The organism is Nocardia speluncae NBRC 108251, from assembly GCF_001613245.1.
Taxonomy (GTDB): domain Bacteria; phylum Actinomycetota; class Actinomycetes; order Mycobacteriales; family Mycobacteriaceae; genus Nocardia; species Nocardia speluncae.
On record NZ_BDBZ01000037.1, the window covers coordinates 171,784 to 217,669 of the forward strand.

Consider the following 45,886-nt stretch of genomic DNA (forward strand, 5'->3'; position numbering starts at 1 on the left):
CACCCTGGACGCCCCTGCTTCCAGATTCGCAGCGCCATCGGCGCCTCGACCATCAACACCTTCCATCGCGAACGCGGACTCGACGCCGCCGAACTGGCTCGGCTCGGCTATCAACCCTACGAGGTCGACGACCACGGCACCCACCGCCAGCTGTGGCGCACCGAAAGCCAGTGGCCAGTACACCGGGACGGCTGCCACACCCTACCGCCGACGCCGGCCGAACGGCCCGGCCTTGCCGAAGGTCGCCCGAACCGTCTTGGGATCTGCGCCGCACCGGGGTGCGCGGCGCCACTGAAACAGCGCCGCGGTGGCAGACCAGCACTGTACTGCTCCGGCAAATGCCGTGTTCGCGCCCACCGCGCACGCACACCGGTTCCCGCAACGTGACCAGCACGCGGCTTGAATTCGCCAGCGCAAGCAAGTGTGATGGAGTCCATCGGTGATGAAAGAACAGCAGTCGACGTCCCTGGCCGCCCTGGTCTGCGAGCAGCTCGACCAGGCGGCGGCACCGATCCGGAGCACTGGTGCGATGGTGATTTGCGGATTCCCCGCATCAGGCAAGTCCTCGGCCGCGCGGTGGCTCGCCGCGGGGATGGGCGCGGTCGTGTTGGACAAGGACACACTCGCACCGGCGTTGGAGGAGTCGGTAATGACGCGGCTGACCGGCGATCCGTTCGATCGCGATTCCGACACCTACCGCGAGGTCGTTGCGCCGGGCATCTACGACAGCCTCATCCGTACCGGCCTGACCGTGGCCACCCACCACCCGGTGGTGCTGGACGCACCGTTCCTGTCGACCATGCGTGCGGCAGGCGCCGCAGGACTTCCGTTGGGAGTTTTCATGCGACAGCACACCGAAGCTGAGGCGGACCTGCCGGTCGTGACCGTGTGGATAGACTCGCCCACCGAACAGGTTCGACAGCGGATGATCGCACGGGGTTCTGCCCGCGACGCACCCAAGTTGGCGGACTGGACTGGGTATCGGTCCGGTGTTCTCGATTCCGGAGTTCGGGAACTGGCCCGCACAGTGTGCGATCTCGTGATCGAAAACTGAACCGGATTCTGATCAGTACGCCGGGTTGTCACGGTGGAGTAGCGGAAGTATCGATCTCATGACCGTGTGGATCTCTCGCGCATGTTCGGGTGATGCTGAGGTCAGCGGTGGCCGGACTAGGGTCGGGAACCCGGGCAGCCGGGTCGACACCGCGGCTTTGGCGAAGGCGACATCGCTGATGGGTAGTCGTTTACGGGCGTCGGTGTAGCGGTCGAATTCGTGTTGCCGGGCCTGGGCACGCTCGATGTCACCGGCCGCCACCGCCGCTGCGACCGCTACCGGCAGCTCCGCGACCGGCCCTCCGGCGCCGGTGACCACCCCGGCCGCCCCGATCTCCGCGATCCGGGCCCCGATCCGGTCGTCACCGAGATACACCCGGAAGTCGGGGCCGATCTGCTGATACTCGTAGGTCAATGAGCGGTCCTTCCCGGAGTCTTTGATCCCGGTCAGCTGCGGAAACTCTCCGGCCAGCTGCGCGGCGAGCCGCGGTGGGATTGGTGCCTGGGTGTGGCGTGGGAAGTTGTACAGCAGTGTCGGGCGCAGGCAGTGCGGCAACACTGCGCGGAAGTAGGCCCCGATCCCGGTTTCGGCAGCCTCGGCGAAGAAGAACGGGTTCATCACCGCCAGCGCATCGGCGAAGTCGCTGGCGTGGCGCGCCAATTCCACGGCATCACCGACCGCGCATGCACCCACGTGCACGACCAGGACACCGCTCCACCTGCTTCGGCAGTGCTCGGCGACCTGGATCCGCTCGCGCACCGTCAGACTGGCGAATTCCCCGGTGGTTCCGTTGACCAGGACCGTCTCGACACCCGCAGCCCCAATCAGATCCAGATAGTCGCTCAACGCCGAAAGATCCAGGTGACCGCCACGTTGGTACGGCGTTACCGTAGCGACAATCGGACAGGAGAAGGATTCGGTCACGGCCCCCAGCCTCCCACGCTCTCCGCAGCGCATCGTGCGGACGAGAGGCTCGGCGAACGCCTCGGGACGTACGCCGTGCGGAGCATCTACTGTGCGCGGGCTGCGATGAGGTGGAAGAACCGTGCGGTATGGGTGTACGGAGCGCGGTGGGACAAGGTGAGTTCCAGCCGCTCGAGCTTGCTGTAGAAATCCGGGTCGGACTTGCGGGAGTCGTCGACGATGAGGTCGCAGACACAGCGGATGCCGTACCTCCCGATAACGCTCAGCTCCGCCGTGCGCAGGTCCGCCGCGACCCGGTCGGCATAGCAGGCGTGAGTTCTGGTGTCGTACGCGCCGCTGTACCGGGTGGGGCTATCCAGCAGCCACAGTGCTTCGTCCAGATCCAGGCCACGCACCGCACTCAGCAGTGGGTCGGTGTCAGCGTTGGGTGCTATCAGCGACAGCACCCCAGCCGGCCGAAGCTGGTCCGCCAGCATGGTTGCGGTGCGTTCCCTCTCCGGAAGGTACTGAAGCACGTTATGCAGTAGCACGACATCGAAGCCGTCGGTGCCCAGCGTGGCGCCGAGGGAGTCGATATCGGCCGGGTATGTGGTGATGTGGTCGCGGACGCCACGCTCGGAGGCGATCGTGTTCGCTTCGGCGAGGGACTGGGGTGAGGGGTCGGCGATGGTGACGTGGTGTCCGCGTCGAGCGAGTTCAACCGCTTCCACACCATTGCCACCACCGACATCGAGGATCTCCAGTCCTCGCTCGGCGGGCAGGTGCCGGACAAGGTTCGCCATCGCCACCGTGTACCGCAGCCTGCCCCATGGGCTGGCCTGCCATTGCTGGAACTCGCCCAACTTGTCGTCGAACATCATTGATTCAGCTCCTTCTGCTCACCGCGACCACCCCGATCAGGCGGCACCGCGCCGCGTAATTATCGTGCCGTTCCGGCGCCTTCGTGAGCAGGATCGGCGCAGAATCGTTGTCATGGAACGCATCTCGTTCGACATCGACGACTATGAACGGCGGGTTCGCTCGAAACCGTGCTTCATCTGCGCCATCGTCGCGGGACAGCACGACTCGAAGCTTGAGCAGATCGTTGCTGAGGACGATGAGAACATCGCGTTCCTGTCCCGGTATCCGACCCTGCCCGGCTACGTGCTCGTTTCGCCGAAACATCACCATGAGCATGTGGTTGACGACCTGGACGAAGACGAATATCTGCGACTGATGAGAATGGTTCGCCGCGTTGGGAGAGCACTGCAAACGGTGGTCCCCACCGAACGGCTATATATCGCCAGTCTCGGCAGCCAACAGGGCAACGCTCACCTCCACTGGCACGTTGCCGCCCTACCACCTGGAGTGCCCTACCGCGAACAGCAATTCCATGCCCTGATGGCGGAAAACGGAATACTGTCCTGGTCTCTGGAGCAGGCAGTCGAACTCGCCGGCCTCATCCGCGCCGCCTTGGCTGCCGACGGCACGAACTGAACCACCATGCGTCGAAGAATTCATATCCGCAGGTAGCTGAGTAACCGCCAAGTGTAGGACCAATCCCTAAATTGTTTTCCGATGGACTCGCGAAAAATATTGCTGTGGAAATCTTTTCGCTGAATTACCTATTGATGGTCTCCGGGCGCACATATAGCGTCGTATCCGCCAGAATTGAGACGCCCCGGCTGGTGGGCCAACACCAGACCGGGGCAGGTACGGAGAAAGGGCTCCGCAATGCAAAGTGTAATCATCTCGGTCGGGTCCGAGGTCGAAGTCGAGGCACCATACGACCGCCGTTTCCACGACGCGGCGGACGAACTCGGTGGCACACCCACCTCGGATGGTGAAGCGTGGCGCTTCTCCCGCAACGACGAAGAACGTGTCCGCCAACTATGCAGCACAATCTTCGGAGAAGACCAGGGCACGACCCCGGCGACGGACCAGCCGCTCGACCGCTCCGAAGTCGGCACCAGCGAGGCTTCGGAACTGCCTGTTGTGAGCACCCATCAACGGCGGGCGGACCTGCTCGACCGTCTCGACATGCTGCTCGACGAGGTCGCTGAGGTACATACCGCCCTGCAAGCGCTGAAGTAGGGGCTGGCCTGCCACACAGAAATCAGAGGGCTTCGACCGGTGGCCGATCAATCCACCGGCCATCGGTCGTCGGCTCTCTTCTGATGCTTCGTGTTCTTGCTGCTGCTCGGTTGAACGCTCCGGTTTGCATTTGGCAGCAGGTCTACGGTGGCTCGTTCAGGCGGACAGCTCTTCCAGCCGATATCGGGTCCATTCGATGGCGGCACCGCCGCATCGTTCGAATGCCGCGCAGTTGTCGGCGCGGTCGTCGATCAGAAGCGCCTCGCCGAAGGAGAGCCCTGCGGTGGTCAGCCAGGAGCCGAAGAAGGCTTCAGGGTCTTCGGATTTCAGTACGCCGGTGTCGCTCGAGCTGATGATGTCGTCGAATACGGCGGCAGCCTCTTTCAGCGTCTCCGTGCCTGATGGTTGTTCGTTATGACTGGACGTGACGGCGTGAAAGGTGCTGGTGAACGCGTCGATATTGTCGGTCGCCAGGACAACGGTCGAGTGGTACCGGGCGTCACGCAGTGCTCGGAGAAGCGACTGGTTTACGGGCATGTGGGCGATGTCGTGTGCGAGTTGCGTCAGGAGCTGGTCAACATCGAGGCCCGAGTGCGTGGCAGCGAGGTTGGTGAGGATGTCGCGGGAGCTGCGCTTTCCGCACATCCATTCGCGGCCCTCCCGATTGCCTGTCGTGAACAGCCGGTCCAGTTCTCGATTCAGAACAGCGTAAAGGGAGTGATCCGGATCGTCGGTAATGCTGTGCCAGAACGGTTTCCGGCACAGCACTCCGTGCCAATCGCAGAAGACGACGCGAGGAGGGTCCGCACTTCGCATAACGTCTGCGATGGTCTTGATCGCCGGGTGGGCGAGGGTCACTGGGCGTATTCCCGAGCCGCGGTCGCGCGGTCGAGCCTGTCGAGGGTGAGCAGGCCATCGAGGACTCGGTGGGCGGTGATGGCTTGGTCGGTGATGTGTCGAACGGTTTCGTCGCCTTGTTCGGAGAGGTGCACTCCGTCGGCCCACACGCTGGGTGCTTCGGCGGCTGGGGCCGTGGGGGTGGCGGGTGACCATCCGAAGCAGGTGGCGACATAGGTGATGTCGTCCCAGATGTCGACGAAGACCGCGTCGTGGTCGGCGGCGGCGCGGCGGGCGCGCTGGTTGTATTCGGTCAGATCGCCGTTGGCGGCGGCGACGTCGATGGTGGGGTCCCAGCCGATCGGGGGTTCACCGATCACGACGATCCGGCGGGCGCAGGCGCTGAGGAGCCCGAGGGCGGTGCGGATGTTGGTGTCGTATTCGCCGATGCCGACTGCTTCGCTCATCCGGCCTTGGTGGTGTCGCCAGACGTCGTTGAGGCCGACTCCGAGGACGGCGAGGTCCCATCGGCCGCCGGCGTCGACTGCGGCTCGGAGGTTGGTCAGGACGTCGCGGCTGGTTGCTCCTCCTTCGCCGTGGTTGTCGGTGGTGAAGGTGATCCATGGGTAGCGGGTGGACCATCCGGTGGTCAGGACATGGACGTAGCCGCGTTTGCGCCATTCGGTGACCGTGATCTGTTCGCCGATCTCGGGGAGATCGGCTTGGACTGCGAGGCGGGGGTTGTGGGCTTCGTAGTGTTCCATCAGGGATGTTCCGAACCAGCCGATCCGCAGTTGGGGTCGGGGGTGTTCGGGGTCGAGGGGTCCGGGGTGGCGGGCGGTGACGCGGGCGGGCGCGCCGACGGCGGTGGTGTTCGGCGGCACGGATGCGGTGACGACGGCGTTGGCGCCGATGCGGGCGTTTTGGCCGATGGTGACGCCGGCGGTGATCGAGACTTTGTTCGCGACGATCGCGCCGGGCTCGATGGTGACTGGAGCGGTGTCGAATCCGCTGGCCCACGGGGTGATGGGCTCACCCGGGGTGAGGGTGTCGGGGGTGCGGGCGCGGTGGTTGTGGTCGTGGATGTCGACCATGTTGGAGATTCCTGCGCCGCGTCCGATGTGGATGCGGGTCATGGCGGACAGGACGACGTTCTCGCCGAGGGCGGTGTCGTCGCCGATGGTGATGTGTCCGCCGGTGTTGGCTTGCAGGGTCGTGCCGCGGCGAATGCTGACACGGTCACCGATGGTGATGGTGGCGTCGGTGTCGACGACGAAGTCGACGTCGTCGGCGATGTCGCAGTCGGCGCCGATGTGTACCGCGTCGCCGTAGCGGGCGCGGACTCGGTCTGTGAGGGCAATCGAGTCGGTGTCGGTCACGCTGGTCATGATCCTTTTCTCGGTGGTCGGTGCTGTTGATGGGTGGGTGCCGATGGTGGTGTGGTGACGAGGTAGTCGCCGATCACGAGGGCGTCCAGGCCGAGTCGGGCGCCGCTGGCGAGTGCGTCGGCTGGGGTGTCGACGATCGGTTCGCCGGGGCCGTTGTAGCTGGTGTTCAATACGACGCCGATCCCGGTCTCGGCTTCGAGGGCGTGCAGGAGTCGGGCGTATTCCGGTTGGTGTGCGGGGTCGACGTGTTGTGGGCGCAGTGTGCCGTCGGCGTGGACGACGCCGGGGATCTGTTGGCGTGCTCGGGGTGTGGCCTCGTGGGCGACGATCATGAATTCTGCCGGGCCGTCGGGTGTGGTGGTCCAGCCGGTCGGGTCGAGCATGCTCGGTGCGAGGGGCCGCCAGAGTTCGCGGTGTTTGATGTCGCGGTTGATGCGGTCGCGCAGTCTGGTGGTGCGGGGGTCGGCGAGGATGCTGCGGGCACCGAGTGCCCGTGGACCGGCTTCGGCGCGGCCCTGGTGCCAGCCGATGACCTTGCCCTCGGCTATCAGGCGGGCGGCGGTCGCGGCGATATCGGGTGGGGTGGTGAAGTTCGCGCCGGCATCGTGCAGGGCGGTCTCGATGGCGTGGTTGTCGTAGGCCGGACCCAAGAAGGCGTGTGCTTGGCGAGGACCGGGCACTGTGTGGTCACCGCGGCGGTGCGCGACTTCCAGGGCTGCGCCGAGAGCGCATCCGGCATCACCGGCGGCCGGTTGCACGAACAAGGTGTCGGTGTCGGGGGTGCGGGCGAGGATGCCGTTGGTGGTGCAGTTGAGCCCAACACCGCCGGCCAGACACAGCGCGGTCGCGCCGGTTTCCTCCAGAGCGGTGGAGACGACGCTGATCAGGCAGCGTTGCAGCAGGAATTGGGCCGATGCTGCGAGGTCGGCGGCGAGGCTTTGGTGGGCGTCGTCCGATCTTGGTGCTTGGCGCGGGATTCCGGCGTCGGTGAATGCCTTGCGGTAGGCGTGGCGCAGGGCTCGGTAGTAGGTGAGGTCGGTGTAGCCGGCGGTGTGGTCGGCCTCGGGTGCGAGGCCGTAGGGGGTGAGGTCGAGGTGGTAGCCGTCGCGGGTGGGGTGCAGGAAGTTCAGGTCGATGGTCGGTTTTCCGTAGGCGGCCAGGCCCATCAGTTTGCCTGCGTGGGTCCAGTCGCCGAGCCCGGCGTGTTCGGTGGCGAATTGGTAGAACCAGCCCAGTGATTGTGTGAACGGGAAGGTTCGCAGGCATCGCAGACCGGCTCGGGTTCCGTGATGGATGCTGGTGGAGACACCGTCGCCGGAGCCGTCGACCACGATGACCGCGGCGTCGGCGACACCTGCGGGGTAGAAGGCGCTGGCGGCATGGGCGAGGTGGTGGCCGACGATGGTCAGTCGACGTGGTCTTTCCGGGCCGGTGCCGAGCGGTCCGAGGAGTTCAGCGATTAGGTCTGGGTCGGTGATCTCATCGGCGGGGTTCGGCCAGTACGGGTTCCAGGCCACCGCGATCTCGTCGATATCACCGCACCGGATTCCGGCCTGGGCCAGGCACCATGCGGCCGAGGAGGCGGCCGAGCGGGAATCGCGGTGATGCTTGATTCGGGAGAACCGTTCCTCTTCGGCGAACGCGACGGGTTGGCCGTCGGCGACGAGGCAGGCGGAGGCGTCGTGATGGTAGGGGCCGCCGAGCCCGAGCACGTATCCCACGCGGTCAGCCCTCCCGCACGGCGGCTGTGGACAGTGAGTTGCGGACCGCGCCATGGACGTCGGCGACCGTGATGGTGTCCATGCAGCCGCCGATCCCGCCGCAGGTGACCCGGTGTGCGCACGGGGAGCACGGCAGAGTCGACCGCAGCGCGGTGACATTGTCGGCGTGTTTGGGGATGACTTCGGCGCCGTTGCTCGGGCCCAGGAGCAGCACCACCGGCAGGTCGTAGGCGAGGGCGAGGTGGAATCCGAGGCTGTCGCCGGTCACCATCGCGTCGCAGAAGTCCGGGACCGCGGCGAATTCCTGCAGGGTCATGGCGTCGTGACGCACTCGGCCCACTCCGGTGTCCAGTTCTCGTAACAGCTGGTGGCAGGTGCGGGCGTCGGCGGGGCCGCCGGTGATGACCAGCCGGTGCCCGTCGCCGAGCAGTCGCCGCCCGAGGTCGGCCCAGTGACCGGTGGGCCACAGCTTGGTCGTCTTGGAGCCGCCGACGTTAAGGCAGACCCAGCCGCCGCTGGTACCTAGCCGCGCGGCGACGCGGGCTTTGGCCGCGTCCGGCACCGACAGCTGGTAGGGCTCGCCGGTGTAGATGTAGCCGGCGACCTCGAAGTACAGCTCGGTCCACGTCTTACTGTTTCCGCTGGTGCGGAAGTCGTTCCAGGTGTTCATGGCGAAGAAGTGCCGGGCCGCTGTGCCGATCGGATAGAGGCTGTTGTTCTCGCCGCCGTAGGCGAGGCCGGCGTGGTGCTCGGCGCTGATCCGGGGCACGAGCCCGGCCACGGCGGGGTGGCGTTCGAAGCTGTAGACGGCGTCGTAGTGTTCGGCGAGCACTGTGTGGGCGGTCTCGGTCTCCCAGGTCAGGACGCGGTCGACGTGCGGGATCATCTCCACGATGGGGGCGGATTCGGCGCCGACGAGCCAGGTGATGTGTGCGCCGGGGTGTTCGGCTTTGATGCGGGCCGGTAGTGGGGAGGCGATGAGCATGTCGCCCATCCGTTTGAGCATCACGATCAGGATGCGGTGGGTCACCGGGTCATACAGTGTGCACCCTGGGCAAGGACGCCAGTGCTTGCACGGCAGGCCGCCGATGAAATGACGACAGTCGGGTCGCCAGAAGAAGTCGCTGGTGGTCAGTGGCAGATCAGTGGCGTTCATGAAGTCCTCTCTTCCTGCCGCCACGCTCGGCGCAGCACCTCCTGCGCCGTATGGTCGGCCGCAGCGGCGTCGCCGATGCCGTAGCGGATGCGCAGGTCTGCGACGTTGCGGGCGACCTGTTCAGGGTGATCGCGGTGGATGAGTACGCGCGCCATGAGCGCGGCGAGTTCGTCGAAACCCGCGGCGTCGAGACCGGCGAAGGTCAGTTCCTGTGCTCCCAGCCGCAGGCCGGGCTCGGGCAGGTAGGGCAACGGGATGGCGTTGACGACGATCCTGGCCTCATACAGCAGCCGTGAGGCAGTATCAGCCGGGCACGTGGGAGCGATGTCGATCCACACCTGGTGTGATCGGGTGTATCCGTGGTCGGCCGCGCACACGGTGAACCCCTCTGCAGCGAGGGCGTAAGCCAGGCGGCGGGCGTGGGTGACGGTCGCGGTCGCGTAGTGGGTGGCATGGGCGGTCATCCATGCCGTCGAGATCGCCAGCGCGGCGACGTCGGCGGGGTGATGGTGCGATATCCATCCGGCGGCGTGGGTGTCGATCTGGTGGGCGAGGTTCGGATCGTTGGTGGCCACGATGCCCTTGCCGACCGGACCGGGCCAGGTCTTGTGGACGCTGCCACCGAGGCTGTCGGCGCCTTCGGTTAGGGGGTTCTGGAACGCGCCGCCCGCGATCAGGCCGAGGGTGTGCGAGCCGTCGTAATGGATCACCGCGTCCTCGCCGACCGCGGCCCGGATGCCGGCGATGTCATGGGGGAACAACGCCATGAACGAGTCGAGGTACACCAGCACGGGCCCGCTGGTCCGGCGGGCCTGGGAGGCCAGCAGCTCGAGGTCGACGCCCATAGTGGCTGGGTCGACGGGCAGGGGCTGCCAGTTCAACCCGAACCTGTGTGCGACGAACTGTGTCGAGCCGTGACCGCCATCGGCTTCGGCGAGGCTGAGCACGGTGTGTGCCGGCCCGGCCAGCGCCGAGAGCGCCACCGTCATCGCCGACAATCCCGAGACGGGTTTGGTGTTCACATGCTGGGCGCCGAGGAGTTCTCCGATGGCGTGGGCCGCTACCGATTCCAGCTCGGCGAGTTCGTCGCGTCCAGGCCACGCCCAGTGCGTGTCCTCGGCGCTGCCGAAGCAGTAGCGGACGGCGGCAGCGCTCACATACGGCAGCCGGGCGTCGGCGGGCATCTGGTTCTCGCTGGCGATCAGATGAAGCCGGGCTGCTGTCGCGGTTTCGAACCGGGCGAGCCGGTCGACGATGTCGTCGATGTTCACCGGCCAGCCACCTCCCTTGTGCGTATGCGGGCTTCGACCGGCCCCGCTGGCGCCCGGACCGGCTGGAATCGGCCGACCTCTGGTCGTCGGGCCGGCAGGTCGATCCAGTGTTCGGCCAGCACAGCCGCCGCCAGCAACAGTGTCGTGGCCTCGGCGAACCCGCGACCTGCACAGGCGTGCGGGCCGCGTCCGAACGCGAGCAGCCCCGCGGCGCGGCGCCTGCCCTCGGCACTGCGAAAGCGTTGCGGGCAAAACGCTTCCGGGTCCGGATATTCCTGCGGTAGAAGGTGGGTGACGGGAGCGCTGTAGGCGACGTGCCAGCCTGCTGGGACCAGATAGCCGCCGAGCGTCACCGGCGTAGTGGCCCGCCGGGTCGCGATCGTGTTGGGTGTATGGACTCGGGTGCACTCGGTCAGCACGTGCCGCAACTGCGGGATAGCGCCGTGCTGGAGCACCTGCAACGGGTTCTCGACCAGACTGCGGGCTTCAGCGGTGAGCGCGGTGGCGAGCTGGTCGTCGAGCGCGCACTCGACCAGCAACCAGGTAACCAGGCTGGCGGTGGTTTCTCGCGCGGCGATCAGCAGGGCCAGCAGATGATCAGCCAAGCTTCCGCCCGGGGCGTGACCGGCGGCGACCAGCTTCGAGGTCACCGACTCGGCCCTGCCCTCTATGCGCACTGCGGGCGATTCGAGCAGGGCGCGCAGTTCCTCGGCGGCGGCGAGTGCGGCGGCGTATGCCGGGTCGCTGCCGGTCGTGCGGGTCGGTGGGAGTTCGGTTCCGGCGACGAATCGGTCGAACAGGTCCGGCACCCGCTGTGCGATGGGGTCGTCGACGGCCAGGCCGATGATCGCGGCCAGGCACACTGCCATCGTGTAGTCGCGCGCCGCCTGATAGAGCTCGATGGTCGGCAGGGTGGCCCATTGGGCGACATGGCGGTGCGCAATAGCGCCGATTGTCGGCAGGTAGGCGGTGACCGCACCGTGGCGCAACCCGGTCGACAGGAAACTGCGCGCCCGCAGGTGTTCGGCACCGTGGAGGGTGAACACCGCTCTGCGGAACAGCGCCTGCACCGCCGCAGTGTTGTACACCCTCAGCGTGCCTGCGCGTTCCTGGTCGAACATCTCCCGCACCGAGTCCGGCCCGATGCAGAACACCGTCGGCGGCCCCGTCGTTGAGCCGACACCAAAGACGGGGCCATGCCGAGCGTGCGCAGCAGCCAGAATCTGCGGCAGGTGCGACCCTGGTGGTGGTTCGGCGATGGTAGGTGGCGGTTTCACGGGGTGGCCTCGCCGACGTCGAGGGATGCCGCGGTGCGGGCAAGGATCGCGTCATGGTCGAGGTCGACCGCTCGTATGTCAGGCCGGCAGTCGCAGGTGACGGGCAAATCGGCGAGGTCACCGGTGACGCTGTAGGACACCAGCCCGTCGACGATGCCGTTCGCGCAGCGCTCGCAGGAGTCCGGGTACACCGAGTCGAAGTCTGTGCCGCGCATGTTGATACAGGCCACCCGCACCGCCGCTTTGGCGTGCGCGCCGCGCACGGCGTCGACGACGGTCCACAGGTTCGGCGCCTGGTAGTGCCCGCGTTGGTAGAGCCACCACGCCACGGTGTTCGGTGCCAGCCTCGTCGGGCACACGGTGACTCCGCCGATGCCGAGCGAGGCCACGTACTCGGTGGAGGAGATCACGTCGGTGATGGCCTCGCCGTCGGTGAGGAACGGGGGCTTGATCATCAGGTACACCTTGGGAATTACGTGGTGTGCCTGCATCAACGCCACCGCGTCTTCGAACGACTCACGGGTGATTCGGGTGTTGACCAGGGTTTCGCGGACCAGCCGGTCGGCCGATTGCAACCCGATTCCCACCTCGAGCTCGACATCGCCGAGGGCCTCGACGAAAGGTGCCAGGGTCTCGGGCGTGAGGAATTGGGGCAGGCTTTCGACGACCAGGCGGCGCACACCAGTGACCGCGACGCGGCGGGCGATATCGAGCTGGACCTCGGCCGGTACCTCGCGGCGGGCGAAGAACGACCCGTCGTTGTAGAGGGCGAGCATGTCGTAGTCCGGCTCGTCATCGGTGCGTGCCAGCAGCGTGGCGACCTGCTCGCGCAAGCCCCGGGGGTTCGCGCCGTGCAGGCCGAAGTTGTTGTAGTTGGTGAACGGACACATGGTGCAGGTCGGCACCGAACAGCCGCCCGACATCAGGATCGCCTTCTTGCGGCCGTAGGTGGTGCCGTCGGCATCGCGGACGGTGTCGTAGCTGATGTACCGCGGCTCTTGGAGGTGCTCGACCGCGGTCACCTCGCGCAGCGACCGCGACAAGGCCGTGAGCCGGTGGCGTAGCGCCTTCTCGCCAGCGAGCACGCCGGTTGTGCTGGTAGACATTGCGTTTCCTCCGATCACAGGGACTTCACAAGCTCGCCGACGCCGAAGGTTTCGGCGCGGGCGTGGTCGAACAGGTCGCGGGCGTACCGGTGGATCACCTCGGTGTCCACCGGCTCCAGGCCAGGCAACGCGGCGCGCAGTCGCCGCATATCGGCGCACGTCCAGTACTGGTAGCGGTCACGGATCGGGTTCGGCACCCCCACCAGCGGCACCGGTGCGCCCGCCCACTCCGTACACCAGCCCAGCAAGGTCTCGAACCGGATCGCGGTCCCGGAACCGAGGTTGTAGACGCCTGCGACCTGCGGGGTATCGAGCAGCCGCACCAGCGTCGACACCAGCACCTGCACCGGCAGGTAGTCCCGCGCGGCGGTCAAGGTGTCGTCGAACAACCGGACCGGCCGCCGCGCCGCCACGGCCGTGACGATCTGCCACAGAATCGAGGCCATCGAGCTTTTGGATTCCTCGCCGGGACCGAAGACGTTCGTGTAGCGCAACCCCACGCAATCCAGGCCGAACACCGCCGCGCGGCGCAGCATCGACTGATCCAGGACGAGTTTGGATTTCGCGTAACAATTCAGGGGGCCCGAGCAGCGCCCACGATCCTCGGTGTCGGATTCGCGGGACGACGCCCCGTGCGGCACCACGCCGTACACGCTGCCCGAGGAGGCATACACCAGTCGTGTCCCGGAGTCGGTGCATGCGCGAGCCAGCCGCAGCGGCACCGTGGCGTTGGCCCACCGCAACCGCTCGTCATCTGCGGCGAGGGTGTCGCTGACCGCTGCCTGGTGCACGACCACCGCGAACTCCCCTCCAGCGATCCGAGCCAGCACAGCTGGGTCGGCAGCGTCCACGGTGATCGATTCCCACGGCCACGCCGTAGCCGCGGGATTCTGGTCGACTCCGGTCACCGTCCACCCGGCCGCATGCAGACCGGTGGCAACATGCCCGCCGATGAACCCGGCCGTCCCGGTGACCAGCACGGAGCGGGTCATGGCTGCATCACCCGCCCGGCGACAGCGCGTTCGATCAGCTCGCTCGTCGACACCCCTTCCAGGTACGGGCCGACGACAACTTGGCCGCCATGACGTTGCACCACGGCCGTTTCGGGTAGTTCGGTCGCTCCGTAGTCGCCGCCTTTGACCCACACATGCGGACGCAACCTTTCCAACAGCGCAGCCGGGGTGTCCTCGTCGAACACCAGCACCGCGTCGACGAAGGAGAATGCTGTCAGCATCGCCGCCCGCTGCGCTTGCGGTACCAGCGGCCGGTTCGGTCCCTTCAAATTGGCCACCGACGCGTCGCTGTTGAGCAGCACGATCAAGCAGTCGCCCATGGCGCGAGCGGCCTCCAGCAGCTGTCGGTGCCCGTCGTGCAGCACATCGAAACAGCCGCCGGTGGCCACCACCCGGCCACCGGCTGCGTGCACCCGATCGGCCACAGCGAACCCGTCACCCGCGCCATCCGGTCGCGGGTGGTTGCCCGCCGTAGCGCGTTGCCCGGCGACGTAGTCGGCCGCCGCTGTGACGGCGCGTTGCACAGCTGTCGACATTGTGCGATTACCGATCAGTTCACCGAGCAGCCTCACGGCGAACCGATCACCCGCCCCGCAGGTATCGCCTTGCTCCCGGCGTGGGGCCGGGAATACGTGCGCGGGATCGGTGTCGGCGCCGACCAGGACAGCGCCATCGGCGCCTCGGGTGACCACCGCGTACTGGCATCGCCATCGTGATCGAAGGCTGCGCGCCCGGCGGACATCGCTGTCGAGGTCGCCGGCCGCTCCGTCCTCGGCGGTGAGCAGATCGGCTTCCTCCGCATTCGGGACGATGACGCTCACCCCGTCGGTCGGTGCCGGGCCGTGACGATGGGGATCCCACACCACCGGCACACGCCGCGCCACGGTGGCCAGCAGTACTCGCAGTCGTGGTTGGGCGGCTACCCCGCGCCCGTAGTCGGCGACGAGTACGCCTTGTGCCTCGACAAGGGCGTGCGCGACCTCTGGGGGCGGATCGCCCACCGGCACCGCCGGATCGGAGTCGTCGACCATGACCAGGGTCTGTCCGCGTGCCCGCATCCGGATCTTCACCGGGGTCGGCGCCTCGATGCCCAGATCGATCACCGACACCCCCGCCTCGGTGAGGTCGCTGAGAATCCGCAGGCCGGGCTCGTCGGCGCCGATCGCGGTCACCAGCGTGACCTCGCAGCCATCGTGGGCGGCAAGGATCGCGGCCAAGCCTGCCCCGCCTGGTCGCCACTGCCGTGACACCGCGCTGAGCACCGGCACTGGCGCTTCCGGCGATACCCGCGTGACCTCACCGCACCAGTCACAGTCGGCCAGCACGTCACCGACAATCACCAGGCGCCGAGCGTGCTCAACCGTCGGCGGCGGGACGGACTCGGCGGTCTCTGCTTCGGTCGGCTGCGACGTCGACGGGGCGGATGCCAAAGCCGCATCGACCGCCGCACACAGTTCGTGCGCGATCAGAAGGTGGCATTCTTGAATGGTTGAGGTCGCCGACGAATCGACTGACACCACCTCGTCGCATACTCGCGCCAATACGCTGTCAGCGGGACCGGTCAAGGCGAAGGTGAGCATCCCTAGCTCGTTCGCCTCTGTGGCGGCAGCGATCACGTTCGTGCTGCACCCGGAAGTGGAAATCGCGATCAACACATCGCCCTCCCGACCGTGTGCACGGACCTGCCGGGCATACAACTGGTCGAAGCCGTAGTCGTTGCCGATCGCAGTCACCACCGCGGAGTCAGTGGTGAGCGCGAGCGCAGCGAGTGGGTTGCGCTCCGTCTCGAACCGGCCCACCAACTCAGCAACCAGGTGCTGCGCCTGCGCGGCGCTTCCACCATTTCCGACGGCTAGCACTCGCCCGCCGCGCCGTAGTCGGCTGGCTACCATCTGGCCCCACGACCGGACCTTGTCCAGATCGGTGCGTTCCAGGGCTTCGGACAACTTCGCGACGCGATCCGCGCCGGATTCGTTCATCTGTCTCCCCGCCTCGATCATGGTTACGGATCTCCTTGTCCATCAGCACATTTGATGCTCATTTGGGTTGGCGTTCGCCGGGGCTCACCTCGTCATCGCAGTCGCCCGACGGCGGCGCGGCAACACAGGTCGTCGGCCTGCGGCGGCTCCCAGCCGAGGTTGCGGGCACGACGCTGGTCGACGTCGTGGGGTGACCACCAACGGTGTGGCGCAACCAGCCCAGGTTCGACGAGGTCATAGCCGGCCAGCAGTGCCGCGACCTCGTCGCGACTGCGAGAACGGAATTCGATGCCGAATCCGGTGTAGATATCGGCCGCGCGGTCGACGGGGCCGGGATCAGCGTCACGTGTGATATGGCTGAGTGCCAGGAACGAGCCGCTCGGCAGCATGGTCGTGACCGCGTCCACGACCATGCCCGGGTCGGGCAGGAATTCGGCGACGAACGACAGACACACCGCGATCGGCTCGCTCGGATCCATGGCAGCGGTGATCTCGGTGACGAGGGCGTCGGTGTCGCTCAGATCGGCGTGGACGAATTCAGTTTGTTCGTCGGCGAGAAATACTCGGCCGTGGGCGGCGACCACCGGGTCGTGATCGACGTAGACCATGCGTGCGGTCGGCGCGCAGTTGCGGGCTACCTCGTGCAGGTTCGGCGAGCATGGGTAGCCGCTGCCGAGTTCGACGAACTGCCGTACCAGCTGTTCACTTGCCAGGTACCGCACGGCCCGCAGCAGCCACAAACGTGTCGCGCGGGCCGCGACCAGAAAGGCGCGGGAGTGGGTGATCAGCTTGTGACCGGCCTCGAGGTCCACCAGATAGGCGTCTTTGCCCGCACCCAACAGGACGTCGTGAATGCGTCCGCTGTGTGCCTGAGACGGATCGAGCACGATCGCCTCATTGTCTGCGCGACGGGGACTAGTCATCTGAGCTCGCCTCTCCGATTTCACTGGCCGCAGTCCCGAGCTGTTCATCGATTCGGTTGCGGACACCGCAGCTCGGTGAGCAGTACTGGTGCAGCGTCTGGGCATGCAGGGCCTGGCCGTAGGTCAGTGCGCCGGGGTCGGCGAAGCAGTCGCCGATATTGGATTGGGTGTGTGTCAAGGTGGCCGGGTTCAGGTGCCCTCGCACCAGGCTGTCGGCCATTACCGGGTACCGATCGGCATGGCGTGCCCGGTGGCCACGGGTCGGGTGTTCCCCGGCTTATGCCCGATCAAGGCGGGGTCGTATCGCATCCCGACCTCGAGAGCATGCTGCACCACCGTGGTGACCCACGCCCGAAACGCCGCATAGTCCGCCGCCACCGACATGGACAGGGCCACACCGTCGGGGTTGTCGTACATGCGCGCGTCCGGCGCCACCGTCACGTGATGGGTGGCGAACTCGACGAAGCCCATCCCGGCCGCAGCGGTCACGGTCAGCGGGTCGGCCGCCATCGACGCGGAACGTTCCCCGGCGAACCATCGGTCGTAGCCCGCAGCGACGAGTTTCGCCCACTTCGGCGCGTTGGCCGCCGCGAGCAGCTGATACACCTCGCTGTCCGCGTCGATCGCGGTCTCGGGGGTGAAGGTGACATCGGAGGTCACCAAGGCTACGTCCAGATCGGGCGCGGTCAGCACCGTCCGGGCGCTTGCGGGGTCCATGCGCAGGTTGTGCGAGGCACGATCGGGCCGTCTGTACAGATGGGCGAAGCCGCCGCCCATCTGCATGATCGTCAGCCGCCGCGCCAACCCCGGTGCGTCGGCGTAGAGGTGGGCCAGGTTGCTCATCGGTCCCTGACCGATCCACGCCGCACGCCCGGTCTCGCCCAGCACCGCGCGCACGGCGTCGATTACCGACCCGGTCACCGGCGCCGAGACTGGCGGGAATCCGGCGGGCACCAGACCGTCGCACACCCATCGCGCTTGCGCGCCCTCGATTTCCGCGCCGGCGACCACCACGACCCCGGTTCGCCCGCACAAGTTCAGCAGGAACCGCGCCAGCCTTGCGCGTTGACCGCCGCCGAATTCGTCACTGGTCACCACCAGCCGCAGCGGCAGCGCCGCCGCAGCGAGGATGAGCGCCAGCAAATCGTCCGGGTCGTGCCCGACATCAGTGCAGATAATGGCGGGCATGCGGTCCATCGGCCGCATGCCAGGCCGCATCGGTGCTCGTATCGAGTCCATCAGTGTGGTCGTCCCTTCTGCTGGGTAGGAAAAGCCGCTGGTACGGAAGTTGTTTCATCTCGTCGGTCGCCAGATCGTCGACCGTCACACGCGCCAGTCCCTGTCGTGTTGCTTCGGCGGCGAATGCCTCTGCGGCACACCGCTCTGCTCGGTAGTGCTGTACCGGCACTCCCGGGATGTCGAAGTCAACGACCAGGCGGCGCTCCATGGCGGATCAATCGGCCGCAGGGTCGCCGGTCCATAGCGGTAATTGCTCAGCGACCCGTCGCATCGTCGCCTCGTCGCACGAGAACGACCGCGCTAGCGGGCCGCCGGACTCGTCTCGGGCGACGATGACCGTTGCCAGCGCCTCGCCCAGCCGCTCGAAATGCGTGGGCAACGTCGCTCCTGGATTACGCTGCGGCAGATCGTCGGTCATCACTGAACCCCTTGCGCATGTATCGAGCGGCCTGGCCGGGCACCGAACCCGGCCCTGCCCTCGGTGGTTTCCATGAACCTCAGAATCGGTGTGCGGGCGCTTGGCCGGAACTGTCGCTTCACGGCGTTGCACTGACGTTTCGCTGACGTTGAGCACCCAGCGCTGCTTCCAGGCAGGCCGGTCGATGACAGACTGGCCCCATGGAACTCAACGGGTCGCCGATCACCGAGTCCGATCTCGCTGCATTGGGTTTGGTCGGGTACGGGCACTTCACGTCCATGCGGGTCGAGAACCACGCTGTTCGCGGACTCAGCCAGCACATGGACCGACTCATCCGCGACTGCCGCACCGTGTTCGACACCGAGCTCGACCCCGACCGGGTACGCGAACTCATCCGTCACGCGCTGCCGGACACGGCGTCTCCGGTGGTTGTTCGCGTCACTGTGTTCGACCCGCACCTCGGGCTCGGCAAACCTGGAGCCGACGCCGACCCGCAGATCCTCGTCACCTCGCGGGAGGCTCCCGCCGTCCCGCAGGCCCCGCTGACTTTGCGGTCGGCCGTCTACACCCGCGACCTGCCCAAAACCAAGCATGTCGGGTTGTTCGGCAGTCTCTACCAGCGTCGCCTCGCGCAACGCGATGGCGCTGATGACGTCCTGTTCACCCTGGCCGATGGGACCATCACCGAGATCGCGACCTCCAATATCGGTGTGATCTCCGATGGCCAGCTGATCTGGCCGCAGGCCGAGGTACTTCCCGGCATCACGATGCGCCTGCTCAGCCAGACCCTCGATGAGGACGTCGTCGTCAAACCCATCACGCTGGCCGAACTGCCGCATGTCGACGGCGCGGTCGCGACCAACGCAGCGGTCGGCGTTCGCGCCATCGCCCGCATCGACAACGTCGACCTGCCCGTCGACCATGAGATGATCGCCAGGCTCCGGACAGAGTACGAATCCATTCCCCCGCAACGCATCTGACCTGCTTTGCGCCACTATTGTGACTAGGCTCGGAACCCACCGCTCGGGGAAGGGAGCACACAGGCGATGGGCATCGTGGTCCGCAGCTGGACCGGCGCCGAAGCGCGCGCACTGCGAGACGCACGGCGAATGAGTATCACCGAATTCGCCGCACACATCGGCGTCAATCCTCGGCTGATCTCCCGCTGGGAGGCCGGCGGCAAGAACATCCGCCCCCGCCCGGTCAACCAAGCAGCACTCGACACCATCCTGGCGCGGCTGGGCAGCGACGAACTGACCCGGTTCGTCGAAGCGATATCCCCGGCCGTCCTCAGCGACGCCCGCGATACCGACGTACCTGAGCAACGCACCGACACCCGCCATCCCGCTGACGGCAAGCTCATGACCTGGATTCCCGAAGGGATCTACCTCGCGGGGCCACAGGACCAACCCGTATGGGTGGCTGGGTACTGGATCGATGTCTTCCCGACCACCAACGCGGATTACGCGAGATTTGTGGCGGCCCAAGGGTATTCCGCACCCCACCACTGGGGCGGTCCGGCTCCGGCCCGTGAGATCGCCGATCACCCGGTGGTCTGGGTGAGCCGGGACGACGCCGCCACCTATGCCCGATGGGCCCAGAAGTCCCTGCCGACCAGCCAGCAGTGGGAGAAAGCTGCTCGAGGTACCCGCGGCAACGTCTGGCCCTGGGGAAACCAACCGACCCCAGCCAAATGCAATATTCGCGGTTCCGGCCCTGGCACGACAACCCCTGTCGCGACCTACGCCAGCGGTGTCAGTCCATTCGGTGTATACGACCTCGTCGACAACACCTGGGAATGGACCGCCACCGAAACCACCAGCGGCCGGTACGAACTCAAAGGCAGTGCCTTCACCAGCCCCTTCGACCGAGGCGAACCGTCGGCATTCAACGACGCCGCGCATTCGATGCTCGACGACGACACCGGATTCCGATGTGTCGCAACCGGCCTCGCGAACGAGGCGGACCAAGTCGACCGATAGCGGATACTCCGTGTGGCCCGCGAGAGATGTCATCGGATCTCCCGCAGGCGATCGGGGCGCGATATCAACCGCGTCCTGCCTTCACCCTGGGGCCAGCACACGCCCCGATCGACCGACCACACCTCAGCTGTGCGCCGGGCGGCGGGAATCCACGCGCCCAAGTGGGCTTCCGACGGAATCATCACCAAATCGACCGAGTCGGGCAGATTCGCGAGCAGCCGGACCAAGCCTTCGCTGGAGTCGCGAAACACGATCTCGTCCAGCTGGATGCGGTGCACGCGCGCCAGCGCCCTGATCCCCGCAGCCACCGTTTCGGCCGCCACCCCCGCGATATCGCGACGGACGATCCCCAATGCCCGCCTCATGATGCTCGCCCCGCCGCCAGCGGTGACTGACCAGGCTCGATCGGCAGCCGGATCCAAGAGATTCGGGCGCCCCCGCGTAGCGAGCGTCGGCCAGCCGCTGCCGGGCCAAGTACGTCGGGACCGATCGGTTCGAGAGAAAGCATCGGCGACCGAAGAACCTGCACCTCCAACGCCGGGCCCCGAAGCAACAGCCACACCGTCAGAACGATCGACTCGGTCAGATTCGGCAGCGTGGCTGTGAGATCGGCGAAGATCGGCGGATTGCCGCCGCTGTCTGCGGGTATGAAGTCGGACAGAGCAGATAGCACGAAGTGTTCGACGTCGTCGACCATGTGCCGCAGCCTGGCTCTCGACAGGGTATTGAGGATGTCCATGCGGGCCTCCTCCACTACAGTCACCGAACCGGTCCGCAGCAGGAGTCGAGCCAACGTGCGCTCACGCGGCAGGACGACGCTGCGGCGAAATCCGCTCAGCACAACCGACCGGTTGCTCAGGTCCAAACACCACACACGCAAGCCGTCGACGGCATCGAGATCGTGGAGGAACTTCGTCCGCTGCTGACTACGGCCCGCAGTCAAATGCGCTTCGGACGGAACGGCGACATCGCGGGCACCGGTCGATTCGATGGCCCGCATCAACTGCCACAACGCACCGGTCCCCGCGCCCGTCTCGCAGAAGAGGGCCGCGATATTGAACCCGTTCAGCCCAGCCAGATCCCGCAGTCGATGTTCGACATCGCTCTGGTGGTCACCGAGCAGTTCCTTGCGCAGGTACCCGTACATCAACGACGGTTCTCGGTCCGCGTTCGACAACACCCGCGCTCACCTCCGCTCGCCCGGTAGCCAGATCCGCGCACGACGCGGTGGGAGATCAGGAATGGTGCAGGTGACACCCAGTACAACCGCGAGTTCATGGACGGTCAGCCCCAGCGCGTCAGCACCGAAGCGGATATCTCTCCAGCGGGGATCGCCGGGTGGAGGCGCAGCCTGTAGTGCCTCACCCGCATGAACAGCCGCATTCGCGGCCAGGGTGTCCACCGTCCTGCCCTGCATCCACGGCAACGTCCACGACTGTTGCCCGACATACCACGCGGACAGCCGGTCAGTATCGGCTCCAGTTACAAGTTGCATGGCTGATCACTCCTGAGATCACTCGAACACTCGCTGAGTGCGCGGTATTGATGTGTTACTCATGCCACGACATTGAGAGTAATGTAGCTGGTATATATACCAGCCGCAAGGGATGGGGCGATCCACCCTGAGAGGCGGGATAGGGTGCTAACGCACGATCGATGAATGGAGGCCGCGATGACGACGCCAGGATGGGACCGGTCAGATCCGAATGCCCTGCGGTTCCTCATCGGCCGGGAGTTACGCGACGCTCGGGAACGAGCCCGCATGTCACAGCGCCAGGCCAGCGAACACCTCGGCTGCACCCAGACAAAGATCAACTACCTCGAATCGGGCCGTAATCAGCAACAACCTGACGAGGTAACTCACCTACTCAAGCTCTATGGCGCCGACGACGTCCACATCACACGCCTCGCCGCGCTCGCGTCCCAGGCCGACCAGACAATCTGGTGGGCGCCGTTCGGCGACGCCTTCCCGAACTGGTTCCGCACCTTCGTCGGACTCGAAGGGCTCGCGACCTCGGTATTCACCTACGAACAGACACTGCTCCCAGGACAGCTCCAGACACCCGAGTACGCAATGGCGCTTCTTCAGGGGAACCTGAGAGTTCCGCCGATCGATGCACCTCAGGTTGTGGAGGCGCGGATGGCACGACAACGCCTCACCGCAGCAAACAACCCGCTGCGGTATCGCGCCGTCCTGGAGGAAGTCGTACTCGATCGCCTGGTCGGCGGTTCTACGGTGATGCGGCCGCAACTCGAGCGCCTACTCGAACTGCAGGAACTCGACAACGTCGAGCTGCACATCATGCCGCTCAGCGTCACCGTCCACGACGGACTCGACGGCGACTTCATGCTGCTGAACTTCGACAATGCCCAATCGATCGGATATGTCGAATACCCGGCTGGCGCCCTGTACATGCAGGAACAGGACCAGGTGCAGTTGTATAAAATGGCAGCTGACCGGCTCTGTGAGGCAGCGCTGTCGGAGTCCGACTCCGCTGAAGTCATCAGAGCCCGAATCAGCACCCTGACAGACAAGGAGTGACGGTGAACACCGGCACCCGCCTCGAATGGCGGACATCCAGCTACAGCAGCAACGGCGAGAACTGCGTCGAGGTCGCCCCCTCCGCCGGCTGGCGGACATCCAGCCACAGCGGGGCCGGTGAGAACTGCGTGGACGTCGCCCCCCGCGATAGTCGCGTCTACCTGCGGCACAGCAAGCACCCCTCGCACGGCACGATCACCTTCGATCTCCACGCATGGACCGCGTTTATCGACGAATCGCGCAGCGGCTCGCGCAGCGCCAACGGCATCGTCAATGTCCGCAAGGACGGAGCGGACACCCTCGTCCAGACTGCGGATGGCGCGATCAGGCTCCGCTTCGACGATGGCGAATGGACCGCCTTCGTTGCCGGAGCCCGCGACGGCGAATTCGATTTCCTGCCGAACACGAATTGACGGCGGCGGCCCGCGCGGCGGCAGCGGTAACTCATGACGGAAGCTCTGACCGTCTGACAATGACGTCGCGATCCGCCATGGCTCCAGCCGCCTGCGCGGTGCCGGGTCGACGAGTGTCATCCATCCCGCTTCTGCAGCATTTGGTGGACTTCTCGCCAGTCGATTCCGGCTGGAGCTTTCGCCAGGATCGCGGCCAGTAGACCCAGCCGTGCGGTGCGGTCGGCGGGGTCGTCGGCCATGACCAGGACATCGTCGAAAAACGTGGTCAGTGGCTCGATCAGGGTGTGGCCGTGGGGGATCCATTCGGTCAACGGCTTGCCATCGGCAACAGGCACCGAACCCATCACGGTCAGGAGCTGCTGCTCGGCGGGGCCGATGAGCCTAGCGGGGTCGTAGGTGGTGGGCGCGGCGGGAGGCAGGATCCGCATGATCCGTTGCAGTCCTTCCACAAGGTCGGCGAATCGGTTGTCCTCGCTGGCTTCGCTGATCTGGTCGATCAACATGTCCGCGCGATGCGGGGCCTCGGCGGAGGGACGGACTGCGGCGATGAGTCCTGGACCGACTGCTTCGTCGCGGAGTCGCTGCTCGTAGCGGGTGGTGATCAGTTCCTCAGCAGTGGACAGGACCGCGGGGTCGATGGTGAGGCCCTGGCCGCGGAGTTGGTCGGCGGCGGTCCTGAGGCCGATTGGGATGGTGACGTCGGCGAGTTCGGGGTGGTCGCGCAGGATTGCCAGGATTCCGGCTGCCGCGCGGCGCAGGCCGTAGGGGTCGGCGTTGCCGGTGAGTTTGGCGCCGACGGCGAGCATCGCGACCAGGAGGTCGAAGCGGTCTGCCAATGCAAGGAGCGCGCCGGGTGTGGTGGTGGGGAGGTCGTCTCCGGACGAGCGGGGCAGCTCCATTTCCCACAGTGCCGTGGCCACTGGTTCGGATTCGCGGGACTTGGTCGCGTATTCGCGCGCCATAGTGCCGGCGAGGGAGGTCATTTCGATCACCATTTGGGTGGCGAGGTCGAACTTCGCGAGGGCACCAGCGCGGGTCAAGGTGGCCGCGTCAGCAGCAGGGAGGCCACTGCGGGTGCCAAGTATGGAGGCCGCTGTGGCAATGCGGTCGGCGCGGTCAGCCATGGTGCCGACCTTCTCGTGGAACATGAGTGCCCCGAGCCGGGCCCGGAACTGGTCAGGGGCGATGGTCAGGTCGACATTCCAGAAGAACGCGGCATCCTCGAAGCGGGCGCGGAGCACGTTTTCGTTGCCGCCGCGGACGACGTCGGCGTCGCAGTCGCCGTTGGCCATCGTCACGAAGACCGGCAGCAGGTCACCCGCGCCGGAGCGGACCGGGAGGTAACGCTGATGCTTGCGCATCACAGTGATGAGGATTTGTTCTGGCAGGTCGAGGTATTTCGGGTCGAAATGGCCCAGGATACCGGTCGGGGATTCGACGAGGTTGGTGATCTCATCGATCAGGTCGGCGTCGCCGTCGACGTCGATCCGGCCGTTCGCGGCCTCAGCCAGAGCGGCGGCCGAGGACACGACGCGTGCGCGGCGCTCGACCGGGTCGACGACGATTCCCGCGGCCTCGAGTACTGGGAGATAGTGGTCGGCGGCAGGGAGATCGAACGTCGGTGTAGCGGACTGGCGGTGGCCTCGGGTGCTGCGGCCCGCTACCAATGTGCCGGCGGTGATCGGGAGGATCTGGTCGCCGAGTAGCGCGGTGAGCCATCGGATAGGGCGGGAGAAACTCAATTCCGGATCACGCCAGCGCATGTTCTTGTCCGCCCGCAACGACAGGGTGAGCCGGGACAGGACATCGGTGAGTACCACTGCCGCCGAACGGCCGGCGCGAGTGCTCTCGACCGCGACGTGCTCGGCACCGCCGACTTCGATCCGTTGCAGATCATCGGCCGAAACACCCTGCGCACGAAGGAAACCGGCGAGAGCCGGAGTGGATTTACCGTCGGCATCGTAGGCTGCGGCGACCTTCGGGCCCCGGCGCACGTTCACGCTGTCGGGTTCCCTATCGGCGATGCCCTCGACTCGCACGCCGATCCGGCGTGGGGTCGCCTGCACGGTGATCTCACCATGCGGCAGGGCAGTGGAATCAAGGAGTTCGATGAGTGTGGCGCGCACGCTGGAAATGCTCGCGGTCACGACATGCGGCGGTAGTTCCTCGGTGCCGATCTCGAACAGCAGCACCGATCCGGGTGCTGAAGTGATCGTGGCGGGATCGACGGGAGAAGTGGCCAGCGGCGGCGGGGCGTGTACTCCGCGCGGATACCCGGCCTCCGCACGTAAGTCGGTCCACAGGGCGGCGATCTCGCGGGATTGCTTGCGCATCACCGCGAACCACTTCGCGCGCTCGGCTGTACTCACCGCACCGCGCGAATCCAGAATGTTGAATGCGTGGCTGGATTTCAGGACATGTACATGCGCAGGGACCGGCAGCCGGGTGGTGATCATCCGGTCGGCTTCGGCCGAGTACGCGGCGAGCAGGCCACGGGTGGTGTCGATGTCGGCGTCGTCGAGGTAGTAGCGCGACATCTCGTACTCAGACTGGCCGAACACTTCGCCGTAGCTGACGCCGGGCGCGTAGGCGATGTGCTCGAAGTGTGTGACGCCCTGGATCGCCATCAGGATCCGCTCGAGGCCGTAGGTGATCTCGACCGGGATCGGGTCGAGGTTCTGTCCCGCGACCTGTTGGAAGTAGGTGAACTGGGTGATCTCCATACCGTCGAGCCAGACTTCCCAGCCCAGACCCCACGCCCCGATCGCCGGCTGAGCCCAGTTGTCCTCCACGAACCGCACATCGTGGGCATCGAGGTCGATACCGAGCGCGGCCAGCGAACCCAGGTACAACTCCTGCGGATCACCCGGTTCAGGTTTGAGTATCACCTGGAACTGGGTGTGGGTCTGCAAGCGGTTCGGGTTCTTACCGTATCGAGAGTCGTCGGGACGTACGGATGGTTCGACGTAGGCGACGTTCCAGATTTCCGGACCCAGCACACTCAGCAGCGTGGCGGGGTTCATCGTGCCGGCACCGACCTCGGTGTTGAACGGCTGACCCAGCAGGCAACCTCGCTGCGACCAGTACGCCTGCAGACGAAGGATCGCTTCCTGCATCGATACGGGGACGGAGGGGTTGTCGTTGTGGGCAGTTGCCGTGGTCATCCGGAAATCCTATCGGTGGCGAGAGCGGGCATTCCGAGCGCTACTCCGGTCGCTGGAGCGAAGAAGCTGGGCAGGTGGCAGCCGCCGCGGCAGGCGTCGGCGACTGCGCAACCGGTGCAGGTTGGCCTGGTGGCGACCGCTGCGTGCACGGCGTCGGTCAAGGCGGGCCATGCTCCGGCGAGGGGTTCGGTGTGCAGGGAACCGAAGTAGACGTTGGAGTGCGGACAGTTCCGCAATCGGCCGTCGTAGGAGACGCTGCCCCACACCATTCCCGATTCGCAGTGCCCGGATATCTGCGACAGCCGCAATCCGAGGGTTGGGTCGTCGGACCGTAACGGGGTGTCGGTATCGGAGGTGCACACCTTCTGCGCGCAGGGCCACGCCACCGTCATCCCGGGGCATTCGGTGGCAAGGAGGTGGTCGATGCGGGTGATCAGCGGCATGGTGACCGACACCGGAATGCCGTAGCGGTCGTCGTGGCGGCCGGTCGGGACGTAGCGCATGACGCCGAACTCGCGCACCCCGAGCGCATGCACATCGCGGATGACGTCCAGCGCACCGTCGATGTTGCTTTTGACCAGTGTCATCTCCGCGACCACGGTGATGCCGGCGTCGATCAGCAGTCGCATCGCGTCGATCGCGCGGTCATAGGCGCGGGGATGGCCGGTCAGTTCGTTGTGGGTGTCGCGGTCGCCGTGGATCGAGACGAGGACACAGCGCACGTTCGCTGCTGCCAGCCGCTTCGCCCGTTCGGCGGTGAGGAAGTGGCCGTTGGTGAACACCACCTGGTACAGGCCGCGGCGTCCACCGTGTTCGAAGATCTCCATCGCATCGGGGTGCAGCAGTGTCTCACCGCCGCTGTAGCGGATGACGAAACAGCCCCGGTCTGCGCATTCGTCGAGGATCGAGCATGCCAGCTCGGTCGGAATATGCTTTTCCGGCAATGCTTTTACCGCGCGCCGGACCTCGGCGTCGCTCATGTCCGGGTCGATCTTCCACACGTTGTAGCAGAATCCGCACGCCCAGTTGCATACGGCGGTGAGCTCGATTTCCAGCCGCAGCGGGAAGTCCAGCTTCGTGTCGAACCGCTTGTCGACGCCCAGCAACGATCCGCGGCCGTCGTCCTGGACGGCTGCTGGCTGCGGGGAGGTCAGGGTGGCGACCAGGTCGGCGGCGTCGGCGGCGACGCGTGAGGGGGCGGCGTTGTAGCGCTGCGCGATATCGCCGATGACGGTGTCGTCATCGGCGCCGGAGAACATCAGGGACACCATCGATTCGGCGACCGCGTTGCGGAGTCGATGGAAGGTGCCGGTGTGTGGGTCGAACAGCAGGCCGAGGTCGGCACGGTATCTCAGCTGCTGGGTCAGGGCCCGGGACAGGGTGGCGGGCATAGCGATGCTCCTCGCGTCGAGCGGTCAGGCGGGTGATAGCCGCGCGAACAACGTGGTGACGTCGTCGGCAACGCGCTCCGGCGGCACCTCATAGGTTTGGGCGAGCGTCTGCGTGATCTGCTCGAGGTCGAGACCCTGATAGGCCAGCTGTACTGCCTCCGCGGCGGTGGTGTTGACCAGTTGTTCGCAGCGGTCGCGTTGCCAGTCGTGCAGCAATTGCTTGCCCGGGTGATAGCGGTAGTGGCGCAGGATCCACTGCGGCGACCCGGTCGGGGCTTCGTCGATGGCCCGGTAGATCGCGCGGGCCTGGTCGATGTGGTCAGCGACCGACGGTCGTTCCAGCAGTCGACCCGCGTAGTCGCGCACGGTGGGGTCGTCGATGCCGATATGCCAGCCGCGGAGCTGCTGGAAGTAGGTCGACACCATCACATCCGCGAGCCCGAAGTCTCCGACGAGGAACGGACCGCCCGAACGGCGCAACAATCCGGACACTACATCGCACAGCCACCGTGCCTGCTCCACCGCGCCGGGCCCAGGAATGCCGGGGGCGGTACGGAGCGAGCGTGCGTAGGACGCGCCCTCGCGCAGGTACGGCAGGTCGTGACTCGCCCAGGCGGAGATAGAGCGGACCAAGGCCCGTTGGCGTCGCGTGGTGCCCATGAGGCTGGGACCGGAGTCCGGTGCGATTTCATCGAGGTATTCGGCGATCGAGACCACATCTCCGGCAACGGCTCCGGTCTCGGTGTCGGCCAGAATCGGGACCCGAGGCAGCAGCGACATCGCGGAGTCCTCCAGAATGCCTTCGACATCGGCTTCCGCGAGTTCGTCGGCATCACACGCGCAGCCGATACCGGCCTCGCGTTCGTCGGTCCCGTCGCCGGCGAACAGCACCCCGTCCGGACTTTCCCGGATCGGCCAATCCAGCTCCACGATCCTTTCGGCCACTGGAAGGCCCTTCTCGGCCACCGCGACTCGACCGCGCATCGACCATCCCGAAAAGTGGAGATCACCCACGTACAAGGTCAGCATTCGACCACCCCTTGTTGTTGCCGCCGGTCCCTGGCCGACCACACCGCGGCCGACCAGGGTTGTCATCTCAGTCGCACTGGCGGCTGATCATCGATTTCGTCTCCACCTTGGGGGCTTCGTACTCCCCACGCTCGGCCGTGGTGGTGGCGTGCTCCGACATGACTTTTCCCTTCCGTCGGTCTCCTGGACGGTGGCTGGAGTGCACGAATCCTGCTACTTCCGAACAGATTTTCGATCAGCCACGATTCGAGTGTCTGTCCACTGCGCTGTATGTGCTATCCCTGCTGCATCCCGAGTTTCTGGACACCCTGGACTGGAGTGGACATTTTCTGGACACAGGTAGTACGGCCGCTCGGGAAACCCGATGTCGCATTCGCCTTCGCTGGACATAAGGTGGACAGATGCTGGCGCCGCCCTCTATCGACCAGGTGAAGGACAGCTTGAGACGGGTGCGCCGCGGACTCGGATTGGCGCGGCCCACAGCACTGCTCACCATCATCGACGAACCTGTGCAGGCATATCTGTGCCGCGACTCCGACACCGAGCCTGGCTCTGCCGAACACATCGAACATCTCGCCGCAATCCTGCGTCAGGCGATCGGTCAGCTCACCGAGAGCGAGCGGGTCTACGCCGAAGTGGATTTCAACGTTCGACCTGACCACAGTTACCCGACGCTCACCGACAGGCAAGAGTCCCTGGCCCAGCACCTCAAGTGCGCGGTCAAGACCGTGCGCCGCCGTTCCGACCAAGCCCTCGACACCCTGGCTTATCTCCTGGTAACGATCTCGTCGGCTCCTGACGGGGCACAGACGCAGGCCATCGACCGCAGCCCGAGCCACCACGGCCGGGCCAGCAAACAGGATCCCTACGATGCTGTGCGCCGGTTCTGGGGCCTGCGTCCTAGCGGTGGCGTCGACATTGTCTGCTCCGAAATCCCCGTGGACGAACGTCCAGAGTATGCGTCACCACAGGATCGGAACTACCTGCGGTATGCCAAGTTCGCTGACTTGGACACATTGATCTTCGTCCGCACCCAACTGGCGCAACTCGCTCCCACCGCGGTTGTGCGCGACTTCGCGCCCTCGGAGTACTTCGATACCCAGGTCGAGGTTCTCGTGGTGATCGGCGGCCCACCGTGGAACGCCAAATACCGGGAGTTCCTCCCTCAGTTACCCTTCTACTTTGATGCGAATCCGCTCGGTGAGGACGACCCGCTCGTCGTACCCGAACTGGACAACCTCTGTATGGCTCCACGGTGGACACCCGGTGGCGAGCTGATCGAAGACCTCGCCGTGCTCACCCGGCTCACCGTGCAGGGAACCACCGCGCTACTGCTGGGCGGGTGCCTCACCCTCGGGGTCCTCGGCGCGGCCCGCGCACTACTCGATCCACGACGAGGACCCACCAATGTCGAATACCTCTCCGACCACGTCGGTCAGGATGACTTCGTCGTGGTCACCGAAGCCCGTCGCGTCGGCGGCATCACCGACGTCGCCGACCTCACCGTCATGGAGCCCCTGCTGCTCATGTCCCGCCCCCACGGCGCGAACTGGGGAGTCGTGATCGACAACACCAAACGCTTCACCTGCCATCACCGCTGCTCCCCCGGGCAAACGGCGTGACGAATCTGGACGACATCGCCACCTATGTCGTGAATCTGCCACGGCGGAAAGACCGCCGAGCATGGATCAGCGCCCGGCTACCTTCGGCAATGACGGTCACCTACACCTCGGACCTCGACGTGGTCATCGACGGCCGGCAACTCGCCACCAGCGACCTCCAGGCGCTTGGAATCAAGCTGTTCGACTGGCAAATCGACTCCGACAACCCGTGGTGGAATCGACCGCTCAAATACGGCGAAATAGGCTGCACTCTCGCTCATCTCGCATGCTGGAACCACGCCGAGAAGCACAGCGCAGCCCCGTACACTCTGATCCTCGAAGACGACGCGACCCTCCCACCGGAATTCGCACCACGCCTTCTCCAGACCCTGAACCTGATCGACGAAGTCGATATCGCATTCGACATGCTGTACCTCGGGCGCGACCTGCTCCGGCCGGACACCCCTACGCCGGTTCCCGGGATCGTCCACCCCGGCTACAGCCACTGCAGCTACGCCTATCTGCTCACTCGCAGTGGCCTGCGTACCGCACTGTCCACCGAACTCACCGAGGCCATCGTGCCGGTCGACGAGTTCCTTCCCGCCCTCTACACACCACATCCACGACCCGATGTGCGGGCACGGTTCGCACCGCGACTCACCGCGCTAGCGTTCGATCCGCCGCTGGTCACACAACGACCGAAGGACGACGCCGGCAGCGACACCGAGAATTCCGACTTCATTCGGTGGTGATGCGCGGCTTCGATCACCGCATCGGTCGCGGTGCCGTCCAGTGTTCGATCAGCGCCGAAAGACGTTTACCGGGCCACTCGCCGATCGGCGTGTGAACATTGACGCCGGTGACGACGTGCTCACTCGGCACGTTCTTGGTCACGACCGCGCCGGCCGCGACGTAGCTGCGAGGCCCGATCCGGACGCCGCCGACCACTCGTGCACCAAACCCGACCACCGAATCCGCCTCGACCACGGGCGGTTCTTCATCCACTCCCCACCAACCCAGATGCGGACTCGTGTACTCGTGGACCAGCTCGCCCATCACGGTCGCGCGGTCACCGATCACCGTCGCATCGCAAACGAACCCAGCGACACACGCGTCCGCGCCGATCGTGACGCGATCACAGATGTAGGCGCCGTGGACGACCCGGGTCCGGTCGCCGATCACACACCCGTACCCGATCCGTGCCCGGTCTTCTACCACGCACTCCATGCCAAGAGCTGTGCCTTCCTGGATGATGACCTGGTTGAACAGCAGACTCCGATCTCCGATCACGACAGGAGTACCCGCCGACCATCGCCCACGTTGAGCTTCCCGCAGACGCGTTTCCTTCGGGCATCCCAGAACGCAGTGCTCGCCGATGATCACATCATCACCGAGCCGAATCGGCCCGTGCAGGTCCCTGGGAGTCACGAGGCGGGCGCGACCTGGCCGACCAGCCAGTCAACCGTCTCCGAGATCGCCTGATCTTCGCGCTCCCGCGAGTCGAAGCCGTGATCCGAACCAGCGATGGTACGCAGCGCCGTATTCGGCCTCGACATCGCGGCCCGAGCGGAAATCTCGTAGGAGACCGCGGTGTCACGGTCTCCATGGACGATCAGCGACGGCACGGTGCTGTCGAGGAATCGTGCCAGTGGGTCGTAGTGGGCGAACTCGCTGAACAACACGCGGCCGAGTTCGAATTCCCCGTCGACCACCAGGACTCCGGTGTCGTGCAATAGTTTGCGCTGCGACGCGCCGAAGTTCTCTTCACCCCACGCCAAATCCGGCTCCAGGAACGTATGCCGCAGGTCGAGGACAGGATTCCACAGCACCAACCGATCAAGCCCATCAGCAAGCCACGGCAGCGACAGCACCGTGGACACGGCCCCGAAACTAGCCGCCACAATCGAAAACCGGCCCGGAAACCGCCCCTGGAGGAACTGCACCGCAGCCTCCAGATCCAGGCACTCGCCAGCAATGGTCACTCCGCGTTGCGTCCCACCGCTGTTTCCATGCCCCCGGAACGAGAACCGCACGACATCAAATCCCACAGCGGTCAGTCGCTCGGCCAAGCGGACGAACATCCCACCGCCCTCGTCCATATCCACAGTGATCCCGTGCACCAGCAGCACGACCCCCTTGGCCGGAACGGATGCCATATGGACCGCTGCGTCGAGCCGCACACCGTCCACTGATCCCAATGTGACGCTCTCAACCGGCAAGGTTTCCTCCGCTCAATCCCCAGGCTCGGACCACAGTGCGTCCATCGTCTCGTGCGATACGGGCCGCGACAATTCATCCTCCGCCGCGAACGCCATGTTCACAATCGTGCGGCGGCCCCGCCGAATCGGGTGCACCCGATGCAGCGTCGTACTCGCCCGCATGAGATACACCTGTCCCGGACCGGCCTCCAGCCGGTGGATCGCGCGATCACGAAGTACCTGCTCGATGCCCGGCTGCTGCTTATCCCACACCGTGCCCGGGACACACTCGACGAATCCGCCGTCAACGGTGTCCGGGCATTCGGCCACCCACACCAGCGCGAAACTGTAATCGTCCCAATGCCATCCATGCGTGTCACCCACCCGGTCCAGCTGGGTAACCACGAACTGTTCGGGCTCATACGGGCATGAATACACAGCTTGACCGGCCACGGCAGCCACAACCTCGGCGACCTCGGGTGATGCATACGTCTCCCGGATCACAACTCCGCTCTCCGCGATCTGCGCCCGCCTCACGTTCCTCATCCGGCGAGGCGTGAAACCTGTCTCGGCGAAAGCCAAGTCCCGACGGACGCCCAACTGCTCCGCCAACCAGATGGCCTCAGCCGCAATCGCATACCGAACTGACGCGGGAAAGAGCCAGGACACCACCGCGGCACCGTGCCGCTCCAGGTCGTCATGCGCGGCGGCGATCCGCTGCGCATGTTCGACTTCGTACCTCGTGTTCACACCACCGGTCATAGCGGACCGCGCTGCGCTCACTTCCACCCGACCCGCCGCTGCAACCACGCAACCGTTGCGCGACCTGACTCGGCGCGGTGCCGACGCAGAGCCACCGACTGCGACCCTCCAGGCCGACGGCTCTCTCGGATCCAGTACCCCGCCAGCGCGCACACCAGCGCAGAGATCGCATCAGGATCGACGCCCCGGGTGAGGGCGTGCGAGCCCAGGATCGGTTCGGGATCGACCCCATGCAGGGCGAAGGCGGTCGCCAGGAACACCAGATCCACCCACGCCGCACCCACGGATGGCCAGGACCAGTCCACGATCATCACCGTGCCATCGGGGCGCACCAGCATGTTGTCGGCGCGAAGATCGGTATGCAGCAACGTCTGCCCGACCGTGGCACGCTCCCACCCGGATTCGAGAACAGCGAGCCGATCCACGTTCCGGGCCGACCACTCGTCCAAGTTACCGGCCAGCTCGCCGCCGGCCAGCTTCCGCCAACCTGATAAGTCCGATCCGAGATCATCGGCCAGGGTCGGTACGTCCGGTAGTGGGTTCGGTGTCAGCATCCGTGCCATGTCCTCGACCACGGCGAGCACCGCCGCCAATTCCGTAGGCTGGTCGAAACGGGGATGGCGACCGGTGACGTCGTCGAATACCAGGACTCGCCACCCGTCGATTTCCAGCATGAACCTCACCGCTGGTGCCGGGATCTCTGCTGGGAGCTGAGTCGCGGTGTCGCCTTCGATCCGGTACCGGTGGGCGAAACGGTCTCTGATGGGGATTGCTTTGGCAAACACCGTGCGACCGTCCACCATCGCTAGCCGGGATGCCATTCCGCGGCTGAATCCGCCCGGTTGGGTCGATCCCGAACGCACTCCCGCGCCCAAGCGACTCTCGATCTCGCCTCGCACCGAGATGGGCAGCTCGCTCCACGCGATCCGGGACACCGGGATTTCGATCTCGGTCATCGGACAATAGTGCCGCGCGAACAGCGGCCTTCACCAGCTAATTTCCCGCTCGGCAGCCCGTCCGGGATGATCGTCGTCCCGGGCGATAGCGGGTCATAGTAGCCCTGACCGAGTAGGAGGCCGTCATGGTCGTAAGCGACGGTACCGAATCTGGAGGTGCCCACCGAGGTCAGCCAACAGGCGGCCGATCAGGACAGATCAGAACCCAACATCGAATACATGATCATGTCCCGACGCTCCTCGCCGACCAGCTGCCAACTGCGGAGCAGGCCCTCACACTGGAAACCCACACGCTCAGCCGTCCGCTGGGATGCGGCATTCCAGGGCTCGACATATAGGTGAAGGCGGCGGATCTCCAGGTCAGTAAGGGCCCAGGCAGTGACCGCTCGAAGCGCTTCCGCAGCGACCCGCTGACCACGAGCGGACTTGACCACCCAGTAGCCCAGCATCGCACGCCCCTCGTCCAGGTCCCGCAACCACAGACCGACCGACCCGAGCGGCCGACCGTCCTCAACCCGCACGATGACGAACGGATACCCACTGCCGGTCGATACACGCTCCCACTGCCGACGCACGAAGGCTTCGCCTGCTTCTCGCGAGTACACCGCCGGAACGGTCGTGATCAACGGGATGTGATCGTCGCTCGACGCCTCTCGAACCAGAGGCAGGTCGCTGATCTCCCAGGAGCGGAGCACAAATCTGTCGTTTGCAGTCAAACGCGGGATATCCAACGGGGCAACCATGCTCGCATCCTGCCGAGATGCCCACGCAGGCGCACGCCCATTTCACACCCGAGATCTGCGGGTTCGGCCAACGGAATGGCTTCACCGCCAAGGTGCGGGACGGCGGTGGGACCACGATCGAGCAATGGCGCCTCTAGTCGATCCAGTACCGTCGCATCGTGCTGCCGTCGGCCCAAAGCTCGACCCCCTCCAAGACCCCGCCGCAAGCCTCGATGACGTATTGACTGAACTAACTTCGTAATCCTTGCAGGTCAGCTTAGGTTTCTGCTAGCTTTCCTCGCCATGTGCGAAGAGGGCGGCGAGCGATATCTGTCGAGACTCGTTGTGCCGGACGTCGGTCGGCTCCAAAGGACCGGTGACGTGTGGGAGCCATACCAGCTTCTCGACGCGAACGGCGCGGTCATCGAACCCGCGGCGAGGTACTTCGCCGAGCTACAGGCCACCGACAAGCAGCCGTCGACGATCCGGTCATATGGCAGCGATCTGCTTCGCTGGTGGCGGTTCCTCGCCGCGATCGGCATGTCGTGGGACAAAGTAACGCCAATGGAGGGGCGCGACTTCGGACGATGGAGGTTGTTGGCGGACAAGCCGATGAGAGTTCATTGGCGGCACCGGACCGACGGCCAGTTGCCCGGTTTGCCCCGCGGCCGCCCCAGCCAGGTCGTCAATGCCGTCACTGGCAGGCCGAGCCCGGGACCGAAGTACTCGCCAGCGTCGCGGGCGCACGCCGAGACCGTCTGGCGGGCGTTCTACGACTTCCAGCTGGAACTCGGCAAAGGCCCATTGATCAACCCATTCCCGCTGGACCGCTCACGACGCTCAAGGCGGGCTCACGCGCACCACAACCCGATGGATCCGCATCGGAAGGAGCGGGTCGGCCGCTATCGGCCGAAGGTTCCCAAGCGGATCCCGAAGAAGATCCCCGACGAGCAATTCAACACGGTGTTCGCGGCACTGAAGTCGAACCGGGACCGCGCCCTGCTGGCGCTCTGGGTGTCCACCGGCGCCCGCGCCGAAGAACTACTGTCCGCCTGCCAGGGCGATGAGGATCCCGGCCAGCAACTGATCACGGTTACACGAAAGGGTTCTCGCAAAGCTCAGCAGTTGCCGGCTTCGCCTGATGCGTTCGTCTGGCTGCGGCTCTACCAGGAATAACTCTGGCGCAAGGGCGCTTCCCGCGGTCACCGCCATCCACTCTGGTTCACGCTACGCCGACCTTGGCGGCCGCTGTCCTATCACGCGGCCCGAGCAATGTTCACCCGCGCCCAGGAAGCGCTCGGCTCCAACTATCCGCTCCACGCCCTTCGGCACACCGCGGCCTACCGCATGGCCGATGACCCGGACATGGACATCACCGACGTCCAGTGGATCCTTGACCACGCCGATCTGACGACCACGCAGCTCTACACCACCCCTACCCACGGTGAGGTGATCACGGCTGCGCTCGCCCACCACGCGCGCCAGAACGAGCGCGCGGCAGCCCCACCGGAGCCGCCAGCGTCGGGTTACGACCCACGTTCTCTCGACGTCATATTCGGCAGGACGCAGTGAAATCATCGACAACCACAGCGACGGCTGAGGTCGGTTCGACCAGCCGAAAGCAGGAACTGACGCGCGAAGCGCGTGGAGTGCTCGCCGAGACCATCCTGGATCAATTTCCCGCTCGACCAGTGCTTTCCGCTTCGCGTCAGGCCCTGACCGTCGAGAAAACCATTGAACGGCTCGAGGGGTTACGGCTTCCTCCGGTGTCGGACGATATGCGCTTTCGTCGCAGACTGTGTGTCAAGAGGCTGCTCGGCAGGCTGGAGATCTTCCCTGGCGAGACCTGGCAGCAGCGATGGCAGGCCAGCGGTGCCGAAACCGCTGAGCCGCACTGGACTGCGGCCGCCGCGGAATGGCACCGGGCACACGGCCGGGTAGGCGACAAGTCCCAGCTGCTGACCGCGCTGATGCTGCTGTCCATTGCAAGGATCATCTGTCCCAGCCCGACATTCCTGCTTACTATCAACCGAACCGGAACCTGGACGACTAGGATCGCCGAGTATCGCGATCCGTCGGGTTTCGGGCTACTCAAGACGGCGATGACGCCCGAAATCCGGTCGAGCACCTGCCTCCCCGTCATCCGATGGCAGCTCTGTGTCCTGCTGCTGACCAAGGGCGGCGGCGTTCGCGACATCACCGTCGGAGACTGTGTCGAGTTACGCAAGCAGGAGATAGCCATCGGTTTGCCCGGAAAGGGGCGCTATCTGTTCTACACCCTGCTCGAGGCTGCGGGATTCCTTCCGCAGGGTGCGCCGGTGACCCTGCGCGCAATCATGAACTATGGCGGACGATCCAGCATCGAGCGACTCGTGGATCGGTATCACGTCGCTGATCCCGAGGTCCGCAACCTGCTGGTCAGCTACCTGGCGGAACGGCAAGTCGCCCTGGACTACACCACACTCGACTCGTTGTCGCGGGTGCTGGTTATGAATTTCTGGACGGATCTGGAAGCACACCATCCAGGCATCGACTCGCTCGACCTCGACCCGAAAGTGGCGCATGCGTGGAAAGAACGCCTCCGCGTCAAGATCCAGAATAAGCGCCTGCCGGACGGGACCACCGTCGAGGTCACCGTCCCACGGGTGAACTACCTCCAACTCCTGACCACAGTCCGGGCGTTCTACCTGGACATCGCGCAATGGGCTACCGAGGATTCTGCGCGATGGCCGCGATGGGCCGTTCCGTGCCCCATCCGCGCGTCGGAAACCGCGCACTCGACCAGGAAGGTCAATTCGCGCCGAAAGGCGCGCATGGACCAGCGGACCCGCGAACGCCTGCCCTTGCTGCCAGTTCTGGTGCGGACCGCCGAACGCCGCACCGAGGAGGCCCGCCTCCGACTGGACGCAGCGTTGAATTCTGAACCCGGCAAGCCGTTCACCGTCTTCGGCGAGACCTTCACCAGAGTCTCCGCACGCAGAAACGAAAATCAGCGGCTCAGTATGGTTACGGGCGTCTTCGACTCGACCGGCCGCCGCCGCCACCTTCGTGCCGAGGACCATCGTGCCTTCTGGGGTTGGGCAGCAGTCGAGTTTCTTCGGCACACCGGCGTCAGGGTCGAGGAGATGCTCGAAACGAGCCATCACAGCATCATCCAGTATCGACACCCCCAAGCAGGGCAGATCATCCCGCTGCTGCACGTCGCGCCGTCCAAGACCGACGAGGAACGCCTCCTCGTCGTCAGTCCGGAGCTGGCCGATGTCATATCCGCGATCATCGCCCGAGTTCGGCAGAAGGACGGAGCCATTCCATTGGTCCCCTTCTATGACCTCTCCGAACGATGCTGGGCCACGCCGGCTCCGCTGCTGTTCCAGTGGAACAACGGCAGCCATACGCGAGCCATAGCGGCGTCGACGATCCGCAAATGCATCAGGGAAATACTCGAGTCGACGGACATAAAAGACGCCGGCGGCCAACCGCTCTACTTCGTGCCCCACGACCTGCGCAGAATATTTGCCACGGACGCAATTCTGAACGGGATGCCCCCGCACATTGCGCATGCTGCTGGGTCACAACGACATATCCACCACCATGGGTTACAAGGCCGTCTACCCACAAGAAGCAATCAACGGCCACCGCGCGTTCATCACGCGGCGCCGAGGAACGCGGCCGAGCGAGGAATACCGCACCCCTACCGATGCCGAGTGGGAGGAATTCCTGGGCCATTTCGAGCGCCGCAAGGTTGCGCTCGGCGAATGCGGGCGCGCATACGGAACTACCTGCCAGCATGAGCACTACCTGTCGCTCGTCGATGGCCGCTGCGGCGGAGGTGGCGGCGGCGAGTGCGTTGTCCAGGCCGGCCCGGTTCTTGCGGGTGGTCCCGGAGAACCCTTTGTCGATGAAGATCCGCTCGCGCGGCGCTCCGAGCGCCAGTAGTTGTTCGGTTTGGATCTCGACGTCTTGTTCGTCGGTGGAGCAGCGGCAGTATCCGATGCGGAACGGCTCACCCATGCCGAAAGTGTTCCAGATGGCGGGGGTTGACCGGCACAGTTTGCGGAACACCTCTACGGAACACCGGTGTGCTGGGCCGATGTTCGTTCTGCGTGGTGTTCCGGTGGACGATCGGGTTACGGAACAGGTCAGGGGGTGTTATCGGTGTGTGGGGGTTTGTTGTGGGGTGAGGAAGTGGTTGACGTCGACGATGAGGAACAGTGCGGTGGCGGTGGTGACCACGTGGGCGTGGTCGTTTTCGATGGTGGCTTTCAGGTGGAGTTTGCGGCCGTCGCGGGAGTGGATGTGGGCGCGGAGGGTGTAGGGGGTGTCGAGCAGGATCGGGGCGAGGTAGTCGATGGCGAGGTGGCGGGTGACGGCGGGTTCCCCGACGGTGTAGAGCAGGAGTCCGAACAGTTCGTCGAGGACGGTGGCGACCGCGCCGCCGTGGGCGATCGCTGGGGCGCCGACGTGGCGGGAGTCGAAGCGGTGGTGGGCGTAGACGCCGTGTGTGTCGCGTCGGGCGCGTAGCTGGTGGCCGTGGGGGTTGGCCGGTCCGCAGCCGAGGCAGTGGTCGTGGTGGGGCGGCAGGTCGGCGGAGTCGGGTGCGTGTACGGGGAAGGCGGGGATCCAGTCCGGGACCTGGCGGGGCTCGGGTGTGTGGGTGCTGGGTGTGTTCTCGGTCATGGGTGCTTTCTGTGAGTGTGTTTAGGCGGTGATGAGGATGTCGCAGTGGGTTTTGCGGGCGAGCTCGATCGGTGGGGTGGACAGCAGCTGGGCCAGCAGTGGTGACCGGTGGGGGTTGGCGGTGACGATGAGGTCGGCGGCGGTGGCCGCGGCCAGGTGCAGCAGCGCGGGTAGGGCGGGTTCGTCCAGGATGTGGGTGTCGACGTCGGTGGCGCCGTGGGCGAGGGCGTGCTGGTGGGCGATGCGCAGGACGGTGTCGGCGGGGGTGCTGCCGTGCAGCGGGGAGGTCTCGGGTCCGGGCCGGTCGAGGTGGGCCTTGGGTGTGTGTTCGTCGATGCGGTGGCGAGCGCAGACGATCAGTAGCCGGGCGTGGGTGGCGTGGGCGAGTTCTGCGGCGTGCTCGACCACACGGTAGGAGCGGTCGGATCCGTCGGTGTCGACGATGATCGTGTGGTAGGCCGTCATGACGGGCGTCTTTCACGAGGAGAGGCGTGTGAGGAGGGGGGAGAGGTTCTCATGTGCGGGCGTGGCGTGCGGCCGGGGGCCAGGACGGCCAGCACGATCGCTGTGGCGGTGGTGAGGGCGGCCAGTGCGAGCGCGGCCTGGCCGCTGCCGTGCACGAACGCGGCTTGGGCGAACTCGGCCAGCGGCGCGGCTACCGGTCCTGCCTGGTCGGCGACTTGCAGGGCGGCGGCCAGGGAATCGGCGACCGGGCCGCGGGCGGGCTCGGGTAGCCGGGCCAAGGCGGGCTGGATGCGGTGGGTGTAGCCGGCGGCGAGGACGCTGCCGGCCACGGCGATCCCGATCGCGGCGCCGATCTCGCGGGCGGCGTCGTTGACCGCGGCGGCGACCCCGTGTTTGGCCTCTGGGGTGTCGGCGACGATGGCATAGGTCGCCGGGGCGGTGCACAATCCCAGGCCCGCGCTCATGATCAGCAGCGGCCACAGCAGGTCGGGATAGTTTGCGGCCAGGGTCAACCGGCTCACCAGCACCAGCCCGGCGGCGATGGTGAGCAGGCCGGTCACGGTCATCACCCGTAATCCGACCAGGCTCGACAGCCACGGCGCGATCACCGAGATCGCGACCAGCGGCACCACCATCGGTGCCAGTGCCAGCGCCGAGGCCAGCGGCCCGTAACCGAAGATCAGCTGCAGGTACTGCACCAGCAGCAGGAACACTCCGAAGGTGACCAGGAACTGGATGGTCACCGACAGCGACCCGGCACCGAAACCGCGGCGGGTGAACAACCGCACGTCCAGCAGCGGCGCCGCGCTGCGCAGTTCGACGACCACGAACGCCACCGCCGCGGCCACACCGATCCCGGCCGCGGCGGCGACGAGCGGGTCGGCCCAGCCGCGTGCGGGGACCTCGATCGCGGCGAACACGATCGCGGCGACCGCGACCGCCACCGTGCCCGCGCCGACCCAGTCCACCGGCGGATGCTCACGGTGGCGGGATTCGGCGATGGTGCACGCCAGCACCGCCAGCACCGTCCCGGCCACGGTCAACCCGACGAACACCGAGGGCCACGACCATCGTTCGAGCAGCACCCCGGCACCGAGGATCCCCAGCACCGCCCCGGATCCGGCGACCCCGGCCCATATCCCGACCGCCCGGCCGCGATGAACAGGGGCGAACCCCGCGGTCAGGATCGACAGCGTCGAGGGCATCACCAGCGCCGCGCCCGCCCCGGCCAGGGCGCGCGTCGCGATCAGCCACACCGGCTCGTCCAGCAGCAGCGGCAGCGCCGAGGCGGCGGCGAACACCACCAATCCCGCCACCAGCACCACACGTCGCCCGTAACGGTCACCGACGGCGCCGGCGGGCAGCACCAGACACGCCAGCACCAGTGTGTAGCCGTCGACGATCCAGGTCAGCTGAGCTTGGGTGGCCCCGGTCGCGACCGCGATCTGCGGCAACGCCGAATACAACGCCGCCATCGCCGCGACCACCAGCGCCACCGCCAGGCACGACACCGTCAGCATCCACCACTCGGCCCGGGTCCACCGGGCGATCTCGACAGTGTCCGTCCCAGGCGTGTCCACCGGCACCTCCCGACTTTAGAGACCGATAGTCTCTGTGCGAGACCATTCGTATCATAGGGGTCGGGGTGTGGGATAGAGTCCACTCACACCCACAGCCGCACGGCACGAATCCGGAGGAACACGCGTCCATGACCGACCCGCACCCCGCGGACGACGAGCAGGCCGATCCGCGGCTGGCACGCTCACGCAACCGGTTGCTCGACGCGGCCACCCATCTGCTGTCCACCGGCGGTGTCGAGGCGGTCACCGTCGAAGCGGTCACCCGCGTATCGAAAGTCGCGCGCGCCACCCTCTACCGGCACTTCGGCAGCACCACCCATCTGCTCGCGGCGACCTTCGAACGGCTGCTCCCCCACGTCGACGCCCTCACCGGCACCACCCCGGTACGCGAGCAGCTCCTCACGCTGCTCACCACCCAAGCCGACCTCATCGAACAGGCCCCGGTACAGATGACCACCCTGGCCTGGCTGGCCATGGGATCCATCGACGACAACCACACCGACCCGGCCGCGCTCACCTCACTACGCGCCCGCGTCATCGAGCAATACCGCCGACCGTTCGACCAGATCCTCACCAGCCCCGACGCCCGCGCCACACTCGGCGAACTCGACACCACCTTCGCCATCATCGAACTCCTCGGCCCGATCGTGTTCGCCCGCCTCACCGGACTACGCACCATCGACCACGACGACTGCGCCCGGCTCGTCGACAACTTCCTCACCGCTCACTCAACAGCCACCGCATCAACCAGCCCGACCGGCACCGGCAGGCCGTAACCACAGATCGGCCGCGCAGTCAGAACAAGGTGTCACGCACCCGCAGCGGCCGGTACCCGGTCGGGCCCAGCTGGGCCAGCTCGGCGTCGATGTCGACCTCGATCGCGCCGAAGAAATTGATGTTGGCACTGTGGGCCGGGCTGATGTGGGCCAGGACCTCGTCATCGATACGCTGCCCGGCCCGACGCATCTGATCGACAGCGAGCCCGTAATACTCCGTGGTCCAAGCGATCACAGCGTTGGTCGCCAAGGTCAGGCACCAGGCTTGCTCGGTCTGGTCCTCGAGATGGCGTGCCCGAATCATCCCCTTATGGGCATAGAGCAGGTCGCGCCGCAGCGCGTGCAGCGACTCGCCCTTGTTGAGCTGCCGCGAGATCTTGCGCCGATAGTCCGGATCGGAGAGGTACCTCGCGGCGTAGATGGTGCGCCGCAGCGCCCCGTACTCCTTGAGCGCCGCGGCCAGAGTGTTCTGCCGCCCCGACGCCGAGAGCTTGCCGACCAGCAGCGACGCGGTGGCGTGCCCGAACTTCAACGATCCGGCCAACCTGAGCAGATCGTCCCAGTGCTCGGCGATCAAACCCGAGATTCGCTTTGCGGGTCATCAGCGGGCCCGCGTGCGGGAACCGGGCCTCGGCCTGCGCGCGCGGGCCCGGCCGGTACAGGGTGATCCGGCCCAGATCCCGGATCCGCGGCGAGAGCTGCATCCCGAGCAGGTCGAACAACCCGAAGTTGACCAGGGTGACCCCGTGGGTGTCGGTGGCGTGCTCGGTGATCGGCAGATCCGCTGCATTGCCCAGGATCTCATCGAGCACGTAATGGGCTTCACGTTTGGTCGCCACGATCACCTTGGTGCCGTAGGTGGCATGCTGATCGGTGACATGGGTGTAGGTCGACAGGCCCTCGCTGGCGAAATACCGGCTCAACGGCCTGGCCGTGGTTGATTTCCCACGCGTCGGGAACCGCTGCCCATCGCTCGACGACAGCGTTCCGGCACCGAACACCGCGGTCAGCGGCAGCCGCTGATGGTAGCCGATCAACACGAGGTTGGCCGCGCGCAGGGTCTCCTCGCGCACATACCACTCATCGGTCCAGGCCAGGATGTCGTAGGTGATCCCGCACGCCTGCGCCATCCGGGTCAACCCCAGGTTCGTCGAGTGCGCCAGCAGTACCGCGATCAGATTGCGTTTGAGCTCCGGCGTCCGGGTGGCCTGGCCGCCGGCGTGGGTGAAGCAGTCCAGGTAGCCGGTGCGCTTGTCCAACTCGATCAACAAGGAAACGATCGGCGCGAACGGCAGCATCTCGGTCAGCTCGGCCTTGAGCGCGATCGCCTCGGCGGGAACATCTTCCGCGCTCAGCGGCGAGATCACCAGATCCCCGCCCTCGTCCACCCTGACCGGGCCGTCCCCGCCGGCCAGCACCGCCTCCAGCTCACCGACCGCATCGTGCAGTTCGGCGACCACGGCCGCCAGCGCGACGCCCGGATCGGCGGATCGCCCGACCAGGCGGCAGAACTCGCCGCGTTGCGGTTCCCACTGCCCAGTGGTGATCAGGTAGGCGGCCGGGTCGGCGTAGCGGCGCGAGCCGGGCACGAACACATCCCCGCTGCGCAGCCCGTCGCGCAGTCCGAGCAGTACGCACAATTCCCAGTAGTGCCGGTACGCGGTGGCGCTACCGGTCTTTCGGGCCTCGTCGAGGTAGCCGCGCCATTTCGTCGGCACGAACCCGGTCGGGGCGTCGTCGAAGACCTTGCGCCGCCCGGTCGCGTTCAGCTCGCGCAGCATGTTCACCGCGATCAGCAGCTCGGTAGCGGCGGTGCCGCCGGCGAAGCGCACCGCTTCAAGCACTGCGGGGGTGAACTGGCGCAGGTAGTTGTAGGAGGAATCCAGCGCTGCCAGATGCCCGTGATCACGCGGCAACCTGGGTTTGGCCTGGGCGATCGCCGCGCGCAGGCGCTCCCACCCGATCTTCTCGCCGCGGATCAGCGCGCCGATCTCCTCATCAGCCACCGTCGGGTCGGTGACGATTTCCAAGAGATCGTCCAGCAGCGCCTGGCGGTCCTCGCCGGTCTTGCCGCGCTCGGCCAGCTGCTGCTGCATCTTCCGTTCGGCGGCACCGAACTTCGCCGAGATCGCCTGATCGAACAACACCACGACCTCATCGAGCACATCGGTGCCCGACTGGGCCAGCACCGTGAGCAGGATCGGATACCGGCGCTGCGGATCCCGACGCTCCAGGGCTTGCGGACTCAGACGCCGGCCCATCGTGGCCAAGAACCGGCGCCGCTCGGCGGGCAGCACCGACAGATCCAGCCGATCAGCACCCAAACCCCGCAGAAACCCCAGCTTGTCGACCTCGGCGCGGACCGCAGCCGCCGACGCCTCCACCGGCCCGGTCGACAGCCACCGCAACCGCGAGATCCCCAGCGACGCGTCCGTGACCAGCAAGCCGTCCAACTCCGCACACCGCGCCGCAGTGAACTCGTGAGCGAGCCGGTCATAGGTTTCGGTCTGGGCCTGGTGCCGGGCGTGGGCGACCCGCTCCACCACGGTGACAGGGCCCGGCCGGATCACCTTCGCCGAGATCAGATACTCACACGCCAGCCGGAACAACAGAGTCGGGGAATCGTGCTCCATCGCCCGCGCGAGCAGGAACTCGTCGAGCTCCTTGAACTCCAGCGCACCGGCCGCACGCCATCCCAGGTACCGCGCGGCCAGGCGCACATGCTCGGTGCGGGTCTTGGCTCGCCTGCCATAGGCACCGATCACCACCGGGTCGACCCGCAGCTGCTCGGCGAGGCGGGCCACCGCCCCCGGTGGGGCCGTGACCAGCCGATCCGGCACGAATCCCAGCCACGGCAGCGTACACAACGCGATCGCCAAGCCCAGCCGTTCGGCCGGTCCCCTGCCGCGGCCCGGATCCACGAACGCCAGATCCGCCGACGTGAGCGTGAAGTATCGAAACAGCTCCTCGCGGCTGATCTCCGGGAATCCCCGCAGACGTTCCAACTCCTCGTCCGCGAACATCCGCGTCGCCACGAACCCCAGCCTCCACCAGCGCCGACCAACACCAACACCGGCAGCCAAGCACCAACCAGCCGACAGCGCATGCCGAACCCGAAACCCGATGCCTACCAGGCGGCTACGCCATATCCGCCTGATTTTCGGCGGATGCTACGGCTACCCCTTTAGGGGATCGATAGGTGGTAGCGCCGCCGACTCCGGTGGCCAGGGTGTCCGCATCGTGCTCCTA

At 66.1% G+C, this 45,886-nt stretch carries 43 protein-coding genes and 4 pseudogenes (1 of these 47 cut by a window edge); 14 read left to right on the forward strand and 33 right to left on the reverse strand.

What is annotated here, in order from left to right; translation table 11 throughout:
• Window positions 1–387, forward strand: the end of a protein-coding gene (locus tag NS6_RS28485) for a metallophosphoesterase (protein WP_228806990.1). 1,065 nt of this gene lie to the left of the window's left edge; the window shows 387 of its 1,452 coding nt (coding positions 1,066–1,452); its start codon lies off the left edge, out of view; the stop codon is at window positions 385–387.
• 55 nt (window positions 388–442) lie between these two features.
• Window positions 443–1,054 (forward strand): P-loop nucleotide/nucleoside kinase family protein, encoded by a 612-nt coding sequence (locus tag NS6_RS28490; RefSeq protein WP_051047265.1) that lies wholly within the window; start codon window positions 443–445, stop codon window positions 1,052–1,054.
• 12 nt (window positions 1,055–1,066) lie between these two features.
• On the opposite strand, the gene NS6_RS28495 is transcribed toward NS6_RS28490, so the two are convergent.
• Window positions 1,067–1,978, reverse strand: a complete 912-nt coding sequence (locus NS6_RS28495; protein WP_157227590.1) for a dihydrodipicolinate synthase family protein — start codon at window positions 1,976–1,978, stop codon at window positions 1,067–1,069.
• Window positions 1,979–2,064: 86 nt separating this feature from the next.
• Window positions 2,065–2,838 (reverse strand): class I SAM-dependent methyltransferase, encoded by a 774-nt coding sequence (locus NS6_RS28500; RefSeq protein WP_043736656.1) that lies wholly within the window; start codon window positions 2,836–2,838, stop codon window positions 2,065–2,067.
• A gap of 112 nt (window positions 2,839–2,950) precedes the next feature.
• Here NS6_RS28500 and NS6_RS28505 point away from each other — a divergent pair, with 112 nt between their 5' ends.
• A complete protein-coding gene (locus tag NS6_RS28505) occupies window positions 2,951–3,454 on the forward strand; it encodes an HIT family protein (RefSeq protein WP_043736653.1) in 504 nt (167 codons plus the stop codon).
• 237 nt (window positions 3,455–3,691) lie between these two features.
• Entirely contained in the window at window positions 3,692–4,051 is a 360-nt protein-coding gene (locus tag NS6_RS28510; protein ID WP_043736650.1) for a hypothetical protein, read from the forward strand.
• 156 nt (window positions 4,052–4,207) lie between these two features.
• Here the strand turns inward: NS6_RS28510 and NS6_RS28515 are convergent, their stop codons facing one another.
• From NS6_RS28515 to NS6_RS28580, 15 genes and pseudogenes are all read right to left on the reverse strand, one after another.
• The gene (locus NS6_RS28515) at window positions 4,208–4,909 is read right to left on the reverse strand and encodes an HAD family hydrolase (RefSeq protein ID WP_043736648.1); all 702 of its coding nucleotides are present in this window, start codon (window positions 4,907–4,909) and stop codon (window positions 4,208–4,210) included.
• Complete coding sequence (locus NS6_RS28520) at window positions 4,906–6,276, reverse strand: GDSL-type esterase/lipase family protein (RefSeq protein WP_051047264.1); 1,371 nt, start codon at window positions 6,274–6,276, stop codon at window positions 4,906–4,908. Before NS6_RS28520 ends, NS6_RS28515 begins: the two co-directional genes overlap by 4 nt.
• The gene (locus tag NS6_RS28525) at window positions 6,273–7,997 is read right to left on the reverse strand and encodes a carbamoyltransferase family protein (RefSeq protein ID WP_051047263.1); all 1,725 of its coding nucleotides are present in this window, start codon (window positions 7,995–7,997) and stop codon (window positions 6,273–6,275) included. The genes NS6_RS28520 and NS6_RS28525 overlap by 4 nt, the downstream gene beginning before the upstream one ends.
• Window positions 7,998–8,001: 4 nt before the next feature.
• Window positions 8,002–9,153: a glycosyltransferase family 9 protein gene (locus tag NS6_RS28530; RefSeq protein ID WP_043736645.1), complete on the reverse strand. Its 1,152-nt coding sequence runs from the start codon at window positions 9,151–9,153 to the stop codon at window positions 8,002–8,004.
• Window positions 9,150–10,424: a PLP-dependent aminotransferase family protein gene (locus NS6_RS28535; protein WP_051047262.1), complete on the reverse strand. Its 1,275-nt coding sequence runs from the start codon at window positions 10,422–10,424 to the stop codon at window positions 9,150–9,152. The genes NS6_RS28530 and NS6_RS28535 overlap by 4 nt, the downstream gene beginning before the upstream one ends.
• A complete protein-coding gene (locus tag NS6_RS28540; protein WP_138456836.1) occupies window positions 10,421–11,545 on the reverse strand; it encodes a cytochrome P450 in 1,125 nt (374 codons plus the stop codon). Before NS6_RS28540 ends, NS6_RS28535 begins: the two co-directional genes overlap by 4 nt.
• A gap of 152 nt (window positions 11,546–11,697) precedes the next feature.
• Window positions 11,698–12,807, reverse strand: coding sequence for a hypothetical protein (locus NS6_RS28545; RefSeq protein ID WP_138456835.1), 1,110 nt, complete (start codon window positions 12,805–12,807; stop codon window positions 11,698–11,700).
• Window positions 12,808–12,821: 14 nt separating this feature from the next.
• Window positions 12,822–13,799, reverse strand: coding sequence for an NAD-dependent epimerase/dehydratase family protein (locus NS6_RS28550; protein ID WP_043736640.1), 978 nt, complete (start codon window positions 13,797–13,799; stop codon window positions 12,822–12,824).
• On the reverse strand, window positions 13,796–15,160 hold the full coding sequence (locus tag NS6_RS36075) for a PfkB family carbohydrate kinase (RefSeq protein WP_232111129.1): 1,365 nt from the start codon (window positions 15,158–15,160) through the stop codon (window positions 13,796–13,798). Before NS6_RS36075 ends, NS6_RS28550 begins: the two co-directional genes overlap by 4 nt.
• Before the next feature lie 96 nt (window positions 15,161–15,256).
• Window positions 15,257–15,799, reverse strand: a pseudogene (locus tag NS6_RS36515) (D-sedoheptulose-7-phosphate isomerase); the annotation flags it as partial.
• 92 nt (window positions 15,800–15,891) lie between these two features.
• A complete protein-coding gene (locus NS6_RS28560) occupies window positions 15,892–16,722 on the reverse strand; it encodes an SAM-dependent methyltransferase (protein WP_051047391.1) in 831 nt (276 codons plus the stop codon).
• Window positions 16,715–16,942, reverse strand: coding sequence for a hypothetical protein (locus tag NS6_RS35285; RefSeq protein ID WP_043737912.1), 228 nt, complete (start codon window positions 16,940–16,942; stop codon window positions 16,715–16,717). Before NS6_RS35285 ends, NS6_RS28560 begins: the two co-directional genes overlap by 8 nt.
• Window positions 16,942–17,919, reverse strand: coding sequence for a nucleoside hydrolase (locus tag NS6_RS28570; RefSeq protein ID WP_054814844.1), 978 nt, complete (start codon window positions 17,917–17,919; stop codon window positions 16,942–16,944). Before NS6_RS28570 ends, NS6_RS35285 begins: the two co-directional genes overlap by 1 nt.
• Window positions 17,888–18,169 carry a hypothetical protein gene (locus NS6_RS35290; RefSeq protein WP_068048176.1) on the reverse strand — a complete coding sequence of 94 codons (282 nt, stop codon included), beginning with the start codon at window positions 18,167–18,169 and terminating at the stop codon, window positions 17,888–17,890. Before NS6_RS35290 ends, NS6_RS28570 begins: the two co-directional genes overlap by 32 nt.
• 6 nt (window positions 18,170–18,175) lie before the next feature.
• Window positions 18,176–18,379: a hypothetical protein gene (locus tag NS6_RS28580; protein WP_043737910.1), complete on the reverse strand. Its 204-nt coding sequence runs from the start codon at window positions 18,377–18,379 to the stop codon at window positions 18,176–18,178.
• Between the two features lie 200 nt (window positions 18,380–18,579).
• On the opposite strand from NS6_RS28580, the gene NS6_RS28585 reads away from it, so the two are divergent.
• Window positions 18,580–19,359 carry an aminotransferase class IV family protein gene (locus NS6_RS28585; RefSeq protein ID WP_043737908.1) on the forward strand — a complete coding sequence of 260 codons (780 nt, stop codon included), beginning with the start codon at window positions 18,580–18,582 and terminating at the stop codon, window positions 19,357–19,359.
• Between the two features lie 66 nt (window positions 19,360–19,425).
• The gene (locus NS6_RS28590; RefSeq protein WP_082393299.1) at window positions 19,426–20,361 is read left to right on the forward strand and encodes an SUMF1/EgtB/PvdO family nonheme iron enzyme; all 936 of its coding nucleotides are present in this window, start codon (window positions 19,426–19,428) and stop codon (window positions 20,359–20,361) included.
• Window positions 20,362–20,390: 29 nt separating this feature from the next.
• Here the strand turns inward: NS6_RS28590 and NS6_RS28595 are convergent, their stop codons facing one another.
• Genes NS6_RS28595 through NS6_RS34990 form a run of 3 tightly spaced genes read right to left on the reverse strand, consistent with a single transcriptional unit; the run spans window position 20,391 to window position 21,856 of the window.
• The gene (locus NS6_RS28595) at window positions 20,391–20,726 is read right to left on the reverse strand and encodes a hypothetical protein (protein ID WP_157112997.1); all 336 of its coding nucleotides are present in this window, start codon (window positions 20,724–20,726) and stop codon (window positions 20,391–20,393) included.
• Window positions 20,723–21,508 (reverse strand): hypothetical protein, encoded by a 786-nt coding sequence (locus NS6_RS28600; RefSeq protein WP_043737903.1) that lies wholly within the window; start codon window positions 21,506–21,508, stop codon window positions 20,723–20,725. Before NS6_RS28600 ends, NS6_RS28595 begins: the two co-directional genes overlap by 4 nt.
• Before the next feature lie 39 nt (window positions 21,509–21,547).
• Entirely contained in the window at window positions 21,548–21,856 is a 309-nt protein-coding gene (locus NS6_RS34990; RefSeq protein ID WP_157112998.1) for a hypothetical protein, read from the reverse strand.
• A 165-nt stretch (window positions 21,857–22,021) separates the two neighbouring features.
• Between NS6_RS34990 and NS6_RS28605 the strand changes: the two genes are divergently transcribed.
• On the forward strand, window positions 22,022–22,903 hold the full coding sequence (locus NS6_RS28605) for a helix-turn-helix domain-containing protein (protein WP_197986986.1): 882 nt from the start codon (window positions 22,022–22,024) through the stop codon (window positions 22,901–22,903).
• Between the two features lie 2 nt (window positions 22,904–22,905).
• Entirely contained in the window at window positions 22,906–23,316 is a 411-nt protein-coding gene (locus NS6_RS28610) for a DUF397 domain-containing protein (protein WP_051047393.1), read from the forward strand.
• A 116-nt stretch (window positions 23,317–23,432) separates the two neighbouring features.
• Here NS6_RS28610 and NS6_RS28615 read toward each other — a convergent pair whose 3' ends face one another.
• From NS6_RS28615 to NS6_RS28625, 3 genes are read right to left on the reverse strand one after another with little or no spacing between them, the layout of a single operon-like run.
• Window positions 23,433–26,480 (reverse strand): glycine--tRNA ligase, encoded by a 3,048-nt coding sequence (locus NS6_RS28615; protein WP_051047389.1) that lies wholly within the window; start codon window positions 26,478–26,480, stop codon window positions 23,433–23,435.
• The gene (locus NS6_RS28620) at window positions 26,477–27,871 is read right to left on the reverse strand and encodes a radical SAM protein (RefSeq protein ID WP_051047388.1); all 1,395 of its coding nucleotides are present in this window, start codon (window positions 27,869–27,871) and stop codon (window positions 26,477–26,479) included. The genes NS6_RS28615 and NS6_RS28620 overlap by 4 nt, the downstream gene beginning before the upstream one ends.
• Before the next feature lie 24 nt (window positions 27,872–27,895).
• Window positions 27,896–28,900, reverse strand: a complete 1,005-nt coding sequence (locus tag NS6_RS28625) for a PqqD family peptide modification chaperone (RefSeq protein ID WP_043737901.1) — start codon at window positions 28,898–28,900, stop codon at window positions 27,896–27,898.
• 401 nt (window positions 28,901–29,301) lie between these two features.
• Here NS6_RS28625 and NS6_RS28630 point away from each other — a divergent pair, with 401 nt between their 5' ends.
• Together NS6_RS28630 and NS6_RS28635 are read left to right on the forward strand one after the other, a co-directional pair.
• Window positions 29,302–30,522: a hypothetical protein gene (locus NS6_RS28630; protein ID WP_082393300.1), complete on the forward strand. Its 1,221-nt coding sequence runs from the start codon at window positions 29,302–29,304 to the stop codon at window positions 30,520–30,522.
• Window positions 30,519–31,253 carry a glycosyltransferase family 25 protein gene (locus tag NS6_RS28635; protein WP_043737899.1) on the forward strand — a complete coding sequence of 245 codons (735 nt, stop codon included), beginning with the start codon at window positions 30,519–30,521 and terminating at the stop codon, window positions 31,251–31,253. Before NS6_RS28630 ends, NS6_RS28635 begins: the two co-directional genes overlap by 4 nt.
• A 13-nt stretch (window positions 31,254–31,266) precedes the next feature.
• Here the strand turns inward: NS6_RS28635 and NS6_RS28640 are convergent, their stop codons facing one another.
• The 5 genes from NS6_RS28640 to NS6_RS28660 all read right to left on the reverse strand — a co-directional run bounded on the left by NS6_RS28640 (window position 31,267) and on the right by NS6_RS28660 (window position 35,160).
• Entirely contained in the window at window positions 31,267–31,929 is a 663-nt protein-coding gene (locus NS6_RS28640) for a DapH/DapD/GlmU-related protein (protein ID WP_043737896.1), read from the reverse strand.
• Complete coding sequence (locus NS6_RS28645) at window positions 31,926–32,720, reverse strand: alpha/beta hydrolase (protein WP_043737894.1); 795 nt, start codon at window positions 32,718–32,720, stop codon at window positions 31,926–31,928. Before NS6_RS28645 ends, NS6_RS28640 begins: the two co-directional genes overlap by 4 nt.
• A 12-nt stretch (window positions 32,721–32,732) precedes the next feature.
• Window positions 32,733–33,461 (reverse strand): HalD/BesD family halogenase, encoded by a 729-nt coding sequence (locus tag NS6_RS28650; protein ID WP_054814845.1) that lies wholly within the window; start codon window positions 33,459–33,461, stop codon window positions 32,733–32,735.
• A 17-nt stretch (window positions 33,462–33,478) separates the two neighbouring features.
• Window positions 33,479–34,417, reverse strand: coding sequence for a phosphotransferase (locus NS6_RS28655; protein WP_051047385.1), 939 nt, complete (start codon window positions 34,415–34,417; stop codon window positions 33,479–33,481).
• Window positions 34,418–34,605: 188 nt separating this feature from the next.
• Window positions 34,606–35,160, reverse strand: coding sequence for a GNAT family N-acetyltransferase (locus tag NS6_RS28660; protein ID WP_043737892.1), 555 nt, complete (start codon window positions 35,158–35,160; stop codon window positions 34,606–34,608).
• 282 nt (window positions 35,161–35,442) lie between these two features.
• Between NS6_RS28660 and NS6_RS28665 the strand changes: the two genes are divergently transcribed.
• From NS6_RS28665 to NS6_RS28670, 3 genes and pseudogenes are all read left to right on the forward strand, one after another.
• Window positions 35,443–36,315 (forward strand): site-specific integrase, encoded by an 873-nt coding sequence (locus tag NS6_RS28665; RefSeq protein ID WP_228792425.1) that lies wholly within the window; start codon window positions 35,443–35,445, stop codon window positions 36,313–36,315.
• A 54-nt stretch (window positions 36,316–36,369) separates the two neighbouring features.
• Window positions 36,370–36,711 (forward strand): annotated as a pseudogene (locus tag NS6_RS36080) (tyrosine-type recombinase/integrase); the annotation flags it as partial.
• A complete protein-coding gene (locus NS6_RS28670; RefSeq protein ID WP_051047384.1) occupies window positions 36,708–38,930 on the forward strand; it encodes a tyrosine-type recombinase/integrase in 2,223 nt (740 codons plus the stop codon). The pseudogene NS6_RS36080 and the gene NS6_RS28670, both read left to right, overlap by 4 nt.
• A gap of 94 nt (window positions 38,931–39,024) precedes the next feature.
• Here NS6_RS28670 and NS6_RS36085 read toward each other — a convergent pair.
• From NS6_RS36085 to NS6_RS28685, 4 genes and pseudogenes are all read right to left on the reverse strand, one after another.
• Window positions 39,025–39,150: pseudogene (locus NS6_RS36085) on the reverse strand (recombinase family protein); the annotation flags it as partial.
• A 138-nt stretch (window positions 39,151–39,288) separates the two neighbouring features.
• Complete coding sequence (locus tag NS6_RS28675; RefSeq protein ID WP_051047383.1) at window positions 39,289–39,816, reverse strand: PaaI family thioesterase; 528 nt, start codon at window positions 39,814–39,816, stop codon at window positions 39,289–39,291.
• Between the two features lie 21 nt (window positions 39,817–39,837).
• Window positions 39,838–40,281: a universal stress protein gene (locus NS6_RS28680; protein WP_043737890.1), complete on the reverse strand. Its 444-nt coding sequence runs from the start codon at window positions 40,279–40,281 to the stop codon at window positions 39,838–39,840.
• On the reverse strand, window positions 40,278–41,801 hold the full coding sequence (locus NS6_RS28685) for an MFS transporter (protein WP_210747209.1): 1,524 nt from the start codon (window positions 41,799–41,801) through the stop codon (window positions 40,278–40,280). Before NS6_RS28685 ends, NS6_RS28680 begins: the two co-directional genes overlap by 4 nt.
• Before the next feature lie 188 nt (window positions 41,802–41,989).
• Between NS6_RS28685 and NS6_RS28690 the strand changes: the two genes are divergently transcribed.
• The gene (locus NS6_RS28690; protein WP_043737888.1) at window positions 41,990–42,637 is read left to right on the forward strand and encodes a TetR/AcrR family transcriptional regulator; all 648 of its coding nucleotides are present in this window, start codon (window positions 41,990–41,992) and stop codon (window positions 42,635–42,637) included.
• Between the two features lie 19 nt (window positions 42,638–42,656).
• On the opposite strand, the pseudogene NS6_RS28695 reads toward NS6_RS28690, so the two are convergent.
• A pseudogene (locus NS6_RS28695) lies at window positions 42,657–45,672 on the reverse strand (Tn3 family transposase).
• Window positions 45,673–45,886: the final 214 nt, after the last annotated feature.

Excerpts from the sequence above, each read along its gene's own strand:
- NS6_RS28605 (WP_197986986.1), top strand. The coding sequence starts at position 22,022 with ATGGAGGCCGCGATGACGACGCCAGGATGGGACCGGTCAGATCCGAAT.
- NS6_RS28685 (WP_210747209.1), bottom strand. The coding sequence starts at position 41,801 with ATGCTGACGGTGTCGTGCCTGGCGGTGGCGCTGGTGGTCGCGGCGATG.
- NS6_RS28545 (WP_138456835.1), bottom strand. The coding sequence starts at position 12,807 with ATGTCTACCAGCACAACCGGCGTGCTCGCTGGCGAGAAGGCGCTACGC.
- NS6_RS28550 (WP_043736640.1), bottom strand. The coding sequence starts at position 13,799 with ATGACCCGCTCCGTGCTGGTCACCGGGACGGCCGGGTTCATCGGCGGG.
- NS6_RS28560 (WP_051047391.1), bottom strand. The coding sequence starts at position 16,722 with ATGACTAGTCCCCGTCGCGCAGACAATGAGGCGATCGTGCTCGATCCG.
- NS6_RS28500 (WP_043736656.1), bottom strand. The coding sequence starts at position 2,838 with ATGATGTTCGACGACAAGTTGGGCGAGTTCCAGCAATGGCAGGCCAGC.
- NS6_RS28590 (WP_082393299.1), top strand. The coding sequence starts at position 19,426 with ATGGGCATCGTGGTCCGCAGCTGGACCGGCGCCGAAGCGCGCGCACTG.
- NS6_RS28530 (WP_043736645.1), bottom strand. The coding sequence starts at position 9,153 with ATGAACGCCACTGATCTGCCACTGACCACCAGCGACTTCTTCTGGCGA.
- NS6_RS28625 (WP_043737901.1), bottom strand. The coding sequence starts at position 28,900 with ATGCTGACCTTGTACGTGGGTGATCTCCACTTTTCGGGATGGTCGATG.
- NS6_RS28680 (WP_043737890.1), bottom strand. The coding sequence starts at position 40,281 with ATGACGGCCTACCACACGATCATCGTCGACACCGACGGATCCGACCGC.
- NS6_RS28580 (WP_043737910.1), bottom strand. The coding sequence starts at position 18,379 with ATGACCGACGATCTGCCGCAGCGTAATCCAGGAGCGACGTTGCCCACG.
- NS6_RS28665 (WP_228792425.1), top strand. The coding sequence starts at position 35,443 with ATGTGCGAAGAGGGCGGCGAGCGATATCTGTCGAGACTCGTTGTGCCG.
- NS6_RS28540 (WP_138456836.1), bottom strand. The coding sequence starts at position 11,545 with ATGTTCGACCAGGAACGCGCAGGCACGCTGAGGGTGTACAACACTGCG.
- NS6_RS28690 (WP_043737888.1), top strand. The coding sequence starts at position 41,990 with ATGACCGACCCGCACCCCGCGGACGACGAGCAGGCCGATCCGCGGCTG.
- NS6_RS28600 (WP_043737903.1), bottom strand. The coding sequence starts at position 21,508 with ATGTACGGGTACCTGCGCAAGGAACTGCTCGGTGACCACCAGAGCGAT.
- NS6_RS28510 (WP_043736650.1), top strand. The coding sequence starts at position 3,692 with ATGCAAAGTGTAATCATCTCGGTCGGGTCCGAGGTCGAAGTCGAGGCA.
- NS6_RS28570 (WP_054814844.1), bottom strand. The coding sequence starts at position 17,919 with ATGGACCGCATGCCCGCCATTATCTGCACTGATGTCGGGCACGACCCG.
- NS6_RS35290 (WP_068048176.1), bottom strand. The coding sequence starts at position 18,169 with ATGGAGCGCCGCCTGGTCGTTGACTTCGACATCCCGGGAGTGCCGGTA.
- NS6_RS28620 (WP_051047388.1), bottom strand. The coding sequence starts at position 27,871 with ATGCCCGCCACCCTGTCCCGGGCCCTGACCCAGCAGCTGAGATACCGT.
- NS6_RS28505 (WP_043736653.1), top strand. The coding sequence starts at position 2,951 with ATGGAACGCATCTCGTTCGACATCGACGACTATGAACGGCGGGTTCGC.
- NS6_RS28520 (WP_051047264.1), bottom strand. The coding sequence starts at position 6,276 with ATGACCAGCGTGACCGACACCGACTCGATTGCCCTCACAGACCGAGTC.
- NS6_RS28660 (WP_043737892.1), bottom strand. The coding sequence starts at position 35,160 with ATGGTTGCCCCGTTGGATATCCCGCGTTTGACTGCAAACGACAGATTT.
- NS6_RS28585 (WP_043737908.1), top strand. The coding sequence starts at position 18,580 with ATGGAACTCAACGGGTCGCCGATCACCGAGTCCGATCTCGCTGCATTG.
- NS6_RS28630 (WP_082393300.1), top strand. The coding sequence starts at position 29,302 with ATGCTGGCGCCGCCCTCTATCGACCAGGTGAAGGACAGCTTGAGACGG.
- NS6_RS28595 (WP_157112997.1), bottom strand. The coding sequence starts at position 20,726 with ATGAGGCGGGCATTGGGGATCGTCCGTCGCGATATCGCGGGGGTGGCG.
- NS6_RS28490 (WP_051047265.1), top strand. The coding sequence starts at position 443 with ATGAAAGAACAGCAGTCGACGTCCCTGGCCGCCCTGGTCTGCGAGCAG.
- NS6_RS34990 (WP_157112998.1), bottom strand. The coding sequence starts at position 21,856 with ATGCAACTTGTAACTGGAGCCGATACTGACCGGCTGTCCGCGTGGTAT.
- NS6_RS28650 (WP_054814845.1), bottom strand. The coding sequence starts at position 33,461 with ATGACCGGTGGTGTGAACACGAGGTACGAAGTCGAACATGCGCAGCGG.
- NS6_RS28675 (WP_051047383.1), bottom strand. The coding sequence starts at position 39,816 with ATGACCGAGAACACACCCAGCACCCACACACCCGAGCCCCGCCAGGTC.
- NS6_RS28615 (WP_051047389.1), bottom strand. The coding sequence starts at position 26,480 with ATGACCACGGCAACTGCCCACAACGACAACCCCTCCGTCCCCGTATCG.
- NS6_RS35285 (WP_043737912.1), bottom strand. The coding sequence starts at position 16,942 with ATGGCCGACAGCCTGGTGCGAGGGCACCTGAACCCGGCCACCTTGACA.
- NS6_RS28655 (WP_051047385.1), bottom strand. The coding sequence starts at position 34,417 with ATGACCGAGATCGAAATCCCGGTGTCCCGGATCGCGTGGAGCGAGCTG.